Origin of the sequence: Streptomyces sp. NPDC000404, assembly GCF_040300365.1 — a bacterium.
Lineage (GTDB): Bacteria > Actinomycetota > Actinomycetes > Streptomycetales > Streptomycetaceae > Streptomyces > Streptomyces ramulosus.
This window is the reverse complement of record NZ_JBEPDN010000018.1, coordinates 1-57,334: the sequence shown is the minus strand read 5'-3', so window position 1 is coordinate 57,334 and position 57,334 is coordinate 1. Positions and strand designations below refer to the sequence as shown.

48 protein-coding genes, 5 tRNA genes and 2 pseudogenes (1 of these 55 cut by a window edge) are annotated in these 57,334 nt (G+C 73.5%); 15 read left to right on the top strand and 40 right to left on the bottom strand.

What is annotated here, in order from left to right:
* The 5 genes from ffh to nsdA form a co-directional block, all read right to left on the bottom strand.
* Positions 1-1,178 carry the 5' portion of a signal recognition particle protein gene (ffh, locus tag ABT345_RS29740; protein WP_345080224.1) on the bottom strand. Its footprint begins 379 nt before the window's first position, so only the first 1,178 of its 1,557 coding nucleotides appear in the window; its start codon is at positions 1,176-1,178; its stop codon lies off the left edge, out of view.
* 105 nt (positions 1,179-1,283) lie between these two features.
* A complete protein-coding gene (locus ABT345_RS29735) occupies positions 1,284-3,971 on the bottom strand; it encodes a [protein-PII] uridylyltransferase (RefSeq protein WP_345080227.1) in 2,688 nt (895 codons plus the stop codon).
* A 376-nt stretch (positions 3,972-4,347) separates the two neighbouring features.
* Entirely contained in the window at positions 4,348-4,686 is a 339-nt protein-coding gene (locus tag ABT345_RS29730) for a P-II family nitrogen regulator (RefSeq protein ID WP_345080230.1), read from the bottom strand.
* Complete coding sequence (locus ABT345_RS29725) at positions 4,683-6,089, bottom strand: ammonium transporter (RefSeq protein WP_345080233.1); 1,407 nt, start codon at positions 6,087-6,089, stop codon at positions 4,683-4,685. Before ABT345_RS29725 ends, ABT345_RS29730 begins: the two co-directional genes overlap by 4 nt.
* A gap of 263 nt (positions 6,090-6,352) precedes the next feature.
* Positions 6,353-7,822, bottom strand: a complete 1,470-nt coding sequence (nsdA, locus tag ABT345_RS29720; RefSeq protein WP_345080236.1) for a transcriptional repressor NsdA — start codon at positions 7,820-7,822, stop codon at positions 6,353-6,355.
* Positions 7,823-8,319: 497 nt separating this feature from the next.
* On the opposite strand from nsdA, the gene ABT345_RS29715 reads away from it, so the two are divergent.
* Positions 8,320-8,997: a bifunctional DNA primase/polymerase gene (locus tag ABT345_RS29715; protein WP_345080239.1), complete on the top strand. Its 678-nt coding sequence runs from the start codon at positions 8,320-8,322 to the stop codon at positions 8,995-8,997.
* 89 nt (positions 8,998-9,086) lie between these two features.
* Here ABT345_RS29715 and ftsY read toward each other — a convergent pair whose 3' ends face one another.
* Positions 9,087-10,322, bottom strand: a complete 1,236-nt coding sequence (gene ftsY / locus ABT345_RS29710) for a signal recognition particle-docking protein FtsY (RefSeq protein ID WP_345080242.1) — start codon at positions 10,320-10,322, stop codon at positions 9,087-9,089.
* A 379-nt stretch (positions 10,323-10,701) separates the two neighbouring features.
* Here ftsY and ABT345_RS29705 point away from each other — a divergent pair, with 379 nt between their 5' ends.
* Complete coding sequence (locus ABT345_RS29705) at positions 10,702-12,171, top strand: purine-cytosine permease family protein (RefSeq protein ID WP_345080245.1); 1,470 nt, start codon at positions 10,702-10,704, stop codon at positions 12,169-12,171.
* Positions 12,172-12,403: 232 nt separating this feature from the next.
* Positions 12,404-13,384, top strand: a complete 981-nt coding sequence (locus ABT345_RS29700) for an LLM class flavin-dependent oxidoreductase (protein ID WP_345080248.1) — start codon at positions 12,404-12,406, stop codon at positions 13,382-13,384.
* A 153-nt stretch (positions 13,385-13,537) separates the two neighbouring features.
* On the opposite strand, the gene ABT345_RS29695 is transcribed toward ABT345_RS29700, so the two are convergent.
* A complete protein-coding gene (locus ABT345_RS29695) occupies positions 13,538-13,951 on the bottom strand; it encodes a cupin domain-containing protein (protein WP_345080251.1) in 414 nt (137 codons plus the stop codon).
* A gap of 71 nt (positions 13,952-14,022) precedes the next feature.
* Here ABT345_RS29695 and ABT345_RS29690 point away from each other — a divergent pair, with 71 nt between their 5' ends.
* Positions 14,023-15,045, top strand: coding sequence for a helix-turn-helix domain-containing protein (locus ABT345_RS29690; protein ID WP_345080254.1), 1,023 nt, complete (start codon positions 14,023-14,025; stop codon positions 15,043-15,045).
* Positions 15,046-15,187: 142 nt separating this feature from the next.
* On the opposite strand, the gene ABT345_RS29685 is transcribed toward ABT345_RS29690, so the two are convergent.
* The 4 genes from ABT345_RS29685 to ABT345_RS29670 form a co-directional block, all read right to left on the bottom strand.
* The gene (locus ABT345_RS29685) at positions 15,188-16,606 is read right to left on the bottom strand and encodes a sugar porter family MFS transporter (RefSeq protein WP_345080257.1); all 1,419 of its coding nucleotides are present in this window, start codon (positions 16,604-16,606) and stop codon (positions 15,188-15,190) included.
* Positions 16,607-16,815: 209 nt separating this feature from the next.
* Positions 16,816-20,508: a chromosome segregation SMC family protein gene (locus tag ABT345_RS29680; RefSeq protein ID WP_345080260.1), complete on the bottom strand. Its 3,693-nt coding sequence runs from the start codon at positions 20,506-20,508 to the stop codon at positions 16,816-16,818.
* 282 nt (positions 20,509-20,790) lie between these two features.
* Positions 20,791-20,988: a hypothetical protein gene (locus ABT345_RS29675; RefSeq protein ID WP_345080263.1), complete on the bottom strand. Its 198-nt coding sequence runs from the start codon at positions 20,986-20,988 to the stop codon at positions 20,791-20,793.
* Positions 20,989-21,370: 382 nt separating this feature from the next.
* Positions 21,371-21,652 carry an acylphosphatase gene (locus tag ABT345_RS29670; RefSeq protein ID WP_345080266.1) on the bottom strand — a complete coding sequence of 94 codons (282 nt, stop codon included), beginning with the start codon at positions 21,650-21,652 and terminating at the stop codon, positions 21,371-21,373.
* Between the two features lie 133 nt (positions 21,653-21,785).
* Between ABT345_RS29670 and ABT345_RS29665 the strand changes: the two genes are divergently transcribed.
* Complete coding sequence (locus tag ABT345_RS29665; RefSeq protein WP_386459079.1) at positions 21,786-22,694, top strand: CAP domain-containing protein; 909 nt, start codon at positions 21,786-21,788, stop codon at positions 22,692-22,694.
* Positions 22,695-22,721: 27 nt separating this feature from the next.
* On the opposite strand, the gene ABT345_RS29660 is transcribed toward ABT345_RS29665, so the two are convergent.
* Together ABT345_RS29660 and ABT345_RS29655 are read right to left on the bottom strand one after the other, a co-directional pair.
* Entirely contained in the window at positions 22,722-23,234 is a 513-nt protein-coding gene (locus ABT345_RS29660) for a hypothetical protein (protein WP_345080272.1), read from the bottom strand.
* Positions 23,231-24,004, bottom strand: coding sequence for a MerR family transcriptional regulator (locus ABT345_RS29655; protein WP_345080274.1), 774 nt, complete (start codon positions 24,002-24,004; stop codon positions 23,231-23,233). Before ABT345_RS29655 ends, ABT345_RS29660 begins: the two co-directional genes overlap by 4 nt.
* Before the next feature lie 207 nt (positions 24,005-24,211).
* On the opposite strand from ABT345_RS29655, the gene ABT345_RS29650 reads away from it, so the two are divergent.
* The gene (locus ABT345_RS29650) at positions 24,212-24,409 is read left to right on the top strand and encodes a hypothetical protein (RefSeq protein ID WP_345080278.1); all 198 of its coding nucleotides are present in this window, start codon (positions 24,212-24,214) and stop codon (positions 24,407-24,409) included.
* 42 nt (positions 24,410-24,451) lie between these two features.
* Here the strand turns inward: ABT345_RS29650 and mutM are convergent, their stop codons facing one another.
* The 9 genes from mutM to ABT345_RS29605 all read right to left on the bottom strand — a co-directional run bounded on the left by mutM (position 24,452) and on the right by ABT345_RS29605 (position 34,057).
* Positions 24,452-25,402, bottom strand: a complete 951-nt coding sequence (gene mutM / locus ABT345_RS29645; RefSeq protein ID WP_345080281.1) for a bifunctional DNA-formamidopyrimidine glycosylase/DNA-(apurinic or apyrimidinic site) lyase — start codon at positions 25,400-25,402, stop codon at positions 24,452-24,454.
* Positions 25,403-25,491: 89 nt separating this feature from the next.
* Positions 25,492-26,346 (bottom strand): ribonuclease III, encoded by an 855-nt coding sequence (rnc, locus tag ABT345_RS29640; protein WP_345080284.1) that lies wholly within the window; start codon positions 26,344-26,346, stop codon positions 25,492-25,494.
* A gap of 7 nt (positions 26,347-26,353) precedes the next feature.
* Complete coding sequence (gene rpmF / locus ABT345_RS29635; RefSeq protein ID WP_030287342.1) at positions 26,354-26,527, bottom strand: 50S ribosomal protein L32; 174 nt, start codon at positions 26,525-26,527, stop codon at positions 26,354-26,356.
* 2 nt (positions 26,528-26,529) lie between these two features.
* Positions 26,530-27,138, bottom strand: coding sequence for a YceD family protein (locus tag ABT345_RS29630; protein WP_345080288.1), 609 nt, complete (start codon positions 27,136-27,138; stop codon positions 26,530-26,532).
* A gap of 206 nt (positions 27,139-27,344) precedes the next feature.
* Positions 27,345-28,430, bottom strand: coding sequence for a F0F1 ATP synthase subunit B (locus ABT345_RS29625; RefSeq protein WP_345080291.1), 1,086 nt, complete (start codon positions 28,428-28,430; stop codon positions 27,345-27,347).
* Positions 28,431-28,562: 132 nt separating this feature from the next.
* Positions 28,563-29,042, bottom strand: coding sequence for a pantetheine-phosphate adenylyltransferase (gene coaD, locus ABT345_RS29620; RefSeq protein ID WP_345080371.1), 480 nt, complete (start codon positions 29,040-29,042; stop codon positions 28,563-28,565).
* A gap of 26 nt (positions 29,043-29,068) precedes the next feature.
* Entirely contained in the window at positions 29,069-29,668 is a 600-nt protein-coding gene (rsmD, locus tag ABT345_RS29615) for a 16S rRNA (guanine(966)-N(2))-methyltransferase RsmD (protein ID WP_345080294.1), read from the bottom strand.
* 215 nt (positions 29,669-29,883) lie between these two features.
* Complete coding sequence (gene recG, locus ABT345_RS29610) at positions 29,884-32,115, bottom strand: ATP-dependent DNA helicase RecG (RefSeq protein WP_345080297.1); 2,232 nt, start codon at positions 32,113-32,115, stop codon at positions 29,884-29,886.
* A 238-nt stretch (positions 32,116-32,353) separates the two neighbouring features.
* Positions 32,354-34,057, bottom strand: coding sequence for a DAK2 domain-containing protein (locus ABT345_RS29605; protein WP_345080299.1), 1,704 nt, complete (start codon positions 34,055-34,057; stop codon positions 32,354-32,356).
* 232 nt (positions 34,058-34,289) lie between these two features.
* Here ABT345_RS29605 and rpmB point away from each other — a divergent pair, with 232 nt between their 5' ends.
* The 3 genes from rpmB to metX all read left to right on the top strand — a co-directional run bounded on the left by rpmB (position 34,290) and on the right by metX (position 37,397).
* Positions 34,290-34,475, top strand: coding sequence for a 50S ribosomal protein L28 (gene rpmB, locus ABT345_RS29600; RefSeq protein WP_030287328.1), 186 nt, complete (start codon positions 34,290-34,292; stop codon positions 34,473-34,475).
* A 406-nt stretch (positions 34,476-34,881) separates the two neighbouring features.
* Positions 34,882-36,246, top strand: a complete 1,365-nt coding sequence (locus ABT345_RS29595; RefSeq protein WP_345080303.1) for a bifunctional o-acetylhomoserine/o-acetylserine sulfhydrylase — start codon at positions 34,882-34,884, stop codon at positions 36,244-36,246.
* 8 nt (positions 36,247-36,254) lie between these two features.
* Entirely contained in the window at positions 36,255-37,397 is a 1,143-nt protein-coding gene (metX, locus tag ABT345_RS29590) for a homoserine O-acetyltransferase MetX (RefSeq protein ID WP_345080306.1), read from the top strand.
* Between the two features lie 278 nt (positions 37,398-37,675).
* On the opposite strand, the gene thiD is transcribed toward metX, so the two are convergent.
* Entirely contained in the window at positions 37,676-38,479 is an 804-nt protein-coding gene (gene thiD / locus ABT345_RS29585) for a bifunctional hydroxymethylpyrimidine kinase/phosphomethylpyrimidine kinase (RefSeq protein WP_345080309.1), read from the bottom strand.
* Between the two features lie 55 nt (positions 38,480-38,534).
* Positions 38,535-39,500, bottom strand: a complete 966-nt coding sequence (locus ABT345_RS29580) for a thiamine-phosphate kinase (RefSeq protein ID WP_345080311.1) — start codon at positions 39,498-39,500, stop codon at positions 38,535-38,537.
* A gap of 158 nt (positions 39,501-39,658) precedes the next feature.
* Between ABT345_RS29580 and ABT345_RS29575 the strand changes: the two genes are divergently transcribed.
* Positions 39,659-39,892: an Lrp/AsnC family transcriptional regulator gene (locus ABT345_RS29575; RefSeq protein ID WP_345080314.1), complete on the top strand. Its 234-nt coding sequence runs from the start codon at positions 39,659-39,661 to the stop codon at positions 39,890-39,892.
* A gap of 8 nt (positions 39,893-39,900) precedes the next feature.
* Entirely contained in the window at positions 39,901-40,392 is a 492-nt protein-coding gene (locus tag ABT345_RS29570; protein WP_345080317.1) for a DUF3515 domain-containing protein, read from the top strand.
* Positions 40,393-40,429: 37 nt separating this feature from the next.
* On the opposite strand, the gene ABT345_RS29565 is transcribed toward ABT345_RS29570, so the two are convergent.
* From ABT345_RS29565 to ABT345_RS29555, 3 genes are all read right to left on the bottom strand, one after another.
* Positions 40,430-41,566: a D-alanine--D-alanine ligase family protein gene (locus tag ABT345_RS29565; RefSeq protein WP_345080320.1), complete on the bottom strand. Its 1,137-nt coding sequence runs from the start codon at positions 41,564-41,566 to the stop codon at positions 40,430-40,432.
* A gap of 109 nt (positions 41,567-41,675) precedes the next feature.
* Entirely contained in the window at positions 41,676-42,677 is a 1,002-nt protein-coding gene (locus tag ABT345_RS29560) for an NAD(P)H-dependent glycerol-3-phosphate dehydrogenase (RefSeq protein WP_345080324.1), read from the bottom strand.
* Positions 42,674-43,483: a lysophospholipid acyltransferase family protein gene (locus ABT345_RS29555; RefSeq protein ID WP_345080327.1), complete on the bottom strand. Its 810-nt coding sequence runs from the start codon at positions 43,481-43,483 to the stop codon at positions 42,674-42,676. The genes ABT345_RS29560 and ABT345_RS29555 overlap by 4 nt, the downstream gene beginning before the upstream one ends.
* A gap of 141 nt (positions 43,484-43,624) precedes the next feature.
* Here ABT345_RS29555 and cofC point away from each other — a divergent pair.
* Positions 43,625-44,329, top strand: a pseudogene (cofC, locus tag ABT345_RS29550) (2-phospho-L-lactate guanylyltransferase); the annotation flags it as partial.
* Here the strand turns inward: cofC and ABT345_RS29545 are convergent.
* The 5 genes from ABT345_RS29545 to leuC form a co-directional block, all read right to left on the bottom strand.
* Positions 44,324-44,527, bottom strand: coding sequence for a hypothetical protein (locus tag ABT345_RS29545; RefSeq protein WP_345080330.1), 204 nt, complete (start codon positions 44,525-44,527; stop codon positions 44,324-44,326). The pseudogene cofC and the gene ABT345_RS29545 overlap by 6 nt on opposite strands.
* A gap of 129 nt (positions 44,528-44,656) precedes the next feature.
* Entirely contained in the window at positions 44,657-45,346 is a 690-nt protein-coding gene (locus ABT345_RS29540) for an HU family DNA-binding protein (RefSeq protein WP_345080332.1), read from the bottom strand.
* A 124-nt stretch (positions 45,347-45,470) separates the two neighbouring features.
* The gene (locus ABT345_RS29535) at positions 45,471-45,716 is read right to left on the bottom strand and encodes an SCO5555 family protein (RefSeq protein WP_143940473.1); all 246 of its coding nucleotides are present in this window, start codon (positions 45,714-45,716) and stop codon (positions 45,471-45,473) included.
* A 135-nt stretch (positions 45,717-45,851) separates the two neighbouring features.
* A complete protein-coding gene (gene leuD / locus ABT345_RS29530; RefSeq protein ID WP_345080341.1) occupies positions 45,852-46,445 on the bottom strand; it encodes a 3-isopropylmalate dehydratase small subunit in 594 nt (197 codons plus the stop codon).
* 6 nt (positions 46,446-46,451) lie between these two features.
* Positions 46,452-47,876, bottom strand: coding sequence for a 3-isopropylmalate dehydratase large subunit (gene leuC / locus ABT345_RS29525; RefSeq protein ID WP_345080344.1), 1,425 nt, complete (start codon positions 47,874-47,876; stop codon positions 46,452-46,454).
* Between the two features lie 173 nt (positions 47,877-48,049).
* Here leuC and ndgR point away from each other — a divergent pair, with 173 nt between their 5' ends.
* Positions 48,050-48,766: an IclR family transcriptional regulator NdgR gene (gene ndgR, locus ABT345_RS29520; protein ID WP_026169203.1), complete on the top strand. Its 717-nt coding sequence runs from the start codon at positions 48,050-48,052 to the stop codon at positions 48,764-48,766.
* A gap of 564 nt (positions 48,767-49,330) precedes the next feature.
* Here the strand turns inward: ndgR and ABT345_RS29515 are convergent.
* From ABT345_RS29515 to ABT345_RS29480, 8 genes are all read right to left on the bottom strand, one after another.
* Positions 49,331-49,403 (bottom strand) — tRNA-Glu (locus tag ABT345_RS29515).
* 41 nt (positions 49,404-49,444) lie between these two features.
* A tRNA-Gln gene (locus tag ABT345_RS29510) sits at positions 49,445-49,516 on the bottom strand.
* Between the two features lie 16 nt (positions 49,517-49,532).
* Positions 49,533-49,605 (bottom strand) — tRNA-Glu (locus ABT345_RS29505).
* Positions 49,606-49,668: 63 nt separating this feature from the next.
* Positions 49,669-49,741 (bottom strand) — tRNA-Glu (locus ABT345_RS29500).
* 51 nt (positions 49,742-49,792) lie between these two features.
* A tRNA-Gln gene (locus tag ABT345_RS29495) sits at positions 49,793-49,864 on the bottom strand.
* A 420-nt stretch (positions 49,865-50,284) separates the two neighbouring features.
* The gene (gltX, locus tag ABT345_RS29490) at positions 50,285-51,763 is read right to left on the bottom strand and encodes a glutamate--tRNA ligase (RefSeq protein ID WP_345080348.1); all 1,479 of its coding nucleotides are present in this window, start codon (positions 51,761-51,763) and stop codon (positions 50,285-50,287) included.
* The gene (locus tag ABT345_RS29485; protein ID WP_345080351.1) at positions 51,756-52,517 is read right to left on the bottom strand and encodes a fumarylacetoacetate hydrolase family protein; all 762 of its coding nucleotides are present in this window, start codon (positions 52,515-52,517) and stop codon (positions 51,756-51,758) included. Before ABT345_RS29485 ends, gltX begins: the two co-directional genes overlap by 8 nt.
* A gap of 81 nt (positions 52,518-52,598) precedes the next feature.
* Complete coding sequence (locus tag ABT345_RS29480) at positions 52,599-52,784, bottom strand: hypothetical protein (RefSeq protein ID WP_345080354.1); 186 nt, start codon at positions 52,782-52,784, stop codon at positions 52,599-52,601.
* A gap of 657 nt (positions 52,785-53,441) precedes the next feature.
* On the opposite strand from ABT345_RS29480, the gene ABT345_RS29475 reads away from it, so the two are divergent.
* Together ABT345_RS29475 and ABT345_RS29470 are read left to right on the top strand one after the other, a co-directional pair.
* On the top strand, positions 53,442-57,233 hold the full coding sequence (locus tag ABT345_RS29475) for a sensor histidine kinase (RefSeq protein WP_345080357.1): 3,792 nt from the start codon (positions 53,442-53,444) through the stop codon (positions 57,231-57,233).
* 9 nt (positions 57,234-57,242) lie between these two features.
* A pseudogene (locus tag ABT345_RS29470) lies at positions 57,243-57,334 on the top strand (roadblock/LC7 domain-containing protein); the annotation flags it as partial.

Below are 57,334 nucleotides of genomic sequence, written 5' to 3'. Positions count from 1 at the left end.
GGTTCCTGGCGCTCGGCCGGGGTCATCGACTTGATGATCGCGGCGGTGCGGTCGACCTCGCGCTCGTCGAGGTTGTTGATCTGCTCCTTCATCTGCCCCATGCCGGGCAGCATGCCGAGCAGCTTGGAGAGCGAGCCCATCTTGCGGACCTGCTCCATCTGGGCCAGGAAGTCGTCGAGCGTGAACTCCTTGGGGCCCTTCTGGAGCTTGGCCGCCATCTTCTCGGCCTCGGCCTGGCTGAAGGTCTGCTCGGCCTTCTCGATCAGGCTGAGCATGTCGCCCATGCCGAGGATGCGGGACGCCATGCGGTCCGGGTGGAACGCGTCGAAGTCGTCCAGCTTCTCGCCGTTGGAGGCGAACATGATCTGCTTGCCGGTGACGTGCGCGATGGAGAGCGCGGCACCACCGCGGGCGTCGCCGTCGAGCTTGGAGAGGACGACGCCGTCGAAGCCGACGCCGTCGCGGAACGCCTCGGCGGTGTTGACCGCGTCCTGACCGATCATCGCGTCGACGACGAAGAGGACCTCGTCGGGCTTGACGGCGTCGCGGATGTCCGCGGCCTGCTGCATCAGCTCCTGGTCGATGCCCAGGCGGCCGGCGGTGTCGACGATGACGACGTCGTGCTGCTTGGCGCGGGCGAACTCGATCGAGTCCTGGGCGACCTTGACCGGGTCGCCGACGCCGTTGCCGGGCTCGGGGGCGTAGACCGCCACCTCGGCGCGCTCGGCGACGACGGAGAGCTGGTTGACGGCGTTGGGGCGCTGGAGGTCGCAGGCGACGAGCAGCGGGGTGTGGCCCTGGGTCTTGAGCCAGCGGCCGAGCTTGCCGGCGAGGGTGGTCTTACCGGCGCCCTGGAGGCCGGCGAGCATGATGACGGTCGGCGCGGTCTTGGCGAAGCGCAGGCGGCGGGTCTCGCCGCCGAGGATGCCGATCAGCTCCTCGTTGACGATCTTGATGACCTGCTGGGCCGGGTTCAGCGCCTGGGAGACCTCGGAGCCGGCGGCGCGCTCCTTGACCTGCTTGATGAAGGCGCGGACGACGGGCAGTGCGACGTCAGCCTCGAGAAGGGCGATACGGATCTCGCGCGCCGTGGCGTCGATGTCGGCCTCGGAGAGGCGGCCCTTGCCCCGGAGGTTTTTGAAGGTACTCGCCAGGCGGTCGGAAAGCGTATCGAACACGGCGGTCGTCGTTCCTCGGGGTCGGGGGCGTAAGGCAGTCGACTCCTAGGGTATCCGGCCCGGCAACCGGGCCACTCCGGGCCGCCGGGTCCGGTGCCGGGCGCGTCAGTCCAGGGCGCGGCGCACGGCGCGGGCGGCGGCGCGGGCGTGTTCCGCGGTGAGCGGGGCGCCCGCTTCGTCGGTGAGGTAGAAGGCGTCGACGGCGCTGGTGCCGAGGGTGGCGGCGCGGGCGGCGCGGACGGTGGCGCCGGCGGTTTCGAGGGCGCGGCAGATGCGGTGCAGCAGGCCGTGGGCGTCGCGGGCGCGGACGTCGACGACGGTGGCGGTGCGGGAGGTGCCCGGGGCGACGGTGACGGTGGGCGGCGGGGCGGGCGGGGCGGCGGGCCGGGCGGCGCCGTCGCGTTCGCGGGCGGCGAGGCGGGCGGGGAGGTCGAGGGTGCCGTCGAGGGCGCGGATCAGGTCGGCGCGGAGCCGGGCCGCCGGGGGCAGGGCGCCGTAGTGGGCGGCGATCCGCCAGGTCAGCAGGGCGATCGGACGGGTGCCGTCGGGGTGGAGGGTGCGCAGGTCGGCGGCGCGGACGGTGATCCGGTGCAGGGCGAGGACCCCGGCCGCGGCGGCGAGGACGCCGGTGGCGGGCGCCGCGGAGGCGGGGTCGGGGCAGCGGTCGGCGGGGACGGCGAGGAGGAGCACGGCGCCGACCGGTTCGGGGGCGCCGCGCGCGGCGCCCGCTCCCGTGGGGCCGTGCGCGAGGTCATGCGTGGGGCCGTGCACGGGGCCGCGGGCAGCGCTGTGCGTGGGGCCGTGCACGGGGCTCTGCGCGCCGTGCGCCCCGTCCTCGGCGTGGAGGGTGAGGGCCGGGTCGCCGGTGCGGGCGGCCGCGGCGGCGAGGCGTTCCTCCTCCGCGGTGGGGGCGCGGGTGGCGGGGCCGTCCGGTGCGGGTGCGCCGGCGAGCCGCTCGGCGACGCGGGCGACGAGGCCGTCGACGAGCGCGGCGCGCCAGGCGCTCCAGGCGGCGGGCCCCGTGGCGCGGGCGTCGGCCTCGGTGAGGGCGTGCAGCAGCCCGAGGGTGCGGACGCTGCCGACGGCCTCGGCGACGGCGGTCACGGTCTCGGGGTCGTCGAGGTCGCGGCGGGTGGCGGTCTCGACGAGCAGCAGGTGGTGGCGGACGAGGCCGGCTAGGACGGCGGTGTCGTCGGCGCCGAAGCCGAGGCGGGCGGCGACGGCGCGGGCGGGCGGCACACCGGCCGCCGCGTGGTCGCCGGGCAGGCCCTTGCCGAGGTCGTGCAGGAGGGCCGCGACGAGCAGCAGGTCGGGCCGGTCGACGCGGCGGGTGAGGGCGGCGGCGCGGACCGCGGTCTCGACGAGGTGGCGGTCGACGGTCCAGGTGTGGACGGCGTTGCGCTGCGGCAGGCAGCGGACCCGTTCCCACTCCGGCAGCAGCCGGGTGAGCAACCCCTCGGCCTCCAGCGTCTCCCAGACGGGGACGGTGGCGGCGCCCGCGTCGAGGAGCGTGACGAACGCCTCGCGGGCCGCGGCCGGCCACGGGACGGGCAGCGGGTGGGCGCCGGACGCGGCGGCGCAGCGGCGGGCGGCGTGCCGGGAGAGCGGCAGTCCGGCCCGGGCGGCGGCGGCCGCGGCGCGCAGGCCGAGGACGGGATCGCGTTCGGGGCGGGCGGTGCGGGCGAGGGCGGCCTCGCCGTCGTGGACGACGACGCCGTCGGCGAGCGGGGCGCGCTCGCCCCCTCCGGCGGTACGGCCCCCGGCGAGCAGACCGCGCAGCACCGGTCGTACGGAGCGGGCGCGCAGGGTCCGGCCGGTCTCGCGCCAGGTGGTGTCGGCGGCGTACGCGAGGGTGCGGGCGGCCTCGTGGACGCGGCGGAGCAGGGCGTCCGCGTCCGGCAGGCCGAGGGCGGCGGCGACCTGGTCCTGTTCCTGGAGGGTGAGGCGGTCGGTGGCGCGGCCGGTGACGAGGTGGAGGGCGTCGCGGATGTCGAGGAGGCGGCCGCGGGCGGCTTCGAGGCCGTCGCGTGGGGCGTCGGCGATCCAGGAGGCGGCGACGGCGCGCAGGGCGGTGGCGTCGCGCAGCCCGCCGCGGGCCTCCTTGAGATCGGGTTCGAGGAGGTACCGGAGGTCGCCGTGGCGCTCGGCGCGGGCGCGTCCCAGGGCGTGGAGTTCCGGGAGGCGGGCGGGGGCGGCGGCGCGCCAGTCGGCGGCGGCGGTGGTGCGCAGCGCGTCGGTGAGGTCGCGGTCGCCGGCGAGGTGGCGGGCGTCGAGGAGGCCGAGCTGCACCTTGAGGTCGGCGCGGGCGGCGGCGCGGGCCCGGGCCGGGGTGCGGACGGAGTGGTCGAGGGCGAGGCCGTGGTCCCACACCGGGTACCAGAGCCGGTCGGCGAGTGCGGCGAGGTCGGGCGCGGCGGCCCGGCCGTCGTGGAGCAGCAGGAGGTCGAGGTCGCTGCGCGGCGAGAGTTCGCCCCGCCCGTAGCCGCCGACCGCGACGAGCGCCGCCCCGCTCACCCCGGTGCCGGCCACCGCGGCGGCGAACAGCCCGCCGAGCCAGCCGTCGGTGAGCCGGGCGAGGGCGGCCCGGCGCTCGGCCCCGCAGACGCCGGCGTCGCGGAGGAGGCGCAGCCGGGCGGCGGGGTATCCGCCGCCCGGAGCCGGGTCCGGGGCGTCCGGGGACGCGTCGCCGCCGTCGCGGGACGGGCCGGGGAACGGGGATGGAGTGGGGTGCGGGCCCGGGGCGGAATCGGGATCCGAGGCGGTGCGTGGGGCCGCGGTCGGGCGAGCGCCCACGGCGTACGGGGCGGCGCACGGGGCCGCAGCGGAGCCGGGGTCCGCGCCGTGGCATGAGGCCGCATCCGGGAGCGGGCCCGAGACGGGCAGGGCCGAAGCCGGGCCCACCCCTGAATCGGAACCGGGCCCCGAATCGGCGCACGCGGCCACAGCCGGGGGCGAACCCGAGGCAGGCGAAGCGGCACGCGAGCCCGAGGCGGAGCCGGGATCCGAAGCGGGCCGCGGAACCGCTGTCGAGGGCGAACCCGAGGCACACGGGCCGGCGCACGCGGCCGCAACAGCACCGGTCCCGGACCCCGCCCCCTCCCCATCCCCATCCCCATCCCCATCCCCCAAAGCCGGAGCATCCCCCATCCCCCGCCCCGCCGGCCGGTCTTCAGAGCGCATCGGCCCCCCGCTCCCCCGTCCGTACCCGTACCACCTCGTCCACGGGCACGCTCCACACCTTGCCGTCGCCGATCTTGCCGGTGCGGGCGGCGGTCACCAGGGCGTCGGTGAGGGCGGCGGCGTCCGCGTCCTCGGCGAGGACCTCGATGCGGATCTTCGGGACGAGGTCGACGGTGTACTCGGCGCCGCGGTAGACCTCGGTGTGGCCGCGCTGCCGGCCGTAGCCGCTGGCCTCGGTGACGGTCAGGCCGTGCACGCCGAACGCCTGCAGCGCCTCCTTCACCTCGTCGAGGCGGTGCGGCTTGACGACTGCCGTGATGAGCTTCATGCGTCCACCTTCTCCGTGTCCGTGCCGTGGCCCCGTTCCGTGCCGTGGCCCCGTTCCCGGTCGCCGGGGCCGCCCGGGGCGCCGAGGGCCGCGGCCGGTACGCGGTGGACGGCGCCGCCGCCCGCGCCGGTGAAGTCGTAGGCGGTCTCGGCGTGAGCGGTCCGGTCGACGCCGGCGATCTCCTCGTCCTCGGCGACCCGGAAGCCCATCAGCCGGTCGATGCCCTTGGCGAGGACGTAGCTGACGACGAAGGAGTAGAGGAGGACGGCGGCCACGCCGAGGGCCTGCTTGCCGAGTTGGCCGAGGCCGCCGCCGTAGAAGAGGCCGCGGGCGGTGGACTGCACGCCGCCGGTGGCGAAGAGGCCGACGAGGAGGGAGCCGGCGATGCCGCCGACGAGGTGGACGCCGATGACGTCGAGGGAGTCGTCGTAGCCGAACTTGTACTTGAGGCCGACGGCCAGGGCGCACAGGACGCCCGCGACGGCGCCGACGGCGAGGGCGCCGAGCGGGCTGACGGCGCCGCACGCCGGGGTGATGGCGACGAGTCCGGCGACCGCGCCGGAGGCGGCGCCCAGCGTGGTGAACGCCCCGTGGCGCAGCTTCTCGTACGCGAGCCAGCCGAGCATCGCGGCGGCGGTGGCGACCTGGGTGTTGACGAAGGCGACGGCGCCGACGCCGTCGCCGTTGCCCAGCCAGGAGCCGGAGTTGAAGCCGAACCAGCCGAACCACAGGAGTCCGGCGCCGAGCATCACCAGGGGCAGGTTGTGCGGGCGCATCGGGTCCTTGCGGAAACCGATGCGCCGTCCGACGACGAGGAGGACGCCGAGGGCGGCGGCGCCCGCGTTGATGTGGACGGCGGTGCCGCCGGCGAAGTCGATGACGCCGAGCCGGAAGAGCCAGCCGCCCTCGCCCCACACCCAGTGCGCCACGGGGAAGTAGACGACGGTGACCCACAGGGCGGTGAAGAGGGCCCAGGCGGTGAACTTGACGCGGTCGGCGAGGGCGCCGCTGATCAGCGCCGGTGTCAGCACGGCGAACATCAGCTGGAAGACGGCGAAGACGTATACCGGGATGCCGCTGGTGCCCCACAGTTCGGTCAGGCCGATGCCGCCGAGTCCGGCGAAGTCGCCGCGCCAGCCGACGATGCCGCCGCGGTCGGTGCCGAAGGCGAGCCCGAAGCCGTACAGGACCCACAGGACGGTGACGATGCCGAGGCCGACGAAGCTCATCATCAGCATGTTGAGGACGCTTTTGACGCGCACCATGCCGCCGTAGAAGAAGGCCAGGCCCGGCGTCATCACCATGACGAGGGCGGAGCAGAGGAGCATGAAGCCGGTGTCGGCCGGGCTCAGGGCGGCCGGGGCCGCGAGCCCGTCTGCGAGGGTCAAGATGCCCGGTGGCATCGGCGTCTCCCGTCGTCGATGCGGCCCGTGCGGATGGCGTGGAGGGGGTGGGCCGTCGTTCCCGACGAGGCTGGCGGAGCCCGGTTTCGGCCACGGCCCACGGGTGTTTCGCCGCCGTGACGAAGGCGTCGCCGGTGTTACGCGGCGGTGAACGGGCCGGGACGCGGACCGGCCGCGGCGCCGCCCGCAGACCTGGCGTGGGGAAGCCGGGTCGGGTGGTACGGGGTGGCGTCCGCGGCCGGTGTCGTGCGGCCCCGGCGTCGTCAGACGGCCTCGGCCTCGGGGAGGCGGCGGGCCAGCTCCTCGCCGAGGTGGATCACCTCCGCGACGGTGCCGAAGTCGCGGACGGCGGTGTCGACGGTCTTCCGCAGCCGGGTGTTGACCCGCTCGGAGCGGACCTGCTGGGCGAACGGTATGGCCTGCCCGGCCCGCACGGCGCACTGCTCCGGCTCGTGCTGCAGCAGATGGACGGTGGCCCTGCCGACGAGGTTGAGGGCGTACGAGCGCTGGTGCTCGCCGTCCTTGGCGGAGAGTTCGACGGCGCGCTCCATGATCGGCGCGGCGAGGGCGGCGTAGGTGGGGCTGCGCCCGGCGACGTAGGCGAGGTCGCGGTAGGAGTGGGCGTTCTCGGCGTTCAGCTCGGCCTCGGAGAAGAAGCGGATCCAGTCGGGCTCGGGCTCACCGGGCAGGGCGTCCTCGAACGTCTCCTCCGCCATGCGGACGGCGCGCTTGACCTTGCTGGGGCGCCCCATGCCGGCGTACGCGCGGGCCTCCACCGCGTACAGCATGGCCTGGGTGCGGGCGGTGGCCGTCTCGCGGCTGCCGTACTGGGCGAGGTGGATCAGCTCCAGCGCGTCGTCGGGGCGGCCGAGGTGGATCATCTGGCGGCTCATGCTGGAGAGGATGTACGCGCCCAGGGGGCGGTCGCCGGCCTCCTTGGCGGCGTGCAGCGCGAGGACGAAGTACTTCTGGGCGGTGGGCTGGAGGCCGATGTCGTAGCTCATCCAGCCCGCCAGCTGGGAGAGTTCGGCGGCGACCTTGAAGAGCCGGGTGGCGACGGGGGCGGGCTGCGGCTCCTGGAGGAGGTCGGTGACCTCGTGGAGCTGGCCGACGACGGCCTTGCGGCGCAGCCCCCCGCCGCACTGGGCGTCCCACTGCCGGAACATGGCGGTGGTCGCCTCCAGCAGGTCGAGTTCGGGGCCGGAGAGGCGGGCGCGGCGGGTGCGGTCGCGGAGGGGCTCGGGCTCCGGGGCGGCGCCCGGCGTCGGAGGGACCGGTACCAGCCAGCGCTGCATCGGCTCGATGAGGGAGGGTCCGGCGGCGAGGGAGAGGGAGGTGCCGAGGAAGCCGCGGCGCGCCAGCATCAGGTCGCTGCGGGAGAACTCGCCGAGGAGGGCGGTGGTCTGGGGGCCGGCCCAGGGCAGGTCGACGCCGGAGACGGACGGGGCGCGGTGCGCGGCGCGCAGCCCCAGCTCCTCGACGCCGACGACGCAGCCGAAGCGTTCGGAGAAGAGTTCGGACAGGATGCGCGGGATGGGCTCGCGCGGCTGTTCGCCGTCGAGCCAGCGGCGGACGCGGGAGGTGTCGGTGCTGATGTGGTGCGCGCCCATCTGACGGGCTCTGCGGTTGACCTGCCGGGCCAGCTCGCCCTTGGACCAGCCGCTGCGCACGAACCACGATCCCAACTGCGTGTTGGGACGCTTCTCGGCAGTTCCGCTGCCGTTGCCGCCCACTGGTAACGCCCCCAACCGTGTGTCGCCCGACGCGAATCCCGTGCAGGATCCGGCTTGTTGAGGCATCCTGCCCGCCCGGCCCCGGCAGGTCGCGTATTCCGGCCACCGCCCCGGCCGGTCCGGCCACCGCCGGGGCCGCCCCGGACGGCACCGCCGGCTTCGCGCACCGAAAGTAATCGTACGATCACGCCCTCGCGAGGCCGCTCACAGAAACGCCACCATTCGCCACCCCTTCGAATGAACTGCCGGTCCGCTCCGCGCGATTGACTTGACACAGGTCGGGCGCGACCCGACGGAGCGATGCGCGTAACGGCGCGCGCACCACGGCACACGCCCCGTGGCGCGCCCCCGCTCCGAGGGCGTGCCGCGGGGCGTTGGCGCCCCGTCGACGGAGCGTCACGGCGGCGCTCCGGCGCCCCGTGCGGTGGGGCGCCGCGGCCGCTCCGGGCCCCGGAGCGGCTCGTAACCACAGCGACACACCACCCGTTGGAGGGGGCATGGGTTTCACGATCGGCGGCATCCGGGACATCGGTGCCAGGCGCCGCGTGCGCGCGCCCGAGAGCACGACGGTGGCCGAATACACGGGGTTGTGGGGCTGGGACGTCGTGCCCGGCGCCCGGGCGGCGCGGACCGGCGGCGGGCGCGTGGAGTGTTCGTGCGGGGTGTCCGCGTGCCCGGCGCCCGGCGCGCATCCGCTGTCCTTCGGCGCGGAGATCACGGCGGGCGCCTCGCTGGAGACGGTCACGGCCGCCTGGTCGCGGACGCCGGGGGCGGCGGTGCTGCTGCCGGTGGGCCGGTCGTTCGACGTGCTCGACGTGCCGGAGGCGGCGGGCCGGTGCGGGCTGGCGCGGCTGGAGCGGATGGGGGTGCCGCTCGGGCCGGTGGCGCTCACACCCACGGGGCGCGCGCAGTTCTTCGTCGCGCCGGGGGCGGCCGCCGGGCTGCCGGGGCTGCTCTACCGGACGGGCTGGGACGACGCGGCGCTCGACCTGCGCCCCCTGGGGCGGGGCGATCACCTCACCGCTCCCCCGTCGGACCTCGGCGCGGACGGCCCCGTGCGCTGGCTCCGTCCGCCGTCCCTGGAGACGGCGGCCCACCCGCCGCAGGCCCGGCTGCTGCTGGGGATGCTCGCGTACGTCTGCCACCGCTCGGGCCGCCGGGCGGCTGCCGGATAGCGCCCGGCGCCCTCCGACGCGACGGCCCCCGGTGCCGCGCTCCGTACGGGAGCGGGCGCCGGGGGCCGTCTGTCGCCGGTGGCGGGTGGTCAGTCGCCGATCAGCGCGTCGACGAACGCCTCGGGCTCGAACGGCGCGAGGTCGTCGGCGCCCTCACCGAGGCCGACGAGCTTGACCGGGACGCCCAGCTCCCGCTGGACGGCGACGATGATGCCGCCCTTGGCGGTGCCGTCGAGCTTGGTGAGCACCACGCCGGTGATGTCCACGACCTCGGCGAAGACCCGCGCCTGGACCAGGCCGTTCTGGCCGGTGGTGGCGTCGAGGACGAGCAGCACCTCGCCGACCGGGCCGTGCTTCTCGACGACCCGCTTGACCTTGCCCAGCTCGTCCATGAGGCCGGTCTTGGTGTGCAGCCGGCCGGCGGTGTCGATGAGGACGACGTCGGCGGATTCGGCGATGCCCTCCTTGACGGCGTCGAAGGCGATGGAGGCGGGGTCGCCGCCCTCGGGGCCGCGCACGGTGCGGGCGCCGACCCGTTCGCCCCAGGTCTGGAGCTGGTCGGCGGCGGCGGCGCGGAAGGTGTCGGCGGCGCCGAGGACGACGGACTTGCCGTCGGCGACCAGCACACGGGCGAGCTTGCCGGTGGTGGTGGTCTTACCGGTGCCGTTGACGCCGACGACCATGACGACGCCGGGGATCTCGTCGCCGCCGTTGCCGATGCCGTTGGCGGTGTGCACGGAGCGGTCGGTGTCGGTGCCGATGAGGGCGAGCAGCTCCTCACGCAGCAGGGTGCGCAGCTCTTCGGGGGTGCGGGTGCCGAGGACCTTGACCCGCTCCCGCAGCCGCTCGACGAGTTCCTGGGTGGGGGCGACGCCGACGTCGGCGGTGAGGAGGGTCTCCTCGATCTCCTCCCAGGTGTCCTCGTCGAGGTGTTCACGGGACAGGAGGGTCAGCAGGCCCTTGCCGAGGGAGTTCTGCGACCGGGAGAGCCGGGCGCGCAGCCGCACCAGGCGGCCGGCGGTCGGCTCCGGGACCTCGATCTCCGGGGCGGGCGGGGCCTCCGGCTCGGCGGCCGGCGCCTCCGCCTCGGGGGCCTCGGCGACGGGCAGCGGGGTGTCTTCGATGGTGCGACGGGGTTCGTCGCGCGGGGCCTCGGCTTCCTCACCGACCTGCGGTTCTGCGGGCGGCGCGGTGACGGAGGGCGTGACGGGGGCGGCCGGCGGGGACGGCGGCAGCTGCTTCTTCTTGCGGCCGCTGACGACGAGCCCGCTGATCGCGCCGAGCACGACCACGGCGATGACTACAGCAAGGATGACGATTTCCATAACCCTCCCAGTATCAGCCACCTGCCGTCCGCGGGGGCCGCACGCGCCGATCCGGTGACCGCCGTGCGCCCCTCGCGCCCCCGCCTCGCCCCCCGGTGCGCGGGGCGCGCGTCCGACATGGGGAGGCTGGCCGGAAATCGCTGGTCAGCAGGGTGGCGGGAACGGGTTGGAGACTCCCTCGGACGACGTGGAGCTGCGGTTTCATGGAGGGGTCCAACAGGACGTTCGGCACGAACTTGGATCAAAGTACGATGGTGGACGGCTGCGCAACGCGCGTAGAGTCCTGGCGACCGAACCTGGCCGGGCACCACAGCCGCTGCCTCGTGTCTCCCGGCTGTCCGGGAGACGCTCCAGAACCGCGCACGGAGACACCTGCACCATGGGCACCACGTCCACCCCCGACGCCGAGGGCGCCGTCGAGACCCGGGGCATCGAGCCCGTACCCGACGGCGAACGCCACGGACGCGTCCGCGAACTCTTCCCCACCTGGGTCGCCGCCAACATCAGCGTGCTCCTGCTGACCATGGGCGCCGCGCTGGTGGTCAACAACGGACTGAACTTCTGGCAGGTGCTGCTGGTCGCCGCCATCGCCGCGACGGTGGCGTTCGGCATGGTCGGGGTGCTGTCGGTGTCCGGGAAGTGGGGCGGCGCGCCGGGCGCAATGCTCTCCCGGGCGGCGTTCGGCGTCCGCGGCAACTACTTCCCGGGCGCGATCCTGTGGGTGGCCCGCTTCGGCTGGGAGACGATCAACGCCGTCACCGGCGCGTACGCGGTGCTGACGGTGCTGCGGCTGCTGTTCGGCGTCCGCGCCAACAACCTGCTGATCGTCATCACGCTGCTCGCGTTCGTCGCCTGTACGTATCTGGTGAGCGGCATGGGGCGCAAGGCGCTCAATCTCTGCAACCGGTACTCCACCTACCTCTTCGGCGCGTTCACCGTGATGGTGCTGGTGTATCTGATCGCCACCATGGACTGGCAGGCGATCTTCGCGAAGAAGGCGGGCACCACCGCGATGGTGATCGCCGGCATCGGCACCATCGCCGCGGGCGGCATCAGCTGGGTGCCCACCGGTCCGGACTTCGCGCGCTACCTCCCGCACTCCGCATCAGGCCGCCGGATCGTCGGCGCCACGGTCTCCGGCGCCGCGCTGGTGCTGGTGCCGATGGTGCTGATGGGCGGCGTGATGGCGGTGTCCAACCCGAAGCTGGCCGGGCAGAACACCGACCCGATGTCGTTCCTCGGCACCATCCTGCCGACCTGGCTGGCGGTGCCGTACCTGATCACCGCGCTGGTCGGGATGGTGCTGATCAACAGCCTGTCGATGTACTCCGCCGGCTTCACCGCGCAGACCATGGGCGTCAAGCTGCCGCGCGCCCTGGCGGTGAGCATCAACGCCGTCATCAGCCTGGTGGGCGGGCTGTTCATGATGCTGGTGGCGAAGGACTTCATCGGGCAGTTCATCACCTTCCTGACGCTGCTGGCGGTCTCGTTCTCCGCCTGGATCGGCGTCTACGCGGTGGACATGGCGCGGCGCCGCACGCTGGCGGTCCGCTACGACGCCGACGGCCTGATGACCATCGGGCGCACCAGCCGCTACTGGTACGTGGGCGGCTTCTGCTGGCAGGCCATGACCGCCTGGGCCGTGGCGCTGGCGGCGGGGCTGTGCTTCACGAAGGTGCAGTGGTTCACCGGCCCGCTGGCCACCACCTGGATCGGCCGCAACGGCCTGGGCTGGGCGGCCACGATCCTCCTCGCCGCCGTCCTCTTCGCGGTGCTGCCCCGCCCGAAGGAGAACGCCCCGGCGGAGGAGCCGGCCGCCGACGGCCGGGCGCCGCTCAGGAAGAGCTGACCGAGGCGCGGTGCGTGGGGCATGGGGTGCGGGGCCGGGCGGTCGGCCCCGCACCCCATGCCCGTCCCATCGCGGCACCCCCGCCGCCCCGCGCCCGGCACCATGCCGGGCCCCGCCCCTCTGCGGCGCCACGCCGCGGCCCCGTGCGGCCCCGTGCCGGACATCCCTGGAATTCTGACACCCCGTCAGCTACCGTCCCCTTCGCCCGCCACCCGGCGAAGGGGACGCCGTCATGCCGCCCGTCACCGTTCTGCGCCTGAACCTCGTCGATCCCGACCCCTCGGCCGCTGCCGCCCGCTACCGCGCGGCGCTGGAGATGGCCGCGTACGCCGACGCGCGGGGCGTGACCTGCGTGCAGACCGAGGAGCACCACGCCACCGGCGACGGCTGGATGCCCGCCCCGCTGGCCTTCGCCGGGGCGCTGCTCGGCGCCACCCGGCGGATCGCGGTCACGCTCTCCGCGCTGCTCACGCCGTTGCACGACCCGCTCCGGCTGGCCGAGGACCTCGCCGTGCTCGACCTGCTCGGCGGCGGCCGGCTGATCACCGTCGCCGGGCTCGGCTACCGGCCCCGGGAGTACGCCGCGTTCGGCAAGGACTGGGCGGGGCGCGGCGCCCTCCAGGACGAGGTGCTGCAGACGCTGCTCACCGCATGGCGCGGCGAGCCGTTCCGGTACCGGGGCCGCACCGTGCACGTGACGCCGCGCCCGTACACCCGGCCGCATCCGCCGTTGCTGGTGGGCGGCGCATCGCGCGCCGCGGCCCGGCGCGCCGCCCGGCTGGAGCTGCCGTTCTTCCCCTCCGCCCGTCTGCCGGAGCTGCTGGCGTACCACCGTGAACGGTGCGCCGCGTACGGCACCGAGTGCCGGGTGCAGCAACCGGACGCCCGCACCTGTCTGCTGCACCTCTCCGAGGACCCGGCGCGGGCCTGGGAGCGCTACGGGCCGCATCTGCTGTACGAGGCCCGGACCTACGCGTCCTGGCAGCCCGCGGGCGCCCGCTCGGCGGTGCGCTCGGCCGCCCGCGACGTGGCGGAGCTGCGCGCGGAGGGCGTGTACCGCATCGTCACCCCGCAGGAGTGCCGGCAACTGGCCCAGGGGCCGGACGCGCCGGGCTCGTTGATCCTTCACCCGCTGTGCGGCGGCATGCCGGTCGACGAGGGCTGGCGCTCCCTCCGCCTCTTCACGGACGAGGTCCTGCCGGCGCTGGGGTGAGAGGGGCGTACGGGGCCGGGTGCCGCACGGGGCGGGGTCGGCGATCCGGCCCCATGCGGCAGCGCACGGGGCGGGCGGACCGGCCCCATGCGGCACGGGGCACGGGCGGTGCGGGCCGTCCCATGCGCCCCGCACCGCCCGTGCCCCGCCTCATCAGCCCTCCGGGTAGAAGACGAACAGCGTGCAGCCCTCCGCGGACTGCGGTACGTGCCAGGAGCCGGCGGGGGCGTGGAGGAAGGTCCCCGCGGGGTGGGCGCGGTCGCCGTCGTGGAAGGTTCCGGAGACCACGTAGACCTCCTCCGGGCCGGGCTCGTGGACGTCGATCCCGTCCCAGCAGCTGCCGGGGGCGAACTCCACGACCATCGCCTTCGCGCCGTTCTCCCCCTCCCACAGCGGCCGGGCGGTGATGCCGGAGGTGACTTCCTTGACGTCGGCGTCGGCCACCGTGCGGAAAAGGTAGCCGGGTGTGCCGCCCACGCCCCCGGGGTGCGCCCCCGCCACCGCTCCGGCGGCTATGCCCTCGGGCGCCGTGTGCTGTCCATCGTTGACCTGCGTGTTCACGTTCATGGGGACAGCTTGTCGGTCCGGTGCGGGCCGTTCCCAGTACCAGAAGCGACCCCACCGGGTACTTTCCTGCCATGATCGAATCGTCGTCCCGTACCGCCCCGCCACCGGGTGGGGACGGACGGCGCCATCAGGTCGTGGCGCTGGTGCACGCCCCGCAGCCGACGTTCGAACTGGGCTGTGCCGCGGAGGTCTTCGGCACCCGGCGGCCCGGCTTCCCCCCGTACTACGACTTCCGGATCTGCGCGCTGCGGCCCGGCCCCGTGGCGACGACGGCCGGGTACCCGCTGCACGCCGCGGCGGGGCTGTCCGCGCTGGCCGGGGCCGACACCGTCGTCGTCCCCGGCTGGGTGCCCGAGGCGCCGCTGCCCGAGGAGATACGCGGGGCGCTGCGCGGCGCCCACGCCCGCGGCGCCCGCATGGTGGGGCTCTGCTCGGGCGCGTACGCGCTGGCCGCCGCGGGGCTGCTCGACGGGCGGCGGGCGACGACCCACTGGCGGCGCGCGGCGCACTTCGCGGCCCGCTTCCCGCGTGTGCGGATGGACGCCACGGTGCTCTACATCGACCACGGCGACGTGGCGACGAGCGCCGGGGCGGCGGCCGGGATCGACCTCCTGCTGCATCTGGTCCGCGCCGACCACGGCGCCGGGTACGCGGCGCGCGTCGGCCGGGACATGGGGGTGCCGCCGCACCGCGAGGGCGGCCAGCCGCAGTTCACCGAGGACGCGCCGCCCCACCGGGCGGAGCCGTCGCTGGCGCCGCTGCTCGACTGGGTCTCCGGACGGCTGGGGACGCGGGTGTCGGTGGCGGAGATGGCGGCGCAGCTGCGGGTCTCGCCGCGGACGCTGGCGCGCCGCTTCACCGATCAGGTGGGCGTCAGCCCTGGGCAGTGGCTGCTGGCCCAGCGGATCTCCGCGGCGCGGACGCTGCTGGAGGAGACCGATCTGCCGGTCGAGGCGGTGGCCGTCCGCGTCGGCCTGTCGTCCGCGGCCAATCTGCGGCGGCGGTTCCACCACGCGCTGGGCACCACGCCCGCCGCCTACCGCAGCACCTTCCGCCACCGTCTCCCGGCGCCGCCCCAAAGCCCCGGCACCTGACCGGACGGGAGCCGGCACGGGCCCCGCGCCCCGCGGCCGCCCGCCCCGTGCGCCGCCCCGCCCCTCGCACACGGCACCGCCCCGGCTCTCCTTATGAGCCGGGGCGGTGTCCACTTCCGAGGGGACGGACTGGCGGGGTGGGTTAGCCCATCTCCTCCAACGCCTTGCCCTTGGTCTCCTTCACGAACTTCAGCACGAAGGGGATCGAGAGCAGGGCGAAGATCATGTAGATCACGTACGTACCGGAGAGGTTCCAGTCGGACAGGCTCGGGAAGCTCGCCGTGATGGCCCAGTTGGCGATCCACTGGGCGGAGGCGGCGACGCCGAGCGCCGCGGCGCGGATGCGGTTGGGGAACATCTCGCCGAGGAAGACCCAGACCACGACACCCCAGGAGAGGGCGAAGAAGAGCACGAAGCAGTGGGCCGCGATGAGGGCCACGGTGCCCTGCGTCGCCGGCAGCGTCCCGGCCGCGGTCTTGGCGGAGAAGGCCCATGCCTCCAGGGCGAGCGCCACGGCCATACCGGAAGAGCCGATGAGGGCCAGCGGGCGGCGGCCGATCCGGTCCACGAAGATCATGGCGATGACGGTGCCGATGATGTTGATGATCGACGTGGTGAAGCTGTAGAAGAACGAGCTCTCGGGGTTGATGCCCACGGACTGCCACAGCGTCGACGAGTAGTAGAAGGCGACGTTGATGCCGACCAGCTGCTGGAAGACCGACAGCCCGATGCCGACCCACACGATCGGCAGGAAGCCGCCCCGGCCGCCCAGCAGGTCCTTGAACGTCGACCGGTGCTCCCGGCGCATCGCCTCCTGGATCTCCTCGACCCGGACATCGAGATCGACGCCGTGCCCCTCGACCTCGGACAGCACCTGCTTCGCCTTGGTGGTTTTGCCGACGGAGATCAAGAAGCGCGGCGACTCCGGGATGGCGAACGACAGCAGGCCGTACAGGAGCGCCGGGATCACCATCACGCCGAGCATCCACTGCCACGCCTCGAACCCGGCGAGCCGGCCGCGCTGGTTGCCGTCGGCGAGGTTGAGGATGCCCCAGTTGACGAGCTGGGAGACGGCGATGCCGACGACGATCGCGGCCTGCTGGAACGAGCCGAGCCGTCCCCGGTACGCGGGCGGCGAGACCTCGGCGATGTACGCCGGGCCGATGACCGACGCCATGCCGATCGCGACACCGCCGAACACCCGCCACATGGCGAGGTCCCAGAGCGCGAACGGCAGCGCGGAGCCGACGGCGCTGACGGTGAAGAGCGCGGCGGAGATCTGCATCACGCGGATGCGGCCGATCCGGTCGGCGATCCGGCCCGCGGTGGCCGCGCCGATCGCACAGCCGATCAGCGCGATGGCGATGACCTGGGCCAGCACGGCGGAACCCACCTCGTACCGGCTGCGGATCGCCTCGACGGCGCCGTTGATGACGGAGCTGTCGTAGCCGAAGAGGAAGCCGCCCATCGCGGCAGCCGCGGTGATGAAGATGACATGGCCGAGATGGTCCGGCTGGGCCTTGCGGCCTTCCGGTACCGCCGGCTGCGCGGTGCTGGTCAACGTGTACTCCAGTGGCCCGGCTGCGCTGCCGGGCGTAGGGGGCTGGCACTTCCAGTGGCGCATACGACGGGGGCAGCCACCACGTGAAGATAAAAGCGACGTTGCAGAGACTATGCGTTCAAGTTTCTAAGTCAATAGACCGAGATGAAAATGTGCGGCCGCCCCGTTGGGTGATGTGAATTCAAGTTCTGAACGAAGCCGGAGGAGGCTCAGCGCAGCCGCTGACTGATGACCTTCGAGACGCCGTCGCCCTGCATCGAGACGCCGTAGAGCGCGTCGGCGACCTCCATCGTCCGCTTCTGGTGCGTGATCACGATCAGCTGGCTGCTCTCCTGCAGCTCCTCCATGATCCCGATCAGCCGCTGCAGGTTGGTGTCGTCCAGCGCCGCCTCGACCTCGTCCATCACGTAGAACGGGCTGGGGCGCGCCTTGAAGATCGAGACCAGCAGGGCCACCGCGGTCAGCGACCGTTCGCCGCCGGAGAGCAGCGAGAGCCGCTTGACCTTCTTGCCCGGCGGACGGGCCTCCACGTCCACGCCGGTGGTGAGCATGTGCTCCGGATCGGTCAGCACCAGCCGGCCCTCGCCGCCCGGGAAGAGCCGCCCGAAGACGCCCTCGAACTCCCGCGCCGTGTCGTGGAACGCCTCGGTGAAGACCTGCTCCACGCGCTTGTCGACGTCCTTGACCACCTGGAGCAGGTCGGACCGGGTCTTCTTCAAGTCTTCAAGCTGCTCGCTGAGGAACTGGTGCCGTTCCTCCAGTGCGGCGAACTCCTCCAGGGCGAGCGGGTTCACCTTCCCGAGCTGCTGATACGCCCGCTCGGCCGCCTTGAGTCGCTTCTCCTGCTCGCCGCGGACGTACGCCACCGGCTGGTTCCGCGGGTGCTCCGGATCGTCCGGCAACCGCTCGCCCTCGGCGGGCGGCGACGGCGGCACGGGCTGGTCCGGCCCGTACTCCGCGACCAGCGCGGCCGGCTCGACACCCAGCTCCTCCAGGGCACGCGACTCCAACTGCTCGATCCGCAGCCGCTTCTCGGCGCCCAGGACCTCGCCCCGGTGCACCGAGTCGGTCAACTTGTCCAGCTCCGCCGCGAGCTGCCGCCCCTGCTCCCGCGCGGCCGCCAGCGCCTCCTCACTCCCGGCGGTGGCCCGCTGCGCCACCGCCCGCTCCTCCTCGGCCCGGACGAGCGAGACCTCGACGTGTGCCAGCAGCTGCCGGGCGCCCGAGACGACCGCCGAGGCCACCGCCGCCTCGTGGCGCAGCCGGGCGCGCCGCCGCTCCGCGCGCGCCCGCGCCTCCCGCTCCGCGCGCGCCCCCCGGTCCAGCGCGTCGGCCCGCCCGGCGAGCGCCTTGACCCGCTCCTCGTGCGTACGCGTCTGGAGCCTGGCCTCCATCTCGGTCTGGCGGGCGTTGGCGCCGTCGGCGGCCAGCCGGTCGCGCACCGAGGTGTCCGGCTCCTCCTCGGCAGGCTCCTCCTCGGCGACCGCCAGCCGCTCGGCCAGCTCCTCGGCCTCCTCGGTGGCGCGGGCCAGGGCCTCCTCGGCCTTCGCCGTCGCGGCGGCGGCCCGTTCGGCCTCCCCCGCGGCCGCCCGCGCCTGCCCGGCCAGCCGCCCGAGGTCCCCGGCGACCTGCGACTGCTCGCGCTCCGCGGTGCGCCGCCGGGCGTCCACCTCCGCGACGTGGGCGGCGGCCGCGGCGCGCCGTTCGGCGGCCGTGTGCCGCTCCTCGGCGAGCGCCGTGCAGCGGTCGTCCAGCGCGGCGAGTTCGGCGGCCGCCTCGTCGACGGCGGCCTGCACCTCCAGCAGGCTCGGCGCACCGGCCGACCCGCCATGCGCGAAGTGCCCGCCGAGCACATCGCCCTCACCGGTGACGGCCGTCAGCTCGGGCCGCGCCGCGATCAGCTCCTCGGCGTCCTCCAGCGTCGCGACGACCACCACGTCGCGCAGCAGCCGCCGCACCGCCGCGGTCAACTCCGGCGGCCCGTCGACGAGTTCCGCGGCCCGCAGCCCGTGTTCCCGGGGGCCGGGCAGCAGCCCGGCGGCCTCCGGGGCGCCCGCCCCGTCCGGCTCCGTGCCCGCCTCCCGCGCGGGCGCCGGCACCCGGGCGCCGCACGGTGCCGCGGCGCCGCCGGGCGCCCCGGGCGCGGGCACGGCGGGACCGGCCGTCGCGGCCACCGTCTCCCCCGGCGCGGCCAGCAGCATCGCCGCGCGGCCCGCGTCCTGCTTGCGCAGCAACCGGATGGCGTCGGCGGCGGCCGCCGGGCCGCTCACCGCGAGCGCGTCGGCGGCGACACCGAGCGCGGCGGCCACCGGCACCTCGTGGCCGGGCGCGACGGTCAGCAGCTCAGCGGCCGGTCCGAGCAGCCCCGTCAGCTCCTCGGACGCGGCCAGGAGCGCACCGCTGCCGTCCTTGCGCCGCAGCCCCGAGGCGAGCGCATCGTGCCGCGCCGAGGTCGCGGCACGCTTGCGCTCCGCGACGGTCAGCGCCTCCCGTGCGGCCTCCAGCGCGGCGTCCGCGGCGGCGAGCTCCTGCCGGGCGGCCTCGTCCCGTTCGGCGTCCTCGGCGCGCGTCGCCTCCAGGACGCCGGCCTCCGCCGCACGCCGCTCGTACTCCTCCTGCGCCTCCTGCGCCCGCTCCCGGGCGCTGTCACGGGAGGCGGCGAGACGGCCGATCTCGGCCTGTGCGGAGGCGGCCCGGCCGCGGGCGCCGCTGACCTGCCCGCTGAGCCGCGCCAGGCCCTCGCGCCGGTCGGCGAGGGCCCGCGCCACGTCCCGCAGCCGCCGCTCCTCGTCGGCCAACTCCCGCTCCAGGGCGGCGCGGTGCTCGACGGTGTCCTCCAGCGCCCGGCTCGCCGCCTCGACCGCGGCGGTCAGCTCCGCCTCCTGCTCGCGGATGCGGGCGGCCTCGCGCTCCATGTCCTCCGGGTCGCGGCCGCGCCGCTCCTCGGGCGGGGCCTGCCGGGCGCTGCGGACCCGCGCCTCGGCGAGTGAGACGGTGCCGCGCACCCGCTCGGCGAAGCGCGACAGCTCGTACCAGTTCTGCTGGGCCCGCTGCACCCGCGGCGTCAGCGTCCGCAGCCGCTCCTCCAGCTCCGCCTCCTGCCGCCGGGCGTCCCGCAACCGGTGCTCGGCGGCCTCCTTGCGCTGCTTGAGCGCCGCCTCGTCGGCGATCTCGGCGTGCAGTGCGCGGCGCAGCGTGACGAGGTCGTCGGCGAGCAGCCGCAGCCGGGCGTCGCGCAGATCGGCCTGGATGACGGCGGCGCGCCGAGCGACCGCCGCCTGCCGGCCGAGCGGTTTGAGCTGGCGGCGCAGCTCGTCGGTGAGGTCCTGGACGCGGGCGAGGTTCGCCTGCATCGCGTCCAGCTTCCGGACCGCCTTCTCCTTGCGCTTGCGGTGCTTGAGGACGCCGGCGGCCTCCTCGATGAAGGCCCGGCGACCCATCGGATCGGCGTGCAGCACCCCGTCGAGCTGCCCCTGCCCGACGATGACGTGCATCTCCCGGCCGATGCCGGAGTCGCTGAGGAGTTCCTGTATGTCGAGCAGCCGGCAGGTGTCACCGTTGATCTGGTACTCGCTGCCGCCGTTGCGGAACATCGTCCGGGTGAGGGTGACCTCGGCGTACTCGATGGGGAGCGCGCCGTCGGAGTTGTCGATGGTCAGCGACACCTCGGCCCGGCCGAGCGGGGGCCGCCCGGTCGTCCCGGCGAAGATGACGTCCTCCATCTTGCCGCCGCGCAGCGACTTGGCACCCTGCTCACCCATCACCCAGGACAGCGCGTCCACGACGTTGGACTTGCCGGATCCGTTGGGCCCGACGACGCAGGTGATACCCGGTTCGAAGCGGAGCGTCGTGGCGGAGGCGAAGGACTTGAAGCCTCGCAGGGTCAGACTCTTGAGGTGCACGCCGTGCGACTTTACCGGCCGATTCCGGGCGCCCCGGACGACATCCCGGGGCCCGGCCGGGGCCGCGGCGCCGCCTCGTGTTCTCTTTCGGTTTCGTGCCGCGTGGCGCAGGGCACATCATGCGGTAAGCGCCGGACGCAGCCGGCACTCGGGGCGCGGGGAGGGCGGACATGACGAAGGGACGCCGAAGCGTCCCTTTTGCAGATCTCGCGTGGCGCGGATCGTGCTGATTGCAGTTCCTCAAGCAGGTGGCATACGCCTTACCGGCCCTTGAGGCGGGGGTCAGGTGAGCGCGGGCTCCGCCTGGGGTACGTCGAGCATCGAACCTTCGTGACGTGCGGCAGCGGACAGCATGTCGTTTTCGGCCTGCATCCGGATCAGTTCCGATTCCAGGTCCTGCACGCGCTGCTGAAGCCGTCGCATCTCGGAGAGGACTCGGGGGTCGGAGCCGCCGACGTAACCGAGAAGCGCCTTTGCCATGATGGATGGTCCTCCACAATGAGTGACCGACCGAAGCGGTGTGGGTCGTGAGGGATTCCGCACCCGCGGTGCTTGTCATTTGCGGGGTTCTCAATGCCAAACAACTAAGGTGCGCGGGGATTCCAGAGTCTCACCAAATGTTTTGACGGTCAACACGATCACGCCCCGTATCGCCGGGCACCCGAGACGGCGCGGTCGCATGAACCGGGCGCCGATTCTCCAGAAAGGTGCCGCGGGGGCGTGGAGATCATCCGTACAGCGGCAGCCTTGCACGGGACGGCCGAGTTGGCAACCACCAGGCCAAATCTCCCGGCGGCCGACTTCCGGAGCATGGTCTGAAGATCATTCCCGAGGCCGCCGCGGCGCGGCTTTCGGTCGTCGCTCAACGCGTCGCGAAGCCGTCGTAACCCCCGCGCGGGGTGTCCCATATCTCAGTCACACCGTCGACGCGCCCGGGCGTGTCCCCGGCGCGCAGCCACTCCAGCAATTCCTCGCAGCGGTCCTTCGGCCCTTCGGCGACGACCTGGACGCGTCCGTCGTCCAAATTGAGCGCGAATCCGACCAGCTCGCCGATGCGCAGGGCGTTGGCGCGGGTGAACCAGCGGAACCCGACGCCCTGGACCCGGCCGCGCACCCATGCCGTCAGGCGGATTTCTTCGTTCATGGCGTGCACGGTATCCGGCCGGTCGGCCGGTGAGCACATCGGTGGTCCGGCAGGTCATGTCGTACAGTCACCCGGCAATCCAACTCACCCTTTCGGGTGAATTTCTCGATGCTGTACGGAAGGACGCCAGCGGATGGGCCGCCACAGACGTTCTGTTCCCCCCACCACCGAACCGGTGGGCGCCCCTACCACCGACGCCACCACCACCGGCGAGAGCCCCCGACGGAGCCGCCGTGCCCGGCGCACGGTGCCGGTCCGCACGGGGCTGATCGGCGCGTCCGCCGCGGTGGCGATGGGCACCGTCGCGGTCGCCTCGGGGCTGATACCCGGCGGCGGCGACCGGTACGTCGTGGGCGAGGAGGCCGGGCAGCCGGTCCGCGCCAACACGCTGCCGGACGCCTCCCCGCAGGGCGGCGAATCGGCCGTCCCGACGGACCGGGCGGCGAGCGCGGTCGGCCGCGGCAGCACCCGCGGCACGGTCACCGGCACCCACCGGCCGACCTCCGCGGCGTCCCCGTCCACGTCGCCGTCCCCGAAGAAGGACCACAACAGGTCGGCGTCGCCCGAGGCCGGCTCCGGGCACGGCGGGAGCAGCGACGCCTCCCCCGCCTCGCCCTCCACGGCGCCGAAGCACTCCACGCGCCCGCAGCGCTCGGTGGACGCCGGCTCGTCGGCCGAGGCACAGGTGCTGTCGCTGGTCAATCAGGAGCGCGCCAAGGCCGGGTGCTCGCCGGTCCGGGCCGACACCCAACTCGCCTCGCTGGCCCGGGCGTTCAGCGGCGACATGGCCGCGCGCGGCTTCTTCGACCACACCGACCCGGACGGCAAGGGCCCCTGGGACCGCGCCCGCGCGGCGGGCGTCTCCGACCTCGGCGGCGAGAACATCGCCCGTGGTCAGGCGGACGCCGCGGCCGTCATGGAGGCGTGGATGAACAGCCCCGGCCACCGCGCCAACATCCTCAACTGCGACTACCGCACCCTCGGCGTCGGTGTCCACCGCGGACCGGGCGGCCCTTGGTGGACGCAGGACTTCGGTTTCTGACACCGGCAGCCCTGCGGCCCGTCCCCGTCAGTCCGCCACGCCCAGATCGCGCCGCATCACCGCGCTCAGCACGCTGAGCGCGGGCTGCGCCGCCTTCAGGTCCGTCAAGGCGCGGTCCGCGCTCTCGCCGTCGTCGGCGCGTCCCCGGTCGAGGCGCTTGACGACGGCGTCGGCGCGCGCCAGGACCCGGTTGACGTCACGCGAGGCGACCAGCACCGCCTCGGGGACGATCATCTGCGCCTCGGCGTAGCGGTCGCGGTACTCCAGCCGCGCCTCCTCCGTCTGCTCGCGTTCGTGCGCGCCGTAGACGTCGTCGCGCAGGCGGTGCAGCGCGTCCTTGAGGAGGGTGTGGAACTGCCGGGAGGCGCGGTTGAGCGCGGTGTACGCGGCGCGGCGCTCCTCCAGGGAGCGGCGCGCCGCCTCCTGCTCCGCCTCCTCGGTGCGCTGGCGCCGGGTGATGTGGTGGGTGAGCAGCGGGGCGAAGAGCGTGCCCAGGACACCCACCACGGCGGTGATCATGGCGGCGATGACGGCGCTCATCCCGGCGGCTCCCCTCGCGTACCGTCCACCGGCTGCGCGCATTCCTCCATGCCGGCTTCCGGACGTCGTTCCGCCCGCCGCAGCAGATACGTGTGCAGCGCCGCCGCGGCGGTCAGGCGGTGGCGGGACGCCTGGTGCAGGGCCGCGCGGCGGCGGGCCAGCTCGGTGCGGAGGCGGTCGGGGCTGCCGGTCGTCCGCAGTTCGCGCAGAACGGCGGCGATGGCGGCGAGCGGATGGCCGCCGCGCCGCAGCAGCGCGGTGACATGCGCGAGGTGCAGTTCGGCGGCCGGGTAGCGGCGGTATCCGGTGGCCGGCTCGCGCTCCGGGCGCAGCAGGCCGTGGCGCTCCCAGAGCCGCAGGACGGGCGGCCGGACGCCCACCGTGCGGGCGGCGTCCCCGATCCGCACGGAGCGCGGTGCGGGCGCGGGCGGTTCGGCGGCCAGCACCGTGCCGAGGGCGTCGTGCACCGCCGTCAGCTCACCGCGCTCCCGGTCCAGCCGGGCATGGCTCGCGTCGAGCGCGGCCAGCGCGGTCTCCTCGTCGCCGTCGTGGACAGCGCGCATCACGGTGCGGGCGGTGGCCCAGCCGTGTCCGGCGGCGAGCGCCCGGGCGGCGGTCAGCGCCTCGGCGTGCACGGTGGTGAACCGGCGGTGGCCGCCCGCGCTGCGCGGCGCCGGCGGCAGCACCCCGGTGTCCAGATAGCTGCGCAGCTGCTGTACGGACAGGCCCGCCGCCCGCGCGAGATCACCGGCCCGCAACCTGTCCGCCACGCCGCCCTCCCCCGCCGCCCGCATCCGTCCGACGCGGTCAGCCTACGGGCCGGACGACCGCTGCGGCAGGGTCTCGTCACCGGTTGAGATTTTCCCGCCCATTTCCCGTGCCGACCTGCGCAGATGCCGTCGAAATCCCTGTTCGCACTTGAATGGAAGACTTGAGACCGGGCGGGATCACGCCCCTGACACGAGGGAGGCCGCGGCATGAAGTTCGTGCTCGAAGTCGAGCTGGACGAGGGAAAGACCGCGCAGGACCCGGCGGGCGAACTGGGCCGGATCCTGCGCTACTGGGGCGGCAATCTCCACCACTACGCGATGGCGCCCGGCGACGGCTCGGCCGTGTACGACTCGGAGTACCGCGAGGTCGGCCGGTGGCAGCTCACCGAGGCGCCCGCCGGCTGACCGCGGCGCCCGGAGCCCGACGGCGGGCGCCGCGGCCGGTGGTCAGGGCCGCGGCGGTCGCTGGCAGCGCGGGCAGAAGTAGCTGGAGCGGTTCATCCAGGGACGGCGGCGGATCGGGGTGCCGCACCGGCGGCACGGCTCGTCCTCCCGTCCGTACGCGTCGAGGGACCGCTCGAAGTAGCCGGACTCGCCGTTGACGTTGACGTAGAGGCTGTCGAAGCTGGTGCCGCCGACGGCGAGGGCGGCGGACATCACCTCCCGTACGTGGCCGAGGAGTTCGGCGGTGCGCGGGCGGGTGAGGGTGGCGGTGGGGCGCTCGTAGTGCAGGCGGGCGCGCCACAGCGCCTCGTCGGCGTAGATGTTGCCGACGCCGCTGATCAGGGACTGATCGAGCAGGGCGCGCTTGACGGTGGTGCGGCGGCGGCGCAGCGCGTCGTGGAAGGCGGCGTCGTCGAAGGCCGCGTCGAGCGGGTCGCGGGCGATGTGCGCGATGGCGTCCGGCAGCTGGTCGGCGTCGCCGGGCACGGTGTCGTGCAGCGAGAGGCCGCCGAAGGTGCGCTGGTCGACGAAGCGCAGCTCGGTACCGGCGGCGCCCTCGGGCGGCGGGGCCGCGCTGTCGTCGAAGCGGACCCGGATGCGCAGATGCTTCTCGTCCGGCGCGTCCCGCGGCTGCACCAGCAGCTGACCGCTCATCCCGAGGTGGGCGAGGACCGCGAGGCCGTGGGTGACGTCCGTGGTGACCTGCGGCGCGAGGCCCTCGGCCGCGGTCTGCGCGGCGGGGCCGCCGCCGGAGACCGGCAGCCAGAGGTACTTGCCGCGGCGCCGCGCCGCCTCGATGCGCAGCCCCGTCAGCCGGGCGGCGAAGTCGGCGGCGCCCGCGGTGTGGCGGCGGATCGCCCGCGGGTGCAGCACCTCGACCGCGTCGATGGTCCGGCCGCTGACCCAGCGCTCCAGTCCTCGGCGTACGACCTCGACCTCGGGCAGTTCGGGCACCGCGGCTCTCCTCACGGGTTTCGGCAGGGCGGGGAAAAGACTTCTGACCCCGTCGGGCGGTGTCGCCCGGCGGGGTCAGAAGGGGTGGTTCAGCGGGCCGGCGTCGAGGAGTCGCCGGAAGCCGCGGCCGGGTCGGCGGCGGAGCCGTCGTGCCCGTCCTTGGCGCGCTCGTCCGCCGCGGCGCGGATGGCGCGCCACGCGGATTCCGCCGCCTGCTGCTCGGCTTCCTTCTTGCTGCGGCCGGTGCCGGTGCCGTACGAGACACCACCGACGCGGGCGGCAGCCGTGAACGTCTTCTCGTGATCCGGTCCGGCCTCGGTGACCAGGTACTCCGGAACGCCGAGACCTTCGGTCGCGGTGAGTTCCTGGAGGCTCGTCTTCCAGTCCAGGCCGGCGCCGAGGCTGGAGGACTTCTCGATGAGCGGGTCGAAGAGCCGGTGCACCAGCTCGCCGGCCGCGTCGAGGCCCTGGTCGAGATAGACCGCGCCGATCACCGCTTCAAGGGTGTCGGCGAGGATGGACGCCTTGTCCCGGCCGCCCGTGCCTTCTTCGCCCCGTCCGAGGCGGATGAAGGCGCCGAGGTCGAGGCCGCGGCCCACCTCGGCGAGCGCGCGCGAGTTGACCACCGCGGCCCGGAGCTTGGCCAGCTGGCCTTCCGGGAGATCGGGGTGGATGCGGTACAGCGTGTCCGTGACCACCAGGCCCAGCACGGAGTCCCCGAGGAACTCCAGCCGCTCGTTGGTGGGCAGACCGCCGTTCTCGTACGCGTAGGAACGGTGCGTCAGCGCACGTACCAGAAGGGCGGACTCAAGGTGGTACCCGAGCCGCCCTTCCAGAATCGTGTGGGACGAGGCCGTGTCCGCCGGTGCCTGCTCCTCGCCGCGGGTGCGGGCGGAGGGGCGGGCGTCTTGCGCCTTCTTGGGGCTAGACACAGTGCCTGTCACCAGCCGCTCAGACCTCGAGGACCTGGCGCTTGTTGTAGGTGCCGCAGCTCTGGCACGCGATGTGCTGCTGCTTCGGCTCGTGGCAGCGCTCGCACGCCACCAGGGTGGGGACCGCAGCCTTCCACTGCGACCGGCGGTGGCGCGTGTTGCTGCGCGACATCTTCCGCTTCGGAACAGCCACGGCTACTTCTCCTGCTTCTCGTCGACGTGCGCTGATCGAGGCGCGTCGCCGCTCAACTTGTCCTTCTCGTCGTCCTGGTTGGTCCCGACGAGTCCCTGCAGTGCCGCCCAACGGATGTCGACGGCGTCGTGGTGGTGGTCCGGGTCGTCCGCGAGCCGCGCTCCGCAATCGGAACACAGACCCGGGCAGTCTTCCCGGCACACCGGCTGCAGCGGCAGTGCGAGCACCACCGCGTCCCGCAGCACGGGTTCGAGGTCGAACAGGTCGTCCTCGACGAAGAGTGTGTCCTCCTCGTCCTCGGCGTCGTCGCCGGAGTCCGCGGTGCGGGTCCGGGCGTCGGCGTCGGGGTAGGCGAACAGCTCCTGGAAGTCCGCTGCGAGCTCGCGCTCCAGCGGCTCCAGACACCTTACGCACTCCCCCTTCACGGTTGCACGGGCGGTACCTGTGACAAGCACCCCGTCCATGACCGATTCCAGGCGGAGGTCGAGCGCGATCGGGGTGCCCTCGGGCACGCCGATCACCTCGTTGCCGAGGTCCCGGGGGGCCTCGACGGTGCGGGAGAGCCGCTGGAGCGCGCCGGGACGACGGCCCAGCTCGCGCGTGTCGAACACGAGCGGGGAACGGTGGTCGAGGCGGGCGTTGATGGCTTTCCTGCTTTCTGTACCGGGGGTCCGGTGCTCCGGCTTCCGGCCACCGGCTCGGGAGCGGGCGGATACGGAAACGGGCAGCCGGGATCGCGGACGTACACGCGACCGAACAGCCAGGATACTGGACAGGCCCGGATAGGCCCAATCCACTCCCTGCGGACGGGCCTGGCCTACGGGCGGCCCTCCTCGTACTGCCGGAGCTGGTCGAGGTTGATCATGCTGGTGTCGAAGAGGCTGGTCTCCTCCAGCGCGCCGGGCTGCGCGGGCGCCTGCGGGGGCTGCTGAGGAGCCTGCTGGGGTGCGTAGCCCGCCTGCGGGTCGTAGCCCTGCTGCGGGACCTGCCCGGCGGCCTGCTGCTGCCAGCCGTAGCCGTACGGGTCCTGCTGCTGGGCGTACTGCTGCTGTCCGTAGGCGTAGCCGTCCTGCCCCGCTGCGTAGCCCTGGTCCGGGTAGGGGCCGGGCTGGGCGTACTGCGGGCTCTGCGCGGTGGCGGCGAGCGGCTGCGGGGCCGGGGCGGCGGGCTGCTGCGGGGTGACGTCGGCGAGATGGGCGAGGAACTCCGCGTCGGCCTGGTGGCCGCCGGCCCGCTCGTCGGTCTGGGCGGCGAGGTGGGCGCCCAGCTCGTCGATGGCGCGGGCGCCCTGGAGCTTGTCGCGGCCGCGGCCGACCGCTTCGAGGGTCTTGGTCAGCACCGCCTGGAAGGCGCCGAACTTGGCGTCGACGTAGGCGTCGGCACGCTCGGTGAGCGTCGCCGGGTCGGCGCTGCGCTCGGGGGCGTCGGCGTCGGCGTAGCCCTGGTCGTCGAGGCCGGGGCCGCGGCCGAGCAGCTTCTCGCGGCCGCGGTCGACGGAGCCGATGGTCTTGGTGAGGACGACCTCGAAGTTGGCGAGCTTGCTGTCGACGTAGTCGTCGGCCTCGGCGCGGATCTCCTCGGCCTCGCGGCGGGCCTCGGCGAGGATGCGGTCCGCCTCGTCCTGCGACTGGCGGGCGACCTCGGTGTCGGAGATCAGCGACCCGCGGTGGGCGTGGGCGGACTCGATGATCCGCTCCGCCTCGGCGCGGGCCTCCTCGACCATCCGCTCGCGACCGCCGAGCAGCTCCTGCGCCTGCGCCAGCGAGCCGGGCAGCGCCGCGCGCACCTCCTCCAGCATGGCGAGCAGTTCGGCCCGGTTGACCACGCAGGACGCCGACATGGGCACGGAACGGGCGCTGCCGATGTTGTCGACGATCTCGTCGAGCTTCTTCTGCACGTCCACGTTGGACTCGCCACTCTCTGAAGGGATGGAACGAGGGAACGCCACGACTGTACGGCCACCGGGACCCGCCCCGACACCTGCTGACGGTCCGTCAGCAGGTGGTGACGCCCGGCGGGTGCGCCGGGGCGTGGCTCAGCGCTCCCGCAGCCGCTCGGTCAGCGCCTCCAGGACGAACGGCGGGACGAGATGGCCGACGTCGCCGCCCCATGCCGCCACTTCCTTGACGAGGCTGGAGGAGAGGAAGCTGTAGGTGGGGTTGGTGGGGACGAACAGCGTCTCCACTCCGGAGAGCCCGTTGTTCATCTGGGCCATCTGGAGTTCGTAGTCGAAGTCGCTGACGGCGCGCAGACCCTTGACGATCGCGGGGATGTCGCGCTGCTTGCAGAAGTCGACGAGCAGGCCGTGGAACGCCTCGACCTCGACGTTGCCGTACTCGGCGGTGGCGCGGCGGATCAGGTCGATGCGCTCGTCGACCGTGAAGAGCCCCTGCTTCGACTGGTTGATCATCACGGCGACGTGGACGACGTCGTACAGCTTGGAGGCACGGGCGATGATGTCCAGGTGCCCATTGGTGATGGGGTCGAAGGACCCCGGACAGACGGCGCGGCGCAACTCTGGTTCCTCGCTCTCCGATGCGTTCATGACACGCGCTCCGACGTCTCGTCGGGGGACGCGGAAGCGGCGCGACCGTACCAAAGCGTCCCCTCGCCGTAGCGGCGGGCCTTGATCGCCGCGAAACCGTCCGGCCAGGAGAACACGCCGCCTCGGGTGCTCCGCTCCACCGTGACGAGTGCGCCGGGCGCGCACCAGCCCGCACGGCGGAGTGTGAGCAGGATCTCCCGCAGGTCGTCGTCGGTGACGGCGTAGGGCGGGTCGAGGAAGAGGACGTCGTACGGGTCGCCGGGCGCGGCGCCGGCGGCGACCTGTTCGGCGCGGCCGGTGCGGACCTCGGCGCCGGGCAGGCCGACGGCCTTGACGTTCTCGCGGACGGTGCGGGCGGCGCGGGCGTCGGCCTCGACGAGCAGGACGTGGGCGGCGCCCCGGGAGAGCGCCTCCAGGCCGACCGCGCCGGAGCCCGCGTAGAGGTCGAGGACCCGCGCGCCGGCCATCGGGCCGTCCAGCGACTCCCAGGTGGAGAAGAGGCCCTCGCGCGCCCGGTCGGAGGTCGGGCGGGTGCCGTTGCCGGGGGGTACGGCCAGGCGGCGGCCGCCGGCCGTACCGGCGATCACGCGGGTCATGGGCCCGTCCTTACGTGGTGCGGGGTCGGTGGGGAGGCGGCGGCCGGGGTACGGCGCCGCGGCCTCCACGATATTCCGGCCGGGCACGGGGCGGCGCACGGTGACCGGCGGGGCGCCCGGGGAGGGTGAGGCTTCTCACGTGGGGCGGCGGGACGGTCGGGGGCCCGGGGCGGCGGCGGGCCCGGCGCCGCCGTCGGCTCTTGTCCAGGTACTCCTCAGCCCTTGTCCAGGTACTCCTCGCGCTCCTCGTCCAGCAGGGCGGCGAGCGCGGTGCGCAGTTCGGGGTAGGCGTCGAGGGCCGGGTCGGCGGCGACGACGGCGGTGGCCTCCTCGCGGGCGGCGGCGATGACCTCCTCGTCCTCGATGACGGCGAGCATCCGCAGCGAGGAGCGGACGCCGGACTGGGCCTGGCCGAGGACGTCGCCCTCGCGGCGCTGTTCGAGGTCGATACGGGAGAGTTCGAAGCCGTCGAGGGTGGCGGCGACGGCGGCGAGGCGGGCGCGGGCGGGGCTGGCCTCGGGCATCTCGCTGACCAGCAGGCAGAGCCCGGGGGCGGCGCCCCGGCCGACCCGGCCGCGCAGCTGGTGGAGCTGGGAGACGCCGAAGCGGTCGGCGTCCATGATCACCATGGCGGTGGCGTTGGGGACGTTGACGCCGACCTCGATGACGGTGGTGGCCACGAGAACGTCCAGCTCACCGGCGGCGAAGCGGCGCATGACGGCGTCCTTGTCCTCGGGCGCCATCCGGCCGTGCAGCGCGGCCACCCGCAGCCCGGCCAGCGGCCCGGCGGTCAGCTGCCGGACGAGGTCGAGCACGGCGAGCGGCGGCCGCTTCTCCTCGGCGTCCTCGGGGGACGGCCCGTCCTCGGCTGTGCCCTTGCGGCCCTTGGCCGTGCCGGGGGTGTCCTCCTCGTCGCCGATCCGGGGGCAGACGACGTAGCCCTGATGGCCCGCGGCGACCTCCTCGCGGACCCGCTCCCAGGCGCGGGCGAGGAAGTGCGGCTTGTCCTTGGCGGGCACGACGTGGGTGGCGATGGGCGAGCGCCCGGCGGGGAGCTGGTCGAGGACGGAGGTCTCCAGATCGCCGAAGACGGTCATGGCGACGGTGCGCGGGATGGGGGTGGCGGTCATCACCAGGAGGTGCGGGGTGCGCTTCTCGCCCCGGGAGTGGCCCTTGCCGCGCAGGGCGTCGCGCTGCTCGACGCCGAAGCGGTGCTGTTCGTCGACGACGACCAGCCCGAGGTCGTGGAACTGGACCTTGTCCTCGATCAGGGCGTGGGTGCCGATGACGATTCCGGCGTCGCCGCTGACGAGATCGAGGAGCGCCTGACGCCGGGCGGCCGCCCCCATGGAGCCGGTGAGCAGCACCACCTTGGTGCCGTGCTCGGCCCCACCCAACATGCCGCCCTCGGCCAGCTCCCCCATCATCTCCGTGATGGAGCGGTGGTGCTGCTGGGCGAGGACCTCGGTGGGGGCGAGCATCGCCGCCTGCCCCCCGCCGTCGACGACGGCGAGCATCGCGCGCAGCGCCACCATCGTCTTGCCGGAGCCGACCTCGCCCTGGAGGAGGCGGTGCATGGGGTGGTCGGTGGCGAGGTCGGTGAAGATCTCCTCGCTGACCTTGCGCTGGCCCTCGGTGAGGGTGAACGGCAGCCGGGCGTCGAACGCGTCGAGGATGCCGCCCTCGGTCAACGGGCGGGGTACGGCCGGGAGTTGGGTCTCGGCGAAGCGGCGGCGGGCCAGCGCGACCTGGAGGACGAACGCCTCGTCCCACTTCAGCCGGGCGCGGGCGTCTGCGATGTCGGCCTTGGTGCGCGGCCGGTGGATCTTCTCCAGCGCCTCGGGCAGCTCCACCAGCCCCCGGCCGGCGCGCAGCGCCTCGGGCAGCGGGTCGACGGCGTCCCGGGCGTGGGGCAGCACGGCGTCGACGGCCTTGGCGAGCTTCCAGGACGCCATCTGCTGGCAGGCCGGGTAGATCGGCATCAGCGCACCGGCGAAGGCGTCGACGGCCTCGCTGCCGGACTCCTGGTCGAGGAGGGCGTATTCGGGGTGGGCGAGCTGGAGCTTGCGGTTGAAGACGGAGACCTTGCCGGCGAACATCGCGCGGCGGCCGGGCACCAGGTCCTTGTGCGGCTTGTGGATGCCCTTGCCGAAGAAGACCAGCTGGAGGCGGCCGCCGCCGTCGGTGAGCGTGACCTCCAGGCGCTGGCCGCGGCCGCCGTTGAACCGCAGCACGCGGGCGTCGGCGACCTGGGCGACGACCGTGACGTGTTCGTCGAGCGGGAGGTCGGCGAGGCGGGTCAGCTCACCGCGCTCGGCGTACCGGCGCGGGTAGTGGTGCAGCAGATCTCCGACCGTGTGCAGGCCGAGGTGGTCGGCGAGCACCTTCGCGGTGGTGCCACCGAGGGTCTTCTTCAGAGGTTCGTCGAGCGCGGCCACGGAACCCATTGCACACCATGCCACCGACAACGGGGCCTCCCACGTGCCGCGGGGGCCGTCACGGAGAGGCGGGAGCGGGCGGCGTGGGGCGGGGGTTCGGAGCCGGTGCGCCGTGCGCGGCGCACCATGCGCGACGCCCCGTGCGTCCGGCCCCGTGCGCGGCGCACCGTGCGTCCGGCCCGTGCGCGGCGGGGCGGGCCCCGTGCGGCGCGCCCCGTGCCCGTCCCGGCGCCCCGCCGTCCGTCTCCTACTCCACCCCGATCAGCAGCGGTGCCGCGTGGCGGCCGCCCTCGTACACGACGGTGTCGACGGCGAGGAACCGTTCGCGGACGTGCGCCTCCAGCCGTTCGGCGAGGCCGTCGGGGGCGCAGGCGCCGCGGACCAGCGTGACGAGTTCGCCACCCGCCGAGAGCATCCGGTCGAGGACGGTGAGGGCGGTGTCCGTCAGATCACCGCCGATGACCACGACGTCGCCGTCGATCAGCCCGAGGACGTCGCCCTGCTGGCAGATGCCCGCCATCGTCCACGCCTGGCGCTCGGCGACGGCCAGTTCGGCGTAGCGGGTGGCCCCGGCGGCCGAGGTCATGGCGACGGCGTCCTCGTCGAAGCTGCGGTCGGGCTCGTGCACGGCGAGCGCCGCGAGGCCCTGCACGGCGGCGCGGGTGGGGATGAGCGCCACCCGGATGCCTTCGGCACGGGCCGCCTCGGCCGCCGCGGCGGCGGTGTGGCGCAGCTCGGGGTCGTTGGGCAGCAGCAGCACCTCACGGGCGCGGGCCTGCCGGATCGCCTGGACCAACTCCCCGGAGGCGGGCGGCTCCCCGGGGCGCACCCGCACCGTGGTCGCGCCGGCCGCCTCGCACAGCGCGGCCAGCCCCTCCCCGGGGACGACGGCGACGACGCCCCGGGCGGCCGGCTCCGGCACGGGGCGCGCGGCGTGCGCGGCGCCGTCGAAGTGCGTGATGCGGATGCGGTAAGGGCGGCCCGCCTCGATCCCGGCCTCGACGGCGGCGCCCGCGTCGTCGACGTGGACGTGGACGTGCCAGAGGCCGTCGCCGCCGACCACCACGAGGGAGTCGCCGAGCGCGTCGAGGCGGGTGCGCAGCCGGGCCACGGCGGCGTCGCCGGCCTCCAGCAGGTAGATCACCTCGAAGGCGGGGCCCGTCGTCTCCCCGGGCGGGCAGCTCTCCGGTGCGGCCCCGGTGACGGCCTCGGGGCCCGCCGCCTCCGGGAGCGGGGCGTCGGCCCGGACGGCGACGGGGACGGCGGTGACCTCGCCGGACAGCGCATCGGCCAGCGCCCCGAGCAGGGCGACCAGACCGCAGCCGCCGGCGTCCACGACCCCGGCCCGGCCCAGGGCGGCGAGCTGCCCCGGGGTGGCGCGGAGCGCGGTGCGGGCGCCGTCGTGGGCGGCGCGCGCCACCTCCGCGGCGTGCGGCGCGGAGGTCGCGGCCTCCGCCGCGGCGTCGGCGGCGCGGGCGGCGACCGTCAGCACGGTGCCCTCCACGGGGTGCGCGACGGCCTCCCGGGCGGCGGCCGCGGCGCGGTGCAGTGCCCGTCCCAGGGTGGCGGGCGGGCAGCCGCCGGGCAGTTCGCCGGTGGCGTCCGGCCCCGTGGCGGGCACCGGCGGGGCGGCCAGGATCTCGGTCATCCCGCGCAGCAGCTGGGCCAGGATGGTGCCGGAGTTGCCGCGCGCCCCTATGAGAGCGCCGTGCGCCATGGCTCCGGCGGCGTCGGCCAGGCACGGCGCGGTGCCCGCGGCGGCGTGGCCGTCGAAGGCCGCCTCGACGGCGCGGGCGGCGGATTCGAGGGTGAGGTAGAGGTTGGTGCCGGTGTCGCCGTCGGCCACGGGATAGACGTTGATCGCATCGATCCGGGCGCGCTCCCGGCCCAGCGCCTCCAGTGCCAGTCCGCACCAGGCGCGGATCGCGGCGGCGTCGAGCGGGTGCGGCACAGCGTCCTCCTGGATGCACGGGATGACGGCACAGTAGCCGCGGTCACACCGGGAGGCCGGGGCGGGGCCCGGAGCGCGCATGGTAGTTTCGTTCTACGGACGCGGCCGTTGTATGCTGCTCCGGTTGCCCGGTGCGAATCGGGCCTTTTCCTCTCCTGGCGATGCCGGTCGGTCAATGCACTCGGCCCGTCAGGATTCACCGTAAGTGCATCTGAAGTCTTTGGAGTGACCCGTGGCTGCCAACTGCGACGTCTGCGGCAAGGGGCCGGGCTTCGGCAAGAGTGTCTCTCACTCGCACCGCCGTACCAACCGTCGTTGGAACCCCAACATCCAGACGGTCCGTGCAGTGGTCGAGCGTACGCCGAAGCGGCTCAACGTCTGCACCTCGTGCATCAAGGCCGGCAAGGTCTCGCGCTGACGTCTTAGCCGTAGCGCAGCCAAGCCGGTTGCTTGACGAAAGCCGGTCCACCGAAAGGTGGGCCGGCTTTTCGTCGTTGCCGCACGGGGCCGGGGCGCCGTCGCGGGCGGGCGGCCTCTCCGTACGGCCGGGTCCGGGTGTCCCGTACGGCGGGTGCACGGGGCGGGTCCGAGGCCCTCGCACGGCGGGCCGCGCCCCGTTCCGCGCGCGGTGCGCACTGTTGCCGCGGATGGCCCCGTGTTGCCGTCCGTTACGGGCGGACGCCCCGCGTTGCGCCGGCATTGCGGTTTCGTGGCCGGGTGGCGGTACCGCTTCCGGGGCGTTCCTCGCCGCCCCTAGTGTCCGGGTCCCGGACGCGGCACTCCCCTGCCGGGTCCGTCCGTCACCCACCGTGCGAGGACCGTTCATGAGCCAGCCCGCCGACTCCGCCACCGCAGAGAACCCCACCGATGACCGCGCCGGGGCACCGGACCCGTCCGCCGCGTGGTCCTTCGAGACCCGGCAGATCCACGCGGGCGCGGCCCCCGATCCCGTCACCGGGGCCCGCGCGGTGCCGATCTACCAGACGACGTCCTTCGCCTTCCGGGACACGCAGCACGCCGCGGACCTCTTCTCGCTCGCCGAGCCCGGCAACATCTACACCCGGATCCACAACCCCACCCAGGACGCCCTGGAACAGCGGGTCGCCGCGCTGGAGGGCGGCGTGGCGGCCGTCGCGCTCGCCTCCGGGCAGGCCGCCGAGACGCTGGCGCTGCTGACGCTGGCGGGCGCCGGTGACCACATCGTGGCCTCGTCGTCGCTGTACGGCGGGACGTACAACCTCTTCCGGCACACCCTGCCGCGGCTGGGCGTGGAGGTGTCGTTCGTCGACGACCCGGACGACATCGCCGCCTGGCGGGCCGCCGTGCGCCCCACGACGAAGGCGTTCTTCGCGGAGACGCTGGGCAATCCGCGGGGCAACGTCCTCGACGTCCGGGCGGTCGCGGACGCGGCGCACGGCGCGGGCGTGCCGCTGATCGTGGACAACACGGTGCCCACGCCGTATCTGCTGCGGCCCATCGAGCACGGTGCGGACGTCGTGGTGCACTCGGCGACGAAGTTCCTCGGCGGGCACGGCACCACGCTGGGCGGTGTGGTGGTCGACGCGGGCACCTTCGACTTCGGGGCGCACGCCGAGCGGTTCGCCGCCTTCCACACCCCGGACCCGAGCTATCACGGGCTGCGCTACTGGCCGGACCTCGGCCCCGGTGCGTTCGCCGTGAAGCTGCGGGTGCAGCTGCTGCGCGACATCGGCCCGGCCATCGCGCCGCACTCCGCGTTCCTGCTGCTCCAGGGCATCGAGACGCTCAGCCTCCGCCTGGAGCGGCACACCGCGAACGCGCAGGCGCTCGCCGAGTGGCTGGAGCAGCGCGACGAGGTGGCGGCGGTGCACTACCCGGGACTGCCGTCCAACCGCTGGTACGGGGCGGGGCAGAAGTATCTGCCGCGGGGTGCGGGCGCGGTGCTCTCGTTCGAGCTGCACGACGGCATCGAGGCGGGCCGGGCGTTCGTCGACGTGGTGCGGCTCTTCAGCCACCTGGCGAACATCGGTGACGTACGGAGCCTGATCATCCACCCGGCGTCCACCACCCACAGTCAGCTCGACGAGGAGCAGCTGGCGGCGACCGGCGCGGCGCCCGGCCTGGTGCGGCTCTCCGTCGGGCTGGAGAGCCTGGAGGATCTGCGGGCCGATCTGGAGGCGGGGTTCCGGGCCGCGAAGGCGGCGTCCTGAGCACCGCCGTGCCGGGCCACGCCCTCCCGCCGGCCTCCGGGGCCTGGCGGGAGGGCGATCCGCCGGGGCGCCGCCGCTGGGTGACGCTGCCCGGCGCGCTGCCGCTGGAGGCCGGGGGCGCGCTGCCGGGCGTGCGGCTCGCGTACGAGACGTGGGGCACGCTCGCCCCGGACGCCTCGAACGCGGTCCTGGTGCTGCACGCGCTGACCGGCGACAGCCATGCGGCGGGCCCGGCGGGGCCCGGGCATCCCACGGCGGGCTGGTGGTCCGCGCTGATCGGACCGGGGGCGGCGCTGGACACCCGGCGGTGGTACGTGGTGGCGCCCAATGTGCTGGGCGGTTGCCAGGGCAGTACGGGTCCGGCGTCGCCCCGCCCGGGCGGCACGGGGCGGTGGGGGCCGGATTTCCCGCTGGTGACGCCGCGGGACCAGGTGGCGGCCGAGGCGCGGCTGGCCGATGCGCTGGGCATCGCGCGGTGGGCGGCGGTGATCGGCGGCTCCATGGGCGGCATGCGGGCCCTGGAGTGGGCGGCGGGGCTGCCGGAGCGGACCGGGGCGCTGCTGGTGCTGGCGTGCGGGGCGGCGGCGTCGGCGGAGCAGATCGCCTGGGGCGCGGTGCAGACGGCGGCGGTGCGCGCCGATCCGGGCTGGCGCGCGGGGCGGTACCACGACGCCCCGGACGGTGCGGGTCCGCACCAAGGGCTGGGCCTCGCCCGGCGGATCGCCCACCTCACCTACCGCAGCGAACCGGAGCTGGCGGACCGCTTCGGGCGGCGGGCGCAGCCCGGCGAGGACCCGTGGCGCGGCGGGCGGTACGCGGTGGAGTCGTACCTCGACCACCACGCGGGCAAGTTGGTGCGCCGGTTCGACGCGGGAAGCTACGTCACGCTCGTCGAGGCGATGAACGCGCACGACGTGGGGCGCGGACGGGGCGGCGCGGCGGCGGCGCTGGCGCGGGCGCGGATGCCCGCGGTGGTCGCCGGCATCGGCTCCGACCGGCTCTACCCGCCCGCCCAGCAGAAGGAGTTGGCCGCCCTGCTCCCGGGCGCCGGCCGGCCCCGCATCCTCGACTCCCCCGCCGGCCACGACGGCTTCCTCACCGAGACGGAACAGGTCGGGGCGGTGGTGCGGGAGGTGCTGGAGCGGGGGTGAGGGTGCCTGCGTGGGGCGGCGGGTGAGGGTGCCGGCCCGGTGCGTGCCGGCCCGAGGCCGGCGGCCGCCGCACACGGGGCGGGGCACGTCACCGCCGCGCGGGGCAGCGGCACGGGGCGGACACGCCACCGCCGCACGGGGCGAGCACAGACCGCGACGAGCCCCGGCGCGAGGCAGACGCAAAGCCCCGCACGAGGCAGGCCCAAACCCCGGCCCGAGGCAGACGCAAATCCCCGTACGAGGCAGACGCAAGACCCGCCCCGTTCCCTCGCTCCCCCTCACTCCCCTCCGCGCCACCGCCACCCGTGATCCACCGGGCCGATCCCGCTGCCCAGGCGGAAGCCGGCCGCGAGTGCCCCCGTGACGTACTCCTTCGCGGCGGTGACGGCCCGCGGGACGGTGTCGCCGTGGGCGAGGCGGGCGGCGACGGCGGAGGCGAGGGTGCAACCGGTGCCGTGGGTGTGGCGGTTGTCGTGCCGCGGGGCGCGCAGCCAGAGTTCCTCGGTGCCGTCGGTGAGCAGGTCGACCGCGTCCGCGGCGGCGGGCAGATGGCCGCCCTTGATGAGCGCCCAGCGCGGGCCGAAGGCGAGGATCGCATCGGCGGCGCGGCGCATCCCGGCCTCGTCCGTGGCGCGCACGCCGGTCAGCTGCGCCACCTCGTCGAGGTTGGGCGTGGCGACGGTGGCGGTCGGCAGCAGCTTGGTGCGGACCGCGTCGAGGGCGGTCGCGGCGAGCAGCGCGTCGCCGTGCTTGGAGACGCCGACGGGGTCGACGACGACCGGCACGGTCAGCTCCGCGAGGAGCGCGGCGACGGTCTCGACCAGCTCCGGCGAGGCGAGCATCCCGGTCTTCACGGCCTGCACGCCGATGTCGTCGACGACGCTGCGGAACTGCGCCCGCACCGCCTCGGCGGGCAGCTCCCAGGCGCCCTGGACGCCCCGGGAGTTCTGCGCGGTGACGGCGGTGAGCACGCTCATGCCGTGGGCGCCCAGCGCCAGCATCGTCTTGAGGTCGGCCTGGATGCCCGCGCCGCCGCCGGAGTCGGAGCCGGCGACGGTCAGGGCGCGTGGTGGGGTCTGCACCCCGCCGAATCTACCGGCCGCCGCCGGGCGCCACGGAGCCGCCCCGGGGCGGGGATCAGGCGTCGCCGTTGTCCCCGAAGTGGTCCCACCCGGCGCGCGCCCAGGGCGCCCCGTCGACCGTCACCTGCGGCAGCGCGGAGGGGTGCAGAACCTCGCCGATGACCTTCCAGCGGGCGGGCAGCTTCACGTCGGGCGGGAACGTCGCGACGATCGCGTGGTCCTCGCCGCCGTTGAGCACCCACTGCATGGGGTCGACGCCGACGGCGGTGCCGATGTCGGACATCTGCGTCGGGATGTCGATCTTGGTGGAGGCGAGGTCGATGCGGACGTTGCTGGCCTCCGCGATGTGCCCGAGGTCGGCGACGAGGCCGTCGCTGACGTCCGTCATGGCGGTGGCGCCCAGTCCGGCCGCCGCCGGGCCCGCGTGGTACGGCGGTTCGGGCCGCCGGTGCGCCTCGACGAAGGCGCGCGGCGAGCGGAACCCGCGGGTCAGCACGGCGTGCCCGGCGGCCGACCAGCCCAGCCAGCCGGTCACCGCGACGACGTCGCCGGGCTGCGCGCCGGCGCGGGTCACCGGCTCGGCGTTGCGCAGATCGCCGAGGGCGGTGATGGCGACGGTGATGGTGTCGCCGCGCACGACGTCCCCGCCGACCACCGCGGCGCCGGCCACCTGGCATTCGTCGCGCAACCCGTCCATCAGCTCGGTCGGCCAGGTGGCGGGGAGCTGCGCGGGCACGACGAGGCCGAGGAGGATGGCGGTGGGCACGGCGCCCATGGCGGCGATGTCGGCGAGGTTCTGGGCCGCGGCCTTCCGCCCCACGTCGTACGCGGTGGACCAGTCGCGGCGGAAGTGCCGGCCCTCCAGGAGGACGTCGGTGCTGGCGACGACCCTCCGGTCCGGCGCGGTGACCACCGCGGCGTCGTCACCCGGACCGATTCGTACCGCCGGGGTGGGGGTGATGCGGGAGGTCAGCTCCCGGATCAACCCGAATTCCCCCAGCTCGCCCACGGTGCCCTTCATGCTGTCGCCCTTCTCCTGCGTACGGCCGGTCCGTACTCCGCTGGCCTGGGCGCCGCACCGGCCGGCGTCACCGCGCGGATCTCCCCGCTCCGCTCGGTGACGCGGTACCGTGGCGTCCCTTCTTCCCCCATGATCCTCGAAGCCGCCCTGGAGGTCCCGTGGTACAGGCGTACATCCTGATCCAGACCGAGGTCGGCCGGGCCTCGGCGGTGGCGGAGGTGATCGCGCAGATCCCCGGCGTGGTGACGGCCGAGGACGTGACCGGCCCCTACGACGTCGTGGTGCGCGCGCAGGCGGACACCGTCGACGAGCTGGGCCGGCTGGTCGTCGCCAAAGTGCAGCGGGTGGAGGGGATCACCCGCACCCTGACCTGTCCGGTCGTCCATATCTAGCTCCCCGTATGCTCGGCCGGGTGATCTCGTCTCGTCGCTGGTTTACGGTCCTGCCGTCGCTCGCCGTGCTGTGCTGCACGGCGGGCTGTTCCGCCGCGGACGAGGTCACGCCACCCGCGCCCGAGGGCGCGTCGGCCCGGCACTGCCGGGCCCTCCACAAGGAGCTGCCGGACACCGTCGACGGGCTGGCGCGCAGGAGCACCGAGCCCGCATCGGATTTCACGGCCGCCTGGGGCGACCCCGCCGTGCAGCTGCGCTGCGGAGTACCCAAGCCGGGCGTGTTGACGTCCGGGAGTGAACATTACAACCCCGCCGCCGACGCGGTGGACGTCAACGGCGTCTCGTGGTTCCTGGAGAAGCACGACGACGGCTACCGCTTCACGACGGTGCTGCGCAAGACCTACGTGGAGGTGACGGTGCCGGCCAAGTACGCCCCCGAGGTCAATGCGCTCACAGATCTCGCCGCCGCGGTGAAGAAGACCGTGCCCGAGGGCGTCTGAGCCGGACCCGCGGCGGGCGGGCCCGGTCCCGGACGGGTCAGCGCAGACCGGTCGAGCGGGTCAGCGCCGCCTGCAGGAGCCGGTCGATCAGCTCCGGGTAGCTCACGCCGCTTTCCTGCCACATCCGCGGGTACATCGAGATGGGCGTGAAGCCGGGGAGCGTGTTGATCTCGTTGATCACGAACTCGCCGTTCTCCTGGAGGAAGAAGTCCGCCCGGACCAGCCCCTCGCAGGACGCCGCCTCGAACGCCGTGACGGCCAGTTCCTGGACGCGGACGGTCTCCTCGGCGGTGAGCGGCGCGGGCACCAGACCCGCCGCCGAGTCGATGTACTTCGCCTCGAAGTCGTAGAAGTCGTGGGCGGTGACCGGCGGGATCTCCGCCGGGACGCTGGCGCGCGGGCCGTCCTCGAACTCCAGGACGCCGCACTCGATCTCGCGGCCGCGCAGCAGCGACTCGACGATGACCTTCGGGTCGTGGCGCCGCGCCTCCTCGATCGCCTCGTCCAGCCCGTCGGCGGAGTCGACCTTGGTGATGCCCATGGACGAACCGGCGCGGGCGGGCTTCACGAAGAGCGGCCAGCCGTGCTCGGCGGCGAAGTCCACGATCTTCTTGCGGGCGGCCTCGGGGCTGCGCTCCCACTCCCTGGGCCGGATGACCTCGTACGGGCCGACGGGCAGCCCGAAGGAGGTGAACACCCGCTTCATGTAGTCCTTGTCCTGGCCGACGGCGGAGGCGAGGACGCCGCAGCCGACGTAGGGGACGCCGGAGAGTTCCAGCAGGCCCTGGAGGGTGCCGTCCTCGCCGTAGGGGCCGTGCAGCACGGGGAAGACGACGTCGACCTCGCCCAGCGCCTTGGGGACGGAGCCCGGTTCGCTGTAGACCACCTCGCGGTTGGTCGGGTCGACCGGCAGGACGACGGCGCCCTCGTCGGACTCGGCCAGCTCGGCGACGCTCGGCAGCTTGCGGTCGGCGATGGCCATCCGCTCCGGGGCGTCGGCGGTCAGGGCCCAGCGGCCGTCGGTGGTGATCCCGATCGGCAGCACGTCGTACTTCTCGCGGTCGATGGCGCGCAGGACGGCTCCCGCGGTGACCACGGAGATGGCGTGCTCGGAGCTGCGGCCACCGAACACGACGGCGACACGGGGCTTGTGGGGAGGGGTCTGGCTGCTCATATCGGCTTGAGGGTACCTGCTGGTGGATACGGACTCGGCGCGGCGGCGGCCGTGCGCGGCGCCGTGTCCGCGCGCCGCACGGGGCGGGCCGGGCGCCGCGCGCGGGCCGTCAGTGCCGTTCGGACTTGGCGCTGCGCGACATCAGGTCCTTGAGGGCGACCATCGGCTGCTTGCCCTCGTGGACGATCTCGAAGACCGTCTCGGTGATCGGCATGTCGACGCCGTGGCGGCGGGCCAGATCCCGTACGGATTCACAGGACTTGACGCCCTCGGCGGTCTGCTTGGTCACCGCGATGGTCTCGGCCAGGCTCATGCCGCGGCCGAGGTTGGTGCCGAAGGTGTTGTTGCGCGAGAGCGGCGAGGAGCAGGTGGCGACGAGGTCGCCCATGCCGGCCAGGCCCGCGAAGGTGTGCGCGTCGGCGCCCATGGCCAGGCCCAGCCGGGTGGTCTCGGCGAGGCCGCGGGTGATCAGCGACGCCTTGGCGTTGTCGCCCAGGCCCATGCCGCCCGCGATGCCGACGGCGAGCGCGATGACGTTCTTGACGGCGCCGCCCAGCTCGCAGCCGACGACGTCGGTGTTGGTGTACGGGCGGAAGTACGGGGTGTGGCAGGCGGTCTGCAGCCGGCGGGCGACGGACTCGTCAGCGCAGGCGACGACCGCGGCGGCGGGCTGCCGGGCGGCGATCTCCTTGGCGAGGTTGGGGCCGGTGAGGACCGCGACGCGCTCGGCGGGGACCTCGGCGACCTCCTCGATCACCTCGCTCATCCGCTTGGCCGTGCCCAGTTCGACGCCCTTCATCAAGGAGACCAGGACGGTGTCGGCGGGCAGCAGCGGCGCCCAGGCGGCGAGGTTGTCGCGCAGCGTCTGCGAGGGCACGGCGAGGACGGTGAAGTCGGCGCCCGCGGCGGCCTCGGCGGGGTCGGTGGTGGCCCGCACGGACGCGGGCAGTTCGGCCCCCGGCAGGTATTCGGGGTTGGCCCGCTCCTTGTTGATCACGTCGGTGACCTCGGCCCGGCGGCCCCAGAGGGTCACCTCGCAGCCCGCGTCGCCGAGGATCATCGCGAATGCGGTGCCCCAGGACCCCGTGCCGTAGACGGCGCAGCGCGTCACTTGCCTTCATCCTCCTGTGCCTGCTGGGTGCTTCCGACCGGCTCGGCGGCGGCCGCCGCCCGGGCCGCCTCGCGGGCCGCGCGCCGCTCGCGGGCGAGCGCCCGCCGCGGGTCGAACGGCTCGGCGGGCGGGGTCTCGCCCCGAACGTCCGCCAGCTGCGCGGTGATCGCGGCCATGATCGTCTCGGTGACCTCGCGCAGCACCTCGGCGGTGGGCTCCTTGCCGTAGTAGGCGCTGAGGTCGACCGGCGGGCCGGCCTGCACCCGCAGTGTCTTGCGCGGCAGCAGCCGGACCTTCTTCTCCTTGGCGTACGGCGGCATCGCCTCGTTGGCGCCCCACTGCGCGACGGGGATGACCGGCGCCTTGGTGAGCAGGGCGACCCGCGCGGCGCCGGTCTTGCCCTGCATCGGCCACATCTCGGGGTCGCGGGTGAGCGTCGCCTCGGGATAGAAGGCGACGCATTCGCCCTTCTCGATGGCGTTGACGGCGGCGCGGAAGGCGTTGGCGGCGTCGGTGGTTTCCCGGTAGACGGGGATCTGGCCCGTACCGCGCATCATCACGCCGACAAAGCCGCTGCGAAAGAGCCCGGACTTGGCGAGGAATCGGGGAACCCGTCCGGTGTTGTACTGATAGTGCGCGTACGACAGCGGATCGAGATACGAGTTGTGGTTGACGGCGGTGATAAATCCGCCGTCGGCCGGAATGTGTTCCATTCCTCGCCAGTCCCGCTTGAACAGAACCAGGAGCGGCGGTTTGCAGATGACCGCGGCCAGGCGGTACCAGAAGCCGATTCTGCGGCGGGACACGTGGACACCCTCCTTGTGGGGACCTGCTGAGCTGCTGCGAGCCGGCAGCCGCACAAGTGTCGCCCCAGGTACCCGCTATGTCGAGAACACCGTAACCCCGCGGTCCCCGGCCAGCTGCGGCAGCAGGGAAAATCGAATCCTATGCGAGGAGACGGAGTGGATGTGGGCTGGAGCCTGGTCGTACCGCTGAAGCCGCTGGTGCGGGCCAAGAGCAGGCTTTCCCCGGCGGTCGGTGAGGAGTTCCGTCCGCGGCTGGCACTCGCTTTCGCCCTGGACACCGTCGGCGCCGCACTGGCCTGCGGTGATGTCGCGGATGTGGCGGTTGTCACGGACGATCCGGCAGCCGCTGGGCCGCTTTCGGCGCTCGGCGCGCGGATTGTCCCCGACACCCCGGGGCGCGGTCTCAACGCGGCGCTGGCCCACGGCGCGGCGCTCGTCCGGGCGCGTCGCCCGGGCGCGTCGGTCGCCGCGCTCAACGCCGATCTGCCGGCCCTGCGCCCCGCCGAACTGGAAGCCGTACTGCAAAGCGCCGCACAATTTCCGCGGGCTTTTCTCGCCGACGCGGCGGATATCGGAACAACCCTTCTCACCGCGCGTTCCGGTACGGAATTGGCACCGGCATTCGGCGGCCCTTCCCGGGAGCGGCACCGCGCATCGGGGGCGCGGGAGATCACCGTACGGGCGGATTCGGTGCGCCGGGACGTGGACACCGGTGAGGATCTGCGCCGGGCGCTGGCGCTCGGGGTGGGCGCGCACACGGCGCGGGTGGCCGCGGCGGCCCGGGCGGCGGGCGCCGCGGGCGTTTGCGGAGGTCAGGGCGGCTCGTCAGGCCCGGACGGCTCAGAGGGTCTGGAGCGTGACGAGCGTGATGCGGCGGGCGTCTCCCTCGCCGGTGGTCTCGATCCGCACCCGCTGGCCGGGGCGCAGCAGGCGCAGGCCCCCCGCGTCGAAGGCGGCGGCGTCGAAGGGCACGGGGGTGCCGTCGTCCAGCAGCACGCTGCCGGAGCGGGTGTCCGAGTCGTAGGTGTACGCGGTGGCCTGCATGGTGCAGAGCCTAAAGGAGCCGGTCGGCCCCGGTGAACGCGCGGTCGCCACGCACCGCGGGCCGGGCTCCCCGGAGGGAGACCGGCCCGGCGCGAAGCGTCACCGCCTGGGGAATTGTTCCCCCGGTCGTTACCGCTTGCGGGCGGTGGTCTTCTTCGCGGCGGTCTTGCGTGCCGTGGTCTTCTTCGCGGGAGCCTTCTTCGCGGTGGCCTTCTTCGCGGGCGCCGTCTTCTTCGCCGTGGTCTTCTTGGCGGCGGTGGCGGTCTTCTTCGCCGGGGCGGCCTTCTTCGCGGTGGTCTTCTTCGCCGCCGTGGTCTTCTTGGCGGCGGCCGTGGTCTTCTTCGCCGGCGTCGCCTTCTTGGCGGTGGTCTTCTTCGCGGCGGTCGTCTTCTTCGCCGCTGCGGTGGTCTTCTTCGCCGTGGCCTTCTTGGCGGTGGTGGCCTTCTTGGCGGCCGCCTTCTTCACGGTCGTACGCGTGGAAGCGCCGCCCGAGAGGCTGCCCTTGGGGGCCTTCTTGACGGCCACGTCGTTCTTGGGGAGCTTCTTGGAACCGCTCACCAGGTCCTTGAATCCCTGACCCGCGCGGAAACGCGGCACCGAGGTCTTCTTGACCCGCACGCGCTCGCCGGTCTGCGGGTTCCGCGCGTAGCGGGCCGGGCGGTCGACCTTCTCGAACGACCCGAATCCGGTGACCGAAACGCGGTCGCCGGCGACAACTGCACGGACGATTGCGTCCAGTACGGCGTCCACCGCGTCCGCGGCGTTCTGACGGCCGCCGAGCTTGTCGGCAATGGCTTCTACGAGCTGCGCCTTGTTCACGTCTTCCCCTTCGGAGACATTGCTGGAACGATAGATTCCAAGCTTTTTCGCACGTTAGGCAGATATATACCGCAAATCAAACACGAAACGGGCTAATCACCCTTGTGCCGCAACGCACTCGACCTCACGCACTTCCGTCGGTGTGCACGTCTTCGGGATAACGACCTTCGTCGAGGTCGGCCATGAACCACTCCAGACGCCTTGCCGCGTTCGCAAGATCGTGTTGTGCCGCGGCCGTGATGACGAGCAGCTTCCGGGTCAGCGCCATCCGTACGCCCTCCGGGACTTGCAGTGTCCGCACCCTTGCGTGTGCGTCCTTGAGTTGGTCGGCGACGTAACCGTAGAGCTGGAGTTGGCCGTCGCGTTCCATGCGCTAATTGTGCCATCTGCGGCGAGTTGTCGCTTCACGGGGCCTCAACAGGCGTCTGAACACGCCGATGCGCCCCCTGCCAACTGCACAGGGGGCGCATCGTACGCAATATGTCTTTGAGCCAAAAGCCCGAGGTCAGGCCACCAAGGTCCGCGGCTTGAACGAGGGCCTGTTCGCCTCGTACGCGGCGATGGCCGGCTCCTCCCGGAGAGTGAGGCTGATGTCGTCCAGCCCCTCCAGCAGCCGCCACCGCGCATTCTCGTCCAGCACGAAGTCGGCCTCCACGCCCGGGGCGAGCACCTTGCGCGCGACCAGGTCGACGGTCACCTCGGCGGCGGGGTCCTCCTCGGCCAGCTGCTGCAGCCGCTCGACGGTCTCCTGCGGCAGGACCACCGTCAGCAGGCCGTTCTTGAGGGAGTTGCCACGGAAGATGTCCGCGAAGCGCGAGGAGATGACGGCCTTGAAGCCGTAGTTCTGCAGCGCCCAGACGGCGTGCTCACGGGAGGAGCCGGTGCCGAAGTCCGGGCCCGCGACCAGCACCGTGGCGCCCCGGTGCGCCTCCTGGTTGAGGACGAACCGCGGGTCCTTGCGCCAAGCCTCGAAGAGCCCGTCCTCGAAGCCGTCGCGGGTGACCTTCTTCAGCCAGTGGGCCGGGATGATCTGGTCGGTGTCCACGTTGCTGCGGCGCAGCGGCACGGCCCGGCCGGTGTGGGTGGTGAAAGCTTCCATGGTTCCTCAGACTCCCGCGGGCGTACGAACGTCGGACAGGTCGGCGGGCGAGGCCAGGTGCCCGAGCACCGCGGTGGCGGCGGCGACCTGCGGCGAGACCAGGTGGGTGCGGCCGCCCTTGCCCTGCCGCCCCTCGAAGTTGCGGTTGGAGGTGGACGCGGAGCGCTCGCCCGGCGCCAGCTGGTCGGGGTTCATGCCCAGGCACATCGAGCAACCGGCGTGCCGCCATTCGGCCCCCGCCGCGGTGAAGACCTTGTCCAGGCCCTCCTCGACCGCCTGGAGGGCGACCCGCACCGAGCCGGGCACGACCAGCATCCGCACGCCGTCGGCGACCGAACGCCCCTCCAGAACGGCGGCGGCGGAGCGCAGGTCCTCGATCCGGCCGTTGGTGCAGGAACCTACGAAGACGGTGTCCACACCGATCTCGCGCAGCGGCTGACCGGCCGTCAACCCCATGTATTCCAGGGCCTTTTCGGCGGCGAGCCGCTCCGAGGCGTCCTCGTACGAAGCGGGGTCGGGGACGCTCGCGGTCAGCGGCGCGCCCTGGCCCGGGTTGGTGCCCCAGGTGACGAACGGCGCCAGCTCGGCGGCGTCGATGACGACCTCCGCGTCGAAGACCGCGTCGTCGTCGGTGCGCAGCGTGCGCCAGTAGGCGACGGCGTCGTCCCAGTCGGCGCCCTCGGGGGCGTGGGCCCGCCCGCGCAGGTAGGCGAAGGTGGTGTCGTCCGGGGCGATCATCCCGGCCCGGGCGCCCGCCTCGATCGACATGTTGCAGACGGTCATCCGGGCTTCCATCGACAGCTTCTCGATGGCGGAGCCGCGGTACTCCAGGACGTAGCCCTGGCCGCCGCCGGTGCCGATCTTCGCGATGATCGCCAGGATCAGATCCTTGGCGGTGACGCCCTCGGGCAGCTCGCCCTCGACGGTGATCGCCATGGTCTTGAAGGGGGCCAGCGGCAGCGTCTGGGTGGCGAGGACGTGCTCGACCTGGCTGGTGCCGATGCCGAACGCCAGCGCGCCGAACGCGCCGTGCGTGGAGGTGTGGCTGTCACCGCAGACCACGGTGGTGCCGGGCTGCGTCAGTCCCAACTGCGGTCCCACCACGTGGACAACGCCCTGCTCGACGTCGCCCAGCGGGTGCAGCCGCACACCGAACTCCGCGCAGTTCTTGCGCAGCGTCTCCAGCTGGGTGCGCGAGACCGGGTCGGCGATCGGCTTGTCGATGTCGAGGGTGGGGGTGTTGTGGTCCTCGGTGGCGATGGTCAGGTCCGTACGGCGCACCTGCCGTCCGGCCTTGCGGAGGCCGTCGAACGCCTGCGGGCTGGTGACCTCGTGCAGCAGGTGGAGATCGATGAAGAGGAGGTCGGGCTCGCCTTCCGCGCGCCGGACGACGTGGTCGTCCCAGACCTTCTCCGCGAGTGTCCGTCCCATCGCTTTCCCTCCGGCCGGCCGCATCGCCGGCCCAACTCGTACTGTGCGCACGGTCCCCGCATCCCCGTGCCGGGCCTTGCACCGGGCCCTGGTCGAGGGCCGTGGCTACAGAGTGACGACTTCCACGGAAAATTGAACTTGCGTTTCACACTGTGAGACGCAAGTATCGTTGCATGGACAACTCTAGCGGCGTCGGCGTTCTCGACAAGGCGGCTCTCGTATTGAGCGCTCTGGAGTCCGGTCCGGCCACCCTCGCCGGGCTGGTCGCGGCGACCGGGCTCGCACGGCCCACGGCCCATCGGCTGGCCGTGGCCCTGGAACACCACCGGATGGTGGCGAGGGACATGCAGGGCCGGTTCATCCTCGGCCCCCGGCTCTCCGAGCTGGCCGCCGCGGCCGGCGAGGACCGCCTGCTGGCGACGGCCGGACCGGTGCTCACGCATCTGCGCGACGTGACGGGCGAGAGCGCCCAGCTCTACCGTCGCCAGGGCGACATGCGGATCTGTGTGGCGGCGGCGGAACGCCTGTCCGGACTGCGGGACACCGTCCCGGTCGGCTCCACGCTCCCGATGAAGGCCGGTTCCGCGGCGCAGATCCTCATGGCCTGGGAGGAGCCCGAGCGGCTCCACCGCGGTCTGCAGGGCGCCCGCTTCACCGCCACCGCCCTCTCCGGTGTCCGCCGCCGCGGCTGGGCCCAGTCGATCGGCGAGCGGGAGCCGGGCGTGGCCTCCGTCTCGGCGCCGGTCCGCGGCCCCTCGAACCGCGTGGTCGCCGCCGTCTCCGTCTCCGGCCCGATCGAGCGGCTGACCCGCCACCCGGGCCGGATGCACGCCCAGGCCGTCATCGACGCCGCCGCCCGCCTCTCCGAGGGCCTGCGCCGCACCGGCTGAGAGATCTCCCACTCCTCACGGGCCGTGGCCCGGGGATCCGCCCCACACCGGGGCACCCCGGACCACGGCCCGCCTGCTGCCCGCGACGCGCCGGGCCGGACGCCCGACCGCTCCGGGGCCCGCACCCCACCGCGCGGCAACCGCACGCCGCACGCCGCACCGAGGCGGTACGTCGGCACGTCCCCGCAGATCGCCTCGTAGCCCCGGCCGGCAGCACGCAGGCCGATGAGAAAGATCACGACGTCCCCGCCCGCCGGAGCCGGACCGGCCGGCGTCCGTCGCCGAACTCATGCCGTACGCACGGCAGATGGCGCGCGGCCGGCCCCCGCTCCGACGTCCCGGAGACGCCGCCGGACGACACGGAGCGGGCGGAGGCAGAGGCGGCCTCCTCGATCCCGCAGGCACCGGCGAAGCGCCGGTTGGCCCAGGAGGAGGAGTCGGCCCGCTCCTGAGGCCCGTAAGGGGGAATCCGTACGGGCCACCCGCAGGGATTGCGCTCCGGAGTTCCGGAATTCCGGACACGACAAAGGCCCCTGCCGAAGCAAGGGCCTTTATCTCTTTGCGTACCCCCGACCGGATTCGAACCGGCGCTACCGCCTTGAGAGGGCGGCGTGCTAGGCCGCTACACAACGGGGGCTTGCTTTTTGCAGTGGAATCGCATTTCGCGAATTCTCTGCGCTGGGCTACCAGGACTCGAACCTAGACTAAATGAACCAGAATCACTCGTGCTGCCAATTACACCATAGCCCATGGTGGTTTAGACCAGTACCCCCGACCGGATTCGAACCGGCGCTACCGCCTTGAGAGGGCGGCGTGCTAGGCCGCTACACAACGGGGGCCCTAGCGATCCTCACATCGGCACATCCGGGAGCGACCCGAAGGTGACGGAAAGAAAGGATCTGTACCCCCGACCGGATTCGAACCGGCGCTACCGCCTTGAGAGGGCGGCGTGCTAGGCCGCTACACAACGGGGGCCTGATACTGCACTCAAGAGACCATGGAATTCTCGAAGAGAAAGATCTCTTGCTGGGCTACCAGGACTCGAACCTAGACTAACTGAACCAGAATCAGTCGTGCTGCCAATTACACCATAGCCCACCAAAACGCAACCCCCAGAGGGGATTTTGTTCGGTTTGCGCTTTCCGGCCGGGCCTCTCGGCCCTCCCGGGCGGCGCAGAAAGAACATTACCCGAAGGTGGACGGGGCTCCAAAACCGATAGGCCGCGGAGCAGGGCGGGAGGCGCCGTACGGCCCGGTCGGGCGCCGCACGGCGGTGGTCACGGCCGCCGTGCGGCGCGTTCGTACGGGCGGCCCCGACCGCCGCGGGAGGACGGCACCGGAGCCGCTTCCCCGCCCTGTCAAGACCCGCAGGGCAGGGACGGGCGGGATTCGGGCCGTACGCGGCTCAGAGCCCCGCTGAGCGCCTTCCCGGCCGCCCGCACGCGGGGAGAGCGCCCCGCATACGCGAAGGGCCCGGAAGCCGTGCCGGCTTCCGGGCCCTTCGGGGCTCGTACGGGGTCAGGCGGCGAGCTTGGCCAGGGCCGCGTCGATGCGGGCCAGGGTGCGCTCCTTGCCCAGGATCTCCAGGGACTCGAAGAGCGGCAGGCCGACGGTGCGGCCGGTGACCGCGACGCGGACCGGCGCCTGGGCCTTGCCGAGCTTGAGGCCGTGCTCCTCACCGGCGGCGAGGACCGCGTTCTTCAGCGACTCGGGGCTGGACCAGTCGGCGTCCAGCAGCTTGGCGCGGGCCGTGGTGAGCAGCGCGACCGGGTCGCCCTTCATCGCCTTCGTCCAGGACGCCTCGTCCTCGACCGGCTCCTTGCGGAACAGGAAGTCGACGTTGGCGGTGATGTCCGACAGGACCGTCAACCGGGTCTGGGCGTGCGGGGCGATGGCCTCCCAGGCCGCCCGGTCGAAGTCCTCGGGCGCCCAGGTGGCGTGCGGGGCCGTCAGCCAGGGCTCACAGGCGGCGATGAAGGACGGGAGGTCCAGCTGCCGGATGTGGTCGGCGTTGATCGCCTCGGCCTTCTTGAGGTCGAAGCGGGCCGGGTTGGCGTTGACGTCCGCGATGTCGAACTTCTCGACCAGCTCGGCGACGGAGAAGATGTCGCGGTCGGCCGAGAACGACCAGCCGAGCAGCGCGAGGTAGTTGAGCAGGCCCTCGGGGAGGAAGCCGCGCTCGCGGTAGAGGTTGAGGGACGCCTGCGGGTCGCGCTTGGAGAGCTTCTTGTTGCCCTCGCCCATGACGTACGGCAGGTGGCCGAAGGCCGGGATGTACTTGGCGTAGCCCAGCTCGATGAGCGCCTTGTAGAGGGCGATCTGGCGGGGGGTGGAGGAGAGCAGGTCCTCGCCGCGCAGGACGTGGGTGATGTCCATCAGCGCGTCGTCGACGGGGTTGACGAGCGTGTAGAGGGGCGCGCCGTTGGCCCGGACGATGCCGTAGTCCGGGACGTTGTCCGGGGTGAAGGTCAGCTCGCCGCGGACCAGGTCGGTGAAGGTGATCGGCTCGTCGGGCATCCGGAAGCGGATGATCGACGAACGGCCCTCGGCCTCGTAGGCGGCCTTCTGCTCCTCGGTCAGCGAGCGGCAGGTGCCGTCGTAGCCGGAGGGCTTGCCGGCCTTGCGGGCGGCCTCGCGGCGGGCGTCCAGCTCCTCGGTGGTGCAGTAGCAGGGGTAGGCGTAGCCGCCGGCGAGCAGCTTGTCGGCGACCTCCTTGTAGAGGTCCATGCGCTGCGACTGGCGGTAGGGCGCGTGCGGGCCGCCGATCTCGGGGCCCTCGTCCCAGTCGAAGCCCAGCCACTTCATGGAGTCCAGCAGCTGGTTGTAGGACTCCTCGGAGTCGCGGGCCGCGTCGGTGTCCTCGATGCGGAAGACCAGGGTGCCCTGGTGGTGGCGCGCGAACGCCCAGTTGAACAGGGCGGTGCGGACCAGACCCACGTGGGGGTTGCCGGTCGGGGAGGGACAGAAACGGACGCGGACGGGGGTCGCGTTAGCCACGCTTGATCACCTTGTTGGTGAGAGTGCCGATGCCTTCGATGGTGACGGCGACCTCGTCGCCGACGGTGAGCGGGCCGACCCCGGCCGGGGTGCCCGTGAGGACGACGTCGCCGGGGAGCAGCGTCATCGCCTCGGTGATGTGGACGATCAGGTCCTCGACGGAGCGGACCATCTCGCTCGTCCGGCCCAGCTGACGCTGTTCGCCGTTGACGGTGCACTGGATGGTCAGATCGGAGGGGTCCAGCTCGGTCTCGACCCAGGGGCCGAGCGGGCAGGAGGTGTCGAAGCCCTTGGCGCGCGCCCACTGCTTCTCGCGGCGCTGGACGTCACGCGCGGTGACGTCGTTGGCGCAGGTGTAGCCGAGGATGACGTCCTTGACCCGCTCGCGGGGCACCTCGCGGCACATCCGGCCGATGACGACGGCCAGCTCCGCTTCGTGGTGCACCTCCTCGGAGAAGGAGGGGTACGCGATGGGGTCACCGGGGCCGACCACGGAGGTGGAGGGCTTGAAGAAGGTGAACGGGGCGTCGGGGACGTCGTGACCCAGCTCGGCGGCGTGGGCGGCGTAGTTGCGGCCGACCGCGACCACCTTGTTGGGCAGCACCGGCGGCAGCAGACGGACCTTGTCCAGGGGGACCTTCTGGCCGGAGCGCTCGAACTCCGCGAAGGGGTGTCCCTTGATGACGTCGATCTCGTCGCCCTCTAGGACGCCGAAGCCGACGTTGCCGTCGATGGAGAATCTGGCGATGCGCACGGGTGCCGCTGCCCCTCATTGATCACTGGCCGGAGTGGACACTCCAGGCTAACGCGGGGGCGCGGCTCACCCGCTGCGGAATTACGCCGCGGTGTCCTGGCCGGGGGCGTCCATCAGGACGGTACGGCGCGGGTTGGCGGTCTGCGTGGGCAGCTCGACGGCGTGCTCCGGGGCCGGGGTGGCGGTCAGTTCGTCGGCGTCCTTGAGGTGCGCCAGCGTGGTGCGCCGCGGGTTGGCTATGTTGCGGAACATCATCGTGGTCTTCACTGCTTCACGCCTCGCGTAGATCGGGATGCATCGGAAGGGACGGCCGGCCCGGAGGGCGGTGCGGACCGGCCCGTGGTGTCCGCGGAGCGGGGAACGGGGAGGTCGCGCCGGGTGTCCTTGTCGCGCCGGCTGCCTGTGTAAAGCATCAGACTAAGCGGGCCATTCCCTGCGATGCGGGGGGAAAGTCGCCGGCCTACCTGTGAGTTTCCTCACTGAGTACGTGACAAATGCCGCAATTCCCATGATCAACATCGAGGGATGAACGGGACATCGATCATCAGAAGGCTCCATTTCGCCGCCGATCACCGCACCTGGGACAACGGAACGGGCGGAGCGATTCGAGGCCAAAAGTCCGTTATCGACCATGGATCCCTCTACGTGTCGTGACACGGTCCGCACCGTGTGTCACCCATGTCGCACCGTGCGGTTCCGCTCTTGTTGGAGATCCGGCACTGTGCTGGAATTCCACGGACCGCCGCATGTATCAACCGGCGCGCAGGGCGCGATGTGGCGCAGCGCGGTGGAGTTGCTCTCTCGGCCAGAGGGGGAAGCCCGCCGGTCAATTCACGACCGCACGGGGGACTTGCGGTCCCCCACGACTCGACACCGTCCCGCCGCTCGCGCGGGGGGACGCCTGGTCCAGAGGTTGCGACGCTAGTGCAGGGACGTTTCAAGAGGGATGGCACGGAGCCTTCCCAGGCCCGCCAGGGCCGGGAAGCTGCGGCGGAGCCGGAGCCGCGCGGCGGGACCGACCGCGCCTCCTCTCCCCAGCGTGCCCAGGGGGGCGGTCCGGCGAACACCCCGGCACCGTCCGACCGGAGCGACCGGAGCGGCGGCGACGCCGACCGGGGAACGGCCAAGGAGTCGGGTCCGGGCGGTCCCGGCCCCCGGGTCGCCTTGCGCAACTGGCGCATCAGCACCCGCCTGATCTCCCTGCTCGCGCTGCCCGTGGTCGCCGCGACCTCGCTGGGCGCCATCCGTATCCAGGACTCGATGGAGAACATCGAGCAGCTGGACAAGATGAAGATGCTCACCGACATGACGCGGCAGGCCACCGAGCTGGCCGACGCGCTCCAGGTCGAGCGGGACAAGTCGGCGGGGCCGCTGGCCGGTTCGGGCAACGTCAAGGACGACGCCAACGTCGTCGCGCCGCGGGAGGCCACCGACCGCGCCCGGATCGCGTTCAACCAGGGCACCGGCGACATCCAGGGCGTCGACACCACGATGACCGGTGTGCGGGCGACCGTCCTGGAGATCGGCCGCCAGCTCAACACCCTCAACGAGATCCGCAGCAACGCGTACAAGGACGACGGCAACGCCGCGCGCACCATCAGCAACTACAACCAGCTGATCGACTCGCTGCTCTCCCTCTCCCAGGACATGGCGCAGGCCACCAGCAACCCGGAGATGATCCGGGCCACCCGTGCGCTGGCGGCGTTCTCCTCGGCCAAGGAGTACGCGTCGATGCAGCGTGCCCTGGTCAGCGCCGGTCTCGCCCAGAAGAGCGGCCCCCAGCTCTCCGCCAACGACCGGCTCGCCGGACGTACCGCCGAGGACGACGAGAAGGCGGCCCGCGACCGCTTCTCCCAGATCTACGCGGGCAGCGCCGGCACCCTCACCCGCGGTCTGGACGGCAACAACGACGAGATCAAGGCGGCGGTCGCCTTCGCGCACCGCGCCTTCGCCAGCAGCAGCGGCATCCGCAGCCAGGAGTACAAGTACCTCGACTGGTACGACTCCGACACCGTCAAGATCGAAGAGATGTCTCGCATCGAGACCTCGCTGCTGACGGAGATGGAGCAGAAGTCCCGCGAGCTGCGCAACGCGGCGACGCAGGAAGCGATCATCAACGGTGCGCTGATCTTCCTCGTCCTCGGTGTCTCGCTGGTCGGCGCGTTCGTCGTGGCGCGGTCCATGGTCCGCTCGCTGCGCCGGCTCCAGGACACCGCGCAGAAGGTGGCCCAGGAGCGGCTGCCGGAGCTGGTCAAGCAGCTGTCCGACACCGACCCGCAGGACGTCGACACCTCCGTCGAGTCGGTCGGTGTGCACAGCCGGGACGAGATCGGCCGGGTGGCCGCGGCCTTCGACGACGTGCACCGCGAGGCGGTCCGGCTGGCGTCCGAGCAGGCGCTGCTGCGGGGCAACGTCAACGCGATGTTCACCAACCTCTCGCGCCGCTCCCAGGGTCTGATCCAGCGTCAGCTCTCGCTCATCTCCGAGCTGGAGTCCCGCGAGGCCGACCCGGACCAGCTGTCCTCGCTCTTCAAGCTCGACCACCTCGCGACGCGTATGCGCCGTAACGGTGAGAACCTCCTCGTCCTCGCCGGTGAGGAGCCGGGCCGCCGCTGGACGCGGCCGGTCCCGCTGGTCGACGTGCTCCGCGCCGCCGCCTCCGAGGTGGAGCAGTACGAGCGCATCGAGCTGAGCTCCGTGCCGCAGACCGAGGTCGCCGGGCGCGTCGTCAACGACCTCGTCCACCTGCTCGCGGAGCTGCTGGAGAACGCCACGTCGTTCTCCTCGCCGCAGACCAAGGTGAAGGTGACCGGTCACGCGCTGCCCGACGGGCGGGTGCTGGTCGAGATCCACGACACCGGTATCGGCCTCTCCCCCGAGGACCTCTCGTCCATCAACGAGCGGCTGGCCAGCCCGCCGACCGTGGACGTCTCGGTCTCCCGCCGGATGGGTCTGTTCGTGGTCGGCCGCCTCTCGCTGCGCCACGGCATCCGCATCCAGCTGCGGCCCTCCGACTCCGGTGGCACGACCGCGCTGGTCATGCTGCCCGTCGATGTCGCGCAGGGCGGCAAGAAGCCGGCGCCGTCCACCGCGAAGGGCCATGCGCCCGAGGGCGGTACGGGGTCCGGCCACGGCTCCGGCTCCGGCGGGACGAGCCGTCTCGCGGGGCTGCAGCCGCGCGGTCAGGTCGGTTCGGGCCCCGGCGGCACCGGGCGGCCCGCGCTGCCGGGCCGCGGCGGTCCCGGCGGTCCCGGGCGCACGGCTCCCGGTGGCCCCGGCGGCTTCGGCGGTCCGGTGCCCTCCGGCGGCCCCACGGCGCAGGCGCCCGCCCCGGACGCCTCCCCTCGCGGCACCACGCGCCCGGCGAACGCCCCGGCCGACGGCGGCCGTCCCGCGCTGCCCACCCGCAACGTCCACCGCGGTGAGGCGCCCGCCGAGGCCTCCGGTGCGACGCCGGCGGTGGCGCCGCCCACCGGCGCGCCGGGCCGTGACGAGCGCCCCGAGCTGCCGACCCGCGGTCCGGCCGCGGAGCTGACCGGCTCCCCCGCCGCGGAGGCCGCACCGGCCGCCGACGCCCCGCAGCCGGGCACCAGTTGGGGTGTCCGCCGCGACCGCGGCGCCACCGACGACTGGCCGCTGGCGCCCCGCGAGCCCCAGGACACCCCGCGCGGCCACGAGGAGCCGGAGACCACCGGCACCTTCGAGCGCCCGGCACCGCCCGAGACCACGGGCACGTTCGAGCGCCCCGTGGCGCCCGGGACCACGGGCGCCTTCGAGCGTCCGACGCCGCCCGGGACGACCGGTTCGTTCGAGCGCCCGGCGCCCCCGGAGACCACGGGTTCCTTCGAGCGCCCCGTGGCGCCCGAGGCGACCGGCGGCCCCGGTGACACCACCGCCTTCGCCCGGCCCGACTTCAACGGACCGCCGCCCGGCACCCCCCGGGCCGACGCGGAGACGTCCGGCGGGACCGGTCAGTTCCCGCTGCCCGGCGGCCCCGCCGCCCCGGCTCCGGAGCACTTCGGGCAGACCGCCTCCGGGCTCCCGCTGCGGGAGGCCGGCCGGGCCGACGCCACGCGTCCGGCGCCGCAGGAGAGCGGCTCCGGGGCGGGCAGCCTCTTCGGGGCCGCCCCCGAGACGCCGCACCCCACAGGCCAGGTCCCGGCGCAGCCGTCGCCGGACGCCGCGCCCGAGCCCGCCCCGTCGTCGGACTGGCTCGGCGACCCGTCGGCCGGCGCCGGTGACGGCCGGACACCGATCTTCGACACCATCGAGTCGAGCTGGTTCCACACGCCGGAGGCGGCCGCCGCCGGTGTGGAGCCGCAGCCGCAGTCCTCCGTCACCGCCGAGGTGCCGCAGCCGCAGCAGGACCCGCGGCCCGCGGACGCCCCGGACGACACCCCTGCCGGAGGCTTCGACACCACCGGCTGGCGCAGTTCGCCGAACGACGAGACGTGGCGGCAGGCGGAGCAGATCCGTCAGCCGGCCGCGGGCGGGGTGACCACGTCGGGGCTGCCCCGCCGGGTGCCGCGCGCCAACCTCGTCGCCGGTACGGCACAGCAGCAGCCCGCCCAGAGCGGTCCGCAGGTCTCGCGCGCGCCCAGCGACGTGCGCGGCCGGCTGACCAGTCTTCGCCGGGGTATCCAGCAGGGCCGGCAGGCCGGTGGCGACACCGGGCAGCACGGCGTGGTGGACCCCACTCACCAGCAGGAGCGTTAGTTGAGTCCGATGAGCCAGGCGGCGCAGAACCTGAACTGGTTGATCACCAACTTCGTGGACAACACCCCCGGTGTGTCCCACACGGTCGTGGTCTCCGCGGA

Excerpts from the sequence above, each read along its gene's own strand:
- ABT345_RS29545 (WP_345080330.1), bottom strand. The coding sequence starts at position 44,527 with ATGCAGGCCACCGCGTACACCTACGACTCGGACACCCGCTCCGGCAGC.
- ABT345_RS29695 (WP_345080251.1), bottom strand. The coding sequence starts at position 13,951 with ATGAACGTGAACACGCAGGTCAACGATGGACAGCACACGGCGCCCGAG.
- ABT345_RS29700 (WP_345080248.1), top strand. The coding sequence starts at position 12,404 with ATGCCGCCCGTCACCGTTCTGCGCCTGAACCTCGTCGATCCCGACCCC.
- ABT345_RS29580 (WP_345080311.1), bottom strand. The coding sequence starts at position 39,500 with ATGAAGGGCACCGTGGGCGAGCTGGGGGAATTCGGGTTGATCCGGGAG.
- ABT345_RS29665 (WP_386459079.1), top strand. The coding sequence starts at position 21,786 with ATGGGCCGCCACAGACGTTCTGTTCCCCCCACCACCGAACCGGTGGGC.
- ABT345_RS29660 (WP_345080272.1), bottom strand. The coding sequence starts at position 23,234 with ATGAGCGCCGTCATCGCCGCCATGATCACCGCCGTGGTGGGTGTCCTG.
- ABT345_RS29715 (WP_345080239.1), top strand. The coding sequence starts at position 8,320 with ATGGGTTTCACGATCGGCGGCATCCGGGACATCGGTGCCAGGCGCCGC.
- ndgR (WP_026169203.1), top strand. The coding sequence starts at position 48,050 with ATGGACAACTCTAGCGGCGTCGGCGTTCTCGACAAGGCGGCTCTCGTA.
- ABT345_RS29670 (WP_345080266.1), bottom strand. The coding sequence starts at position 21,652 with ATGAACGAAGAAATCCGCCTGACGGCATGGGTGCGCGGCCGGGTCCAG.
- ABT345_RS29570 (WP_345080317.1), top strand. The coding sequence starts at position 39,901 with ATGCTCGGCCGGGTGATCTCGTCTCGTCGCTGGTTTACGGTCCTGCCG.
- ABT345_RS29725 (WP_345080233.1), bottom strand. The coding sequence starts at position 6,089 with ATGCCACCGGGCATCTTGACCCTCGCAGACGGGCTCGCGGCCCCGGCC.
- ABT345_RS29675 (WP_345080263.1), bottom strand. The coding sequence starts at position 20,988 with ATGGCAAAGGCGCTTCTCGGTTACGTCGGCGGCTCCGACCCCCGAGTC.
- ABT345_RS29690 (WP_345080254.1), top strand. The coding sequence starts at position 14,023 with ATGATCGAATCGTCGTCCCGTACCGCCCCGCCACCGGGTGGGGACGGA.
- ABT345_RS29565 (WP_345080320.1), bottom strand. The coding sequence starts at position 41,566 with ATGAGCAGCCAGACCCCTCCCCACAAGCCCCGTGTCGCCGTCGTGTTC.
- ftsY (WP_345080242.1), bottom strand. The coding sequence starts at position 10,322 with ATGGAAATCGTCATCCTTGCTGTAGTCATCGCCGTGGTCGTGCTCGGC.
- leuD (WP_345080341.1), bottom strand. The coding sequence starts at position 46,445 with ATGGAAGCTTTCACCACCCACACCGGCCGGGCCGTGCCGCTGCGCCGC.
- ABT345_RS29535 (WP_143940473.1), bottom strand. The coding sequence starts at position 45,716 with ATGGAACGCGACGGCCAACTCCAGCTCTACGGTTACGTCGCCGACCAA.
- ABT345_RS29705 (WP_345080245.1), top strand. The coding sequence starts at position 10,702 with ATGGGCACCACGTCCACCCCCGACGCCGAGGGCGCCGTCGAGACCCGG.
- leuC (WP_345080344.1), bottom strand. The coding sequence starts at position 47,876 with ATGGGACGGACACTCGCGGAGAAGGTCTGGGACGACCACGTCGTCCGG.
- ABT345_RS29595 (WP_345080303.1), top strand. The coding sequence starts at position 34,882 with ATGAGCCAGCCCGCCGACTCCGCCACCGCAGAGAACCCCACCGATGAC.
- ABT345_RS29730 (WP_345080230.1), bottom strand. The coding sequence starts at position 4,686 with ATGAAGCTCATCACGGCAGTCGTCAAGCCGCACCGCCTCGACGAGGTG.
- rsmD (WP_345080294.1), bottom strand. The coding sequence starts at position 29,668 with ATGACCCGCGTGATCGCCGGTACGGCCGGCGGCCGCCGCCTGGCCGTA.
- ABT345_RS29650 (WP_345080278.1), top strand. The coding sequence starts at position 24,212 with ATGAAGTTCGTGCTCGAAGTCGAGCTGGACGAGGGAAAGACCGCGCAG.
- recG (WP_345080297.1), bottom strand. The coding sequence starts at position 32,115 with ATGGGTTCCGTGGCCGCGCTCGACGAACCTCTGAAGAAGACCCTCGGT.